Genomic DNA, 57,671 nt, shown 5'->3' on the forward strand with positions numbered 1-57,671 from the left:
TATAATTATCAGAAAGGAGATCATATATGTCTAATAAAGATACACTGTATGATGAATTGTGTTTGTCTGTATATACTACAAATCGTTATTTTCATCATTTATATGGAGAGGTTCTAGGAGATTATGACTTGTCTTACTTGCAGTATATGTCATTGCTTATCGTCTATAAAAATAAATCTGCTAAGTTAATGGATGTCGGTAAAGCATTAGATCTATCAAGTAATACACTTACACCAGTAATTGATAGATTGGTTAGTAAAAAATGGCTTATCAAGGTACCTAGTGAAGCGGATCGACGTGTAAAATATTTAAAAATATCAGAATCAAAGCGTTTAGTTTTTGAACAAATATTATTGAATATTGCAATTATACGAGATGAATTGATTGCAACTAGTACCAAACCAGTATCTACAATTATTTCTGAAAATAAAGTTTTAAACGAGACATTACAGAAAATGATTTTAGCACGTAAATGGGAGAATCAATTAAATGGATAACTATGATGTAATATTTATTGGGAGTGGTCATGCAGCATGGCACGGAGCACAAACCTTATCAAGAGCTGGTAAAAGAGTTGCCTTGGTAGAAGAAAATAAAGTTGCTGGTACTTGTACCAACTTTGGATGTAACGCTAAAATCTTGCTAGATGGTCCAGCAGAATTAATCCATCATTTGCATCACTATCATGGAATAGGAATTGATGAAACACCAAATATTACTTGGCCAGAATTAATGGCATACAAACATAAGGTAATTGATCCGTTGTCCGAAGGCCTTGCACATATGCTTTCAGTAGATGGTATTGATATTATTTCAGGACATGCCAAATTTACGGATGTAAAAACATTGATGGTAAATGATATAACATACCAAGCAGATAAATTTGTTATTGCTACAGGACAAAAACCTGCAAAATTACCTATTCCTGGTAATGAATTATTACATGATAGTACTGATTTTTTGGAATTATCAGAAATGCCACATTCAATTGTGTTTATCGGTGCAGGGTATATTGCAATGGAATTTGCATCAATTGCTCGTGCTGCCGGTAGTGAGGTGACTATAGTTGAATATAGTGAGCATGCACTTTCTGGTTTTGATAGTGAATATTCGCAAGAAGTTGTGAGAGATATGATTAATAGGGGTATTAAATTTGACTTTAATCAACGTGTTTCTCAAGTAATTTCGACAGAAAATAATCAGTATATTCTTGAAACAGCTCAAGGAAAAAAGTACACGACTGAATACGTGATGGATACAACTGGACGTATACCTAATATTGAAAATCTTGGATTAGATGCTGCTAACGTTGAATATAATAATCATGGTGTCGTTGTTAACGACTATCTACAAACGTCTAATGTAAATATTTATGCTAGTGGCGACGTTATAGATAAATTAATACCACGCCTTACACCAACTGCAACGTTTGAATCAAACTACATTGCTAGAATTTTATTAGGTGATTCTAATCCTATAAAATATCCTGTTGTGCCATCGGTTGCGTTTACCCTGCCGCGATTAGCTCAAGTTGGTGTCACAGTTGGTATGGCAAAAAATGACCAACAATTAAAGATATACGAAATACCATATGGTAAACTTATGCGTTTTCAGACTTTGAATGATGAAAATGCCAAGATAAAAATTATTCTCAATAAAGACAAAAGATTAGTAGGTGCTTCGATAATTGGCGATTTCGCGCCAGAGATCATTAATGATCTTGTTCAGGTAATAAATCATCAATACACTTCTGAAGATATTCAAAATCAAATTTTTGCCTTTCCGACACATTCTGGTATCTTGTTGCCTATGATTGCCCAGTATTTAGCTTAGGAGAATAATAATGAAAGCAGCCATTATTAAAGAATATGGTGATGTAACTCAACTTGAGGTTACTGATATAGATAGGCCTATCCTAAAAGAGGATGAGGTGTTAGTAAAAAATTTTGCTAGTAGTATAAATCCGATTGATTATAAAGCTCGTCAAGGTTTACTTCAATCAATATTTAAATGGCAATTTCCAGTAGTATTAGGTTGGGACTTAGCTGGAAAAATTGTTGCTTTGGGAGATAAAGTACAAGGCTTTAAAATTGGAGATGAGGTATTTGCTCGGCCAGATATAGATCCTATTGGTACGAACGGATCTTATGCAGAATATACGGCTGTAAAAGAGGATAAACTAGCGTTGAAGCCTGAAAATATTAGTTTCGAAGAAGCAGCTGCAGTTCCTCTGGCAGGCTTAACAGCTTTACAAATGTTAAGACAACTCAATTTAGAAGCTGGTCAAAAAATACTTATCCAGGGTGGTGCAGGTGGCGTAGGTATCTTTGCAATCCAATTAGCAAAAATATTTGGCGCTTTTGTTGCTACTACTGCTAGTGAAAATAACACTGAATTTGTGAAGTCGTTAGGTGCGGATTTAGTAATAGACTATCATGAAAATACAATCACTGAAGTACTATCTGATTATGATGCTGTTTTAGACACGGTTAATGATATAGAGGGTGGTATTAGTATTCTTAAAACTGGTGGAAGTTTTGTAACGATTTCCGGTGCGTTGACTGAAGAACAAAAAGAGATGTCAGATAAGCATATAATGACTGGCTGGTTACAGCCAAATGGTGAAGACCTTAGTTTCTTAGGCAAACAAATTAGAAATAATAATTTGAAGATTGTGATTGATAGCACATATCCGCTTACAACTGAGGGAATACAATCTGCCCAAAAGCGTAGTGAAACACATCATGCTCGTGGAAAAGTTATTGTTAAGATAAAATGATGCACGTAATTTCTGTCACAGGAGAAAAAATTTATGATTGAAACTATTTTGATAGCTATTGTGAGCATTGAGGCAATAGGTATTATGATTTTAGAAATGTTTGGAGCGCCTAAACAACAAGCAAATGCATTTGAATTAGATGAATCTTTTGTTAAAATGCCTGAAGTTAAAACTTTATTAGCCAATCAAGGAATATATAATGGCCTTTTTGGTGCATTGATTATTGGTACACTCGTGTTTTTAAAAGGGCCACAGCAAACAACAATGTTGGAATTAGAAATGTTGTTTGTGGTTCTAGTAGCGATTTATGGTAGTCTAACAGCTGCTAAAAAAATACTCATCATACAAGGATTACCTGCTTTTTTAGCTTTTATGGTTTTAATCTTCTAATCTGAGTTAGATAAAATTAAAGCTAGTGCAACTAGTATCATGAAATTCAGCACTAGTTATGAAACATGGCAAAGTGTAACAGTTACTAACTGAAGTTAAATAAAATCAAGCCCACTGAGCTATGCTAAATTGCATAACTTAGTGGGCTTTTTTGTGTTGTAAATGAATCTTTAAATTTGTAGCATTTTTTGTAGCACTGATAAAAACAATTAATAGTAATTATTATCTATTTATATAGTAGAAAACTGTTAAAAAAAGAAAAATATAGCGTACTATTTTTTACAATTTATTATATTTTGCCCCCAGTCGGCATGCGTGTAGCTCCTATAAATCTTGTTATCAAGGTTTATAGGAGCTTTTTTGTATACCAAAACTTTTTAAGATTATCATGTATGCTTGCATAGGTGCTTTGCACTATGAGACCTTAGTATTAGGGAAAGTATCATGGGATTTTTTTATGTCATTAATCCATTTTTGCAGATTAAATTTGACAATTTATTGTATACTATCATATAAGAATTATAATTCAAAAAGAAGAATTGGGGAGACTTCAAATGAATAAAAAATACTTTGGCGTTATGACAGTCAACGTTACTGGGGTAGAATTGTTGATTGTTAATTTAAAAACACACAAGTCTCTTGAAAAAGTTGTAAAAGAAATTAATTTGGGTGATGATGTCTACCATCAACAACCAGTTAGATTTGAATCAGTTAATAAAATTGTTGAAGCACTAACTGGCTTTATTCAGATACTACGTGATTATGGCGTTGAAAATTATCAATTATGGGGTAGTCAGGCTTTATCACAGGCGCTGAATGCTGACTTTATGGCGGATCAGTTTTTCTTACATACAGGTATTGAAGTTCGATGGCTATCAATGAGTGACGAAGCTTATTATCGTAATCAAAACATTTCTCTGGAACTTAAAAGAGATCATGAGGATAGTGAAGGTATTGCCTACCTGGTTGGTATTACCTCAGGAAATACATCCGTTACTCGTTTTGATAATGGTGACTTTGTAACATCGACTAATTTTGCAATAGGACCAATCAAAATTTCAGAAGATTTAGAAAGTTTACGACAATCTGCACCAAACTCTATTAGTGTCTTGAATGATTATATTGATAGCAAATTAAAGGATTTTGATATTGGTATTCTTGGTCATGTTGCATCAGAAAAAGCAAATTCCCAAATTATTCTATTAGGGACATCGCCGATTAAAAATTTAGTCACACAATACCTTAAGCAGGAGAAGAAACCAGCTTTTTCGATTGCGGTTTTTAATGATTTAGTTGATGACATGGTAGATGCTTCAGACCAGTACCTGATTAATCAGCTGCAGGTTAACGAAGATGCAGTACCACTGATATTGCCAGAATTATTATTGATTCGGCGGATTATTCAGTTAACTAGTGCTAGACAAATTAGTTTTTCAGACTCAGAAATTGTTGATGGTATTGTTAACGATGAAGAAGTTGCTCTCGGTTTTTCAAAACATGATTTTACCGATCAAATAATTACCATGGCTGTAAATTTAGCTGACCACTATGATGTTGAACCAATCCATCGTGAACTTGTTACTAAATTTGCGCGCCATTTATTTATTCAATTAAAACCACTCCATACATTGGGGAAGCGAGAGTTGGTATTATTAGAAATTGCTGCTATTTTACACGATGTGGGTAATTATATTGGTGTCCACTCTCATTACTTGCATTCTGAATATATTATTAGACATTCGGATCTTATTGGTCTATCTAGTGAAGAATTGGAAATCGTGGCTGCAATTGCGAAGTATCATAGTTCAACTACGCCAAGTGAGGATTTGAGTCATTTTAGCCAAATTTCTGCAGATAATAGACGATTAATTTCAAAGCTAGCGGCAATTCTGCGTTTAGCAGATGCATTAGATGATGATCGCCAGCAAAACATTAAGAAAATTTCAGTATCAATAAAAAGTAAAAGTGTCGTGATTTCAGCATACAGTAATGACAATTTGGCCTATGAAAATTGGATTTTTAATTCTAAAAGTCATTTCTTTCAAGAAACATATGGCTTAAAAGCAATATTGAAACAGAGGGGGGGGTAAGTAATGACAGAAATTGATTATGAAGACCCACAATTTTACACTAACCGCGAGTTGAGCTGGTTAGATTTTAATGATCGGGTGCTTGAAGAGGCACGTAATAAGCATAATCCATTATTAGAACGACTCAAATTTTTGGGAATTACACAGAGTAATATGGATGAATTTGTGATGGTTCGGGTGGCCTCTTTAGCAAAGTTAGTTGAAGTCAAATGGGATGGCCATGATGCGTCAGGATTGTCAGCAGCCCAACAATTAAAGGCTGTTAATGATAAAGCCCATGAACAATTAGTCAAGCAATATACGACGTTGAATCGTATTTTGTTGCCAGCGATTAAGCAGGTGGGTATTAATCTATTACGAGTTGAAGAATTAAATGATGAACAGTTGCAATTCATAAAGAGTTATTTTCATGATGAACTGTATCCGGTTCTAACACCAATGGCAGATGATACATCTCGTCCTTTCCCATTTATTGGTAATGATACGATCAACTTATCATTACGCTTGAGTAAAAAGGGGCATGATAAGTCGTTATATGCGACACTGCAAGTACCAAGCATTTTTCCACGTGTTGTCAGACTACCAAAGGCAGAGAATGATTTTATCTTATTAGAAGATATCATTAAGAAATTTGTTGACCAATTATTTGTTAATTACGATATTCATGATGTATCTACTTTTCGAGTCATTCGTGATATGGATTTGGATGTGGCTGAAGAAGATACATCTGATTTATTGAAAGAAGTGCAACAGCAGTTAAAGTTGCGTGAACATGGAAAAGTTATTCGGTTAGAAGTTGAATCTGATATTAGTAAAAAGTTGCGGAAACGGCTGGTACGTGAATTAGGAACTGACGAAGATTCGGTTTATGAGGTTAATGGTCCGGTTGATCTAAACTTCCTAGGTAAACTGTATAGCACAGTAGCTGACAAAGATGAATTAAAGTATCCGCCATTTCAAGCCTACCAGGATACAGATCTCAATGATGAGCATAATATTTTCGAATCGATACAAGAACGAGACCGGTTAATGCAGCATCCATATGATAAATTTGATTCAGTGGTGGAATTTATTCGTCAGGCATCTATTGATAAAGGTGTATTGGCAATTAAGATGACCCTATATCGGGTGTCAGGGAACTCACCAATTATTAAATATTTGGGTCGTGCAGCACAAAATGGTAAACAGGTGACTGTTTTGGTTGAGGTTAAAGCACGGTTTGATGAAGAAAATAACGTGCACTGGGCACGTCAACTTGAACGCATGGGATGTCATGTAATCTATGGGTTGGTTGGCTTAAAAACGCATTCTAAACTATCCTTAGTTGTACGGCGTGAAGAAAGTGGTATTCGACGATATGTTCATTTAGGGACCGGAAATTATAACGATAGTACAGCCCATTTCTATACGGATATTGGTTTGTTAACAGCAAATAATAATATTGGTGTCGATGTGACAAATATATTTAATATGTTATCTGGTTATTCTCGGCCACCATACTTTCATAAACTTCATATTTCGCCCAATGGTATTCGAGAATTTATTATTGATAAATTAGATCAGGCCATTCGTTATGCACAATTCGGTCGGCCAGTACATGTTCAAATGAAGATGAATTCTTTGTCTGATCAGGAAATGATTGCTAAAATGTACGAAGCATCGCATGCTGGTGTAAAAATTGATTTACTGATTAGAGGTATTTGTTGTTTGAAACCTGGTATTAAAGGCATCAGTGAGTCAATCAGTGTACATTCAATTGTCGGCCGCTTTTTGGAGCATAGTCGAATTTATATTTTTGATTTTGAAGGTGAAAAGCAAGTTTATTTATCGTCAGCTGATTTGATGACAAGAAACTTAAATCGACGGGTTGAACAACTGTTCCCAGTTGAACAACCCGACTTGGCACAACGTGTTTTATCAATTTACCGTACATTATGGCAGGATAATGTGAGAACACGGGTACTCGATGTCGATGGCACATATAATCGGGTCGATCGTCGAGGTCGAGCTTCATTAGATGCGCAAGATTATTTTGCTGTGCAAGCAACACAGTGGGCAGAAAAACAACAGTTGGATTTACATAAGCAAAATCCAAACCAGTTTCAACCTATGATGAGCCCAGAAAATCAACATGATCCGTTTGGTGAGGAAAGATAATCGATATAATAGATAGAAAGGAAGTTTAATGGAAAACTTTGTAGTAATTGATTTGGGATCTAATTCAGTTCGAATGACAATTACCCGTATTAATGAAGATGGTACGCATGAAACAGTGACTCATATGAAGGAGTTTGTGCGTTTATCTGAAAATATGGGTGAAAAGAAAATTTTACAACCAGCAGCTATTGAACGAACAATGAAGGCTTTGCATTCATTCAAGGATATCTATAAAGAATTAGATAATGTGCGCATTAAGGCCGTTGCAACAGCCGCGGTACGTCAGGCATCAAATCAAAAAGCGTTTTTGAAACAAGTAAAGTCAGAGATTGGGATTAATCTAGAAGTTATTTCAGGTACGCAAGAGGCCTATTATGACTATATCGGGGTTACTGAAACTTTGCCAATTACCAATGCCATTCTAATTGATACGGGTGGGGCAAGTATTGAAATTGTGCTCGTTCAGAATGGTAAAGTGACTAACCTAATTAGTATTCCAATCGGTTCTGTTACTATTTCTTCCGAATATGATTTAGGTAATCACGTCTCGGCTTCTGAATTATTTAAAGCGGTTATTTCAATTAATGAAATTTTCCAAAATATTTGGTGGTTAAAGAATGGTTTGAACCTGCCAATTATTGGTTTGGGCGGTAGCAATCGTACGCTTGCTAAGATTAACCGTCGTCGTGATCGACTGTTCAATATGGAAGAAGTTCACGGTTATCAAATTAAAGATACGCAAGTAAACAAAACATTTGAGGACATCATCAGTTTGGACTTTGAAGGACGTAAAGAGGTACCTGGTATCAGTAAAGATCGTGCCGATATTATTGTTGGTGGTTTGATACCTGTTATTCTCTTAATGAATTATTTGGATTCTGAAAAAATTACTTTCTCAACGAGTGGATTAAGAGTTGGTATCTTGTATGAACGCCTGCATGATATCCTGCGAGAAAATGTTGCCAATCAATAGAAAATATTAATAACTAGTTTAGTCTAAACGTCTGAAATCTATAATTTCTTAGATTTCAGACGTTTTTTATGGGTCAAACAGATTGAAAATTCTTTGTTAATCATGTTCGTGTGAAAATGTTGACAAATTTGAGATTTCAAGCTAATATTATTTTTTGTGAGTGACATACTTACATTATCGTATCGTGATGACGGCACTGAGGTCACACCTGTTTCCATACCGAACACAGTAGTTAAGCTCAGTAGCGCCAAAAGTAGTTGGAGGATCGCCTCCTGCGAGGATAGGACGTCGCGATGCATCATTCCGAATTAGCTCAGTTGGTAGAGCACACGACTGTTAATCGTGCTGTCGTCGGTTCGAGCCCGACATTCGGAGTTCAATGGCCATTCCAGGTGGATGGCTTTTTTTATACAATTATTTCGAGGGGGCAAACAAATTGAAAATAAGAAGTGAAGAAGAAATACAACAATTAGTAGATGCCTTACATGAAGCACAAAAAGAAGCGGACAAATGGCGTACAGGTGCAGAAATTTATCAATCACAAGCGACTGAGTTACAAGAAACCATGCAGCTAATGGCGGAAGAAAATGAACGTTTACGTCAGGAAAACGAACAACTACATCAGGCCACAGATGGTCAAGGTAAATCAGTTGTGTTAAAACCTGTACAAAAACCTGAAACTTCTAGGCAAGAGTTGGCACATCATGAAATTATTGAAGATGCATTGATTAATAAAATACAGCAGTTAGAACAAACCTTAGCCAATAGATAAAAAAATAAGCCGAGACATTTTATCTGTCTCGGCTTATTTGCATTTAAAACTAATTAATGATGAATCGTTAGCCAACAGGTTGTAAGTTACGTAATGTGACATTAGGGTCTAAAATACCTGATGGGCCAGTAAGTTTGTAACGTAGATAACGGTCAACGTCCAAATTAAGTGCAGAGTCTAACTGTTCTGTTGTATAATCTTTGATGTAGACAGGGCCCAGATCACTATCAATCGTAACATTGAAGTCATCTGATAGATCGCTATCTTGGCAAAGGACTAAGTTGAAGGCCACATCAAAAGTACATGTGGCAGCATCTGAAAATGGTCCAACACCATCGTCTAAGTCAAGTGCGATACGAGTATCTGTCGTTATTAAGGGTTTAATCCGCTTTTGTGCGGTGTTAGAAAATGTTAAATACATGTTATTGTCCCTCCTCATTTCTGCTCATTGTAGCACAGGTTCGGATGATAGTTAACAATTAGGAAGGAGTTCACGATGTTTCATTTAATTTGGGTACTTATTATTGGTGCAGTTATTGGTGCAATTGCAGGAGCTGTAACGAAAAACGGTGGTTCTATGGGTTGGATTGCAAATATTGTCGCTGGTTTAGTTGGTTCATGGTTAGGTGAGCTGGTACTAGGATCATGGGGACCAAATGTTGCCGGTATGGCGATTATTCCATCGATTATTGGTGCAGTTATTGTGGTTATTTTAGTTTCTTGGTTGCTTAGTCGAGCAAAATAGGTAATGAGAGAGGTGTATTGTGGTTAAACAAGGGCATTATGCAGGTGTCAGCGCTAGTAAGAAAAGTCGTCAGCTGAAACAGCATGCTCAACGTCAAGCCAACGCCATGATTGACAGGTCAACAGTTGCTGACTTTTTGCAAGGTCGTTATGTTTTAACACAACGGGCAACATCTGCGCTAGTTGACGAAACCATGCAACGTTTTTTAGCAGAGTGGGCTGAACAGGGAGTTGAGACTTCTGAGGATGGATTGTGGGATATGGATAAGATCACGGTTCAAACGCTGGCGCAAATTGCCATTAAAGTGCCTTGGCAGTTTTATGCAATTATTATTGGCCAGTGGTCAAAATTTTCTCGCTTTATAAAAAAGGAAGTTCCCGCATTACCAACTAAACAGGCGGTTCGTTTGATGAACCAAGACATGGATATTACCAGTGTCATTGGTCAACAATTAGCTGTTAATTGGTACCTCACACGTTTTTCAGGAACTAACCAGTTGGCGACTGTAACGAATGATAATATTCAAGAACTGGCAAAATCGTTTATCGATCAAGACGGAATTAGCTGGCAAAATGTTGCCGTTGTCTATTCCACAACACCATTTACAGTTGAGACAAGTGATCAGTCATTGCAACAGTGGCTACAGTCATTAACTGATTTAACTGTCGATCAATTATGAAATTAATCAAAAAAGACACTAGCACAACATAGGCTAGTGTCTTTTTTGTATAATGTAGTTGTATTATAAAATAATATAGAATACTATCACGATTATTCGCGACTATCTTCAATTGTGCCACGTATGCGCTCAACGACCGCTTGGGTCTTATCTCCTAGTTGCACACCAACCAGTGTGAACAGACTGTCCATAATAGTTAATTGTGCAATTAAAGATGACATTGATTCACTACGAATATTAACTTCCTCGGCTGCGCTAGCTAAAGTTAGTGAAGCAAGCTTGGCTAGTTCAGACTTGGGATGTCCGGTAATCGCAATAGTTTTAACGTTGTTTTCTTGAAGTTGTCTAGTAATATTCAATGTGCCATGATTACGACCAGAGTGCGAGATAACAATCGCAACATCTTGATCCGTCATATGAACGGCCTGCATTAACTGCACGTCATAATCTGGATGTTGTTCAATGTGTAAGGGTGTCCTTAAAAATTTATGATAACCGTTTAAAGCGACGATTGATGAACCACCAATCCCAAATAGGCCAACATGATGAGCATTGATAAGCCAGTCAGTTGCTAGTTGCCAGTCCTCTGGTTTAATGAGATTGACAGTCGCTTCCAAAGCGTTTTCTGCACCACTAAAAACTTTTTGAACAATTTCGTTTTGGTCATCAGTCTGGTCGATTTCGCCGAAAAAACTATTTTCGGGAACGGGAAGGCTAGCCAAACTGAGTGAAAACTCACGAAATGATCCAAAACCAACGCGCTTAACAAACCGGGAAACGGTCGCGGTTGATAAGCCCACTACATTGGCCATTTCTTGAATGGTTAATGAACGTACTTCGGTAGGGTTTTGTAAGATAAATGCAGCGATTTTATTATCTGATCCAGTCAGTTGGTCGCGCATTGATCGTATTCGTGCAAATCCTGATTGTGCCATAATTTCTCCTTCTATGCTCTAATTATGGCACAAAATGACACAAACTCAAACAAAATGAAAAGATTTTACAATAAAAAGCTTGCAATATGAAAAACTTTTGCATTATAATAAGAGTGTAGAAAAAACAAAAGAAAAAAGGGGTACAGACATGAAGTTCGCAATGATCGGCCTTGGTAAGATGGGCTTGAACTTGGTAAAGAATGCTGTTGACAATGGTCATGAGGCTGTTGCTTATGATTTGAGTGCAGACTCAGTAAAGGAAGCTGACTCATATTCAGACGCTGTTACTGGTGTTACTGACTTAGATGATATGTTGGCAGCTTTGCCATCACCAAAAGTAGTTTGGGTAATGGTTCCAGCTGGTAAGCCAACTAACTCAACAATCGATACATTGATCGAAAAGATGGATGCTGGCGATATCATCATTGATGGTGGAAACTCAAACTATAAGGATAACTTGGAGCAAAATAAGCGTACAACTGCTGCAGGTATCAAGTTCTTTGATGCTGGTACTTCAGGTGGTATGTCAGGTGCTCGTAACGGTGGAAACTTCATGATTGGTGGAGACGACGCTGAAGCATGGAAGACTATCGAGCCTTTGTTTGAAGGTATTGCTGAAAAAGATGGTTACCTATACACTGGTGAATTAGGTTCAGGTCACTACTTGAAGATGGTTCACAACGGTATTGAGTATGGTATGATGCAATCTATTGCTGAAGGTTTCGAAGTTTTGGAAGCCTCACAATACGATTACGACTACGAAGCCGTTGCTAAGTTGTGGAACCACGGATCAGTTATCCGTTCATGGTTGATGGAATTGGCTGAAGAGCAATTCTCAAATGATCCTAAGTTGGACAAGATTTCAGGTGTTATGCACTCATCTGGTGAAGGTAAGTGGACTATTGAAGAGTCATTGGACTTGCAAGTACCAGCACCTGTTATTGCTTTGTCATTGATGATGCGTTACCGTTCATTGCAAGAAGATACGTTTACTGGTAAAGTCGTATCAGCATTGCGTAACGGATTCGGTGGACATGCTATGGACGCTGCAAAGTAATTTTTACCTTGCTAGACCTATAAAATATTTTTGATTGTGAAAGTGGAGACTGGGACATGAATAATGTGCCGGTCTCTTTTTTTGCTGTACTAGCGTATAATAGTAGTATTAACCTAGAGGAGTTATCATGGAATATACACTAACAATTGATGTATCTTTGTTGTCAGTTAAAACGACATTGATTGATGAAAATAATGCACAGCGTCAACATGAACTGCCATTGGCAACGACTTATGCAGAACGTGCAACGATTACACCAGACCAAATTTATAATCAGACGCTTGCAGCCATTAAAGAGGCCAATAAGCTGTTGTTAGATAGCCCAGCTGCCAAAATTGAAGAGATTATTTTTTCAGAAATTTCTCTTGATGGTTTAATGCCACTAGATAAGAACTTTGAACCATTAATGCCGGTTATTTACGGTCAAGATACGCAAAAATATGTTGATGCTTTGATAATGAATGGCGTCACTGGTCAACTACAACGTAAAATGGGCTTATCGTTGTTGGATAGGACGCCTTTTGTCTTAATTTTATGGTTAAAAAACGAACAACCAGATATCTATGAGAAAGCTGTGCATTACATGAGTTTGCAAAGCTACATTATTTACCGTTTATTTGGTAAAAATATTATTTCGCGGGCTTATGCTGCACGAACAGGATTATATGACTTAGTAACTGATGAATGGGACACACAAGCATTGGCGCTATCTGGCTTGACGACAGCAGCCTTACCTGAAGTGACTGATTTTTCTGATCAGACGTTTACTATTTCTGATGAAGTTGCGACCCGAACAGGGATTAGCGTTCTTACAACATTTCACCTTAAATAAAGTATGCTATAATAATTAATGTTATCGGGGATGCAGTTGGCCAAGGGGTGATGTCCTAGGGCCGCCTTTATGGAAGGTGCAATGCCTTGCTGTCCGATAATAGTTTTGTTGAGGTTGTGAAGGAGCCTCAACAAGGCGGAAGGTGTTCTGAGAAGGGATTCTTAGAACAAAAGGGGATTGTTAATGGGGTGGTGCCCGTTAACATGATATGGTGAAAACGTATAAGCGGTACGTGGTGGTCCGCTTATACACAAAGAGGCCTGCACTCATTTAGTGAGAGAGGCCTCTTTTTCTTTTACGCTTAATTGTTCAATTCTATAAAAATTATGCTATAATCGGTTTATCGTGTATGACAATTAGTAGAAGAATTGGTGGACATTCAGAGAATTAGTGGTGGCTGTGAACTAATCAAACCAATTAACGAATTACAGTCAGCAAAACGCATGAACGAAGTCCTCACGCTACGAGGTTATAAGTGGTCACAATAGGTGGCAATTTAGGTGGTACCGCGTTTAACAGCGCCCTAATCAAGGTTAAATTCTTGGTTAGGGTGCTTTTTATTTTAATCAAGAATTTCAATGATTCATACATAAACAAGTTGGAGGAACGATAAATGGCAGCAGATATTTTAAATGAATTAGCTTGGCGTGGAGCCATTAACCAAGTCACTGATGAAGATGGTTTACGTGACCTAGTTAGCAAGGAATCAATCGGACTTTACGTAGGTATTGATCCAACTGGTGATTCGATGCATATTGGTCACTTAATTCCCTTTATGATTCTAAAGAGATTCCAACTGGTTGGTCATCACCCGGTTATCGTTGTTGGTGGTGGAACTGGAACGATTGGTGATCCTTCTGGAAAGAAATCTGAGCGTAAATTATTATCACAAGAAGATGTGGCAGCTAACGTGGAGAAAATCCGTGCACAGATGGTCAAGCTGTTTGGTGAGAACGAGTTTACAATCGTTAACAATTACGACTGGTTGGGCCAAATGTCACTGCTAGGTATGCTTCGTGACTACGGAAAACTATTCTCTATAAACAGTATGTTGGCGAAAGATGTGGTCGCTTCTCGTTTGGATGCTGGTATTTCATTTACTGAGTTTACTTACCAAATTTTGCAAGCGATTGATTTCTACGAACTATACAAGCGTGAGCATGTGCGCTTACAAATTGGTGGTTCTGATCAATGGGGAAACATTACCAACGGTGTTGATTTGATCCACAAACTTGTCGATAGTGAAGCACCTGCATTTGGATTGACCGTACCATTGTTGTTGAAGGCCGACGGTACAAAGTTTGGTAAGACTGAAGGTGGTGCTGTATGGTTGGATCCTGCTAAGACGACACCATTTGAATTCTACCAATTCTGGTTGAATACAGCTGATGCTGATGTTGAAAAAATGTTAAAGTACTTCACATTTATCTCACAGGATGAAATTTCTGAACTAGTCGCAGAACTTTCTGAAAATGCATCTGCACGTCATGCACAACGTCGTCTAGCCCAAGAGGTCACGACATTTGTCCATGGTGAAGAGGCTATGCATACAGCAGAAGTCATGACAAATGTTTTGTTTGGTAATGCTGATGTTGCATCATTGTCAACGGATGAGGTTGCTGTATTAGCTGGAAATGTACCAACATTTGAAATCGCAGCTGATGAAATTGGCTTGCTTGATTTGGTTGTTGCGGCCGGATTAGAAAAGTCAAAGACAGCTGCTCGTCGTTCAGTTAAAGATGGTGCTGTTCGTATCAACGGTGTTAAAATTAAGGACGAAGATGCTGTCATTAATCCTGCTGACAAGTACGATGGTAAGTACGTCATTGTTAAAAGAGGCAAGAAGAAGTGGGCTGTTGCAGTCGTTAAGTAAAATAAGAGCGAGACAAACCACGTTACATTGAGGACTCAGTCTTTGGGAACACGTTTAAGCAAGAGTGAGACGAAAGACGTTTATACCGAAAAGTTATAATTAACATATGCTACGTAAAAACGGGTGGAACATAAATACTGTTCCACCCGTTTTATTATTTTCTAAATTAATCCTTGTGCCGTCATCGCTTCGGCAACTTTTTCAAATCCAGCAATATTAGCGCCAGCTTGATAATCTTTATCTAAGTGATATTTTTTATCGGCTTCTTCTGATTGTGCGAAAATATCTTCCATAATTTCCTTGAGATAGTTATCAACTTTCTCAAATGTCCATGATAAGCGTTCGCTGTTTTGGCTCATTTCAAGTGCTGAAACGGCAACACCACCAGCATTGGCAGCCTTACCAGGACCATATAAAATACCATTTTCTTGGTAAACGTTAATAGCGGCAGCATTACTTGGCATATTGGCACCTTCGCAAATATATTTTGCACCATCGCGAGCAATTATTTCAGCTTGTTTTTGGTCAATTTCATTTTGCGTAGCGCAAGGCAAAGCAACGTCGTATTTAATATCTAGATCCCAAACTGAACCTTCACGGTATTCGGCTGTTGATACCCGTTTTGCATATTCTGAGATACGCCCGCGTTCAACTTCTTTGATTTGTTTAACAATTTTATAGTCAATGCCATGTGGATCATAAATATAACCATTTGAGTCAGAAACAGTCACCACTTTAGCACCCAGTTCTTCGGCTTTTTGTGTGGCGTAGATTGCAACATTTCCGGCACCAGAGATTTTAATGGTCTTACCAGCGAGTGAATCACCTTGGGCTTTAATCATAGCATTTGTGTAATATAGCAAACCAAATCCGGTTGCTTCAGTACGGGCAAGACTACCACCAAATGTTAAGCCTTTACCTGTTAACACGCCGTTTTGATAGCCTTGGAGGCGCTTATAGGCACCAAATAGATAGCCAATTTCACGAGCACCTACGCCGATATCACCAGCTGGAATATCTAAGTCTGGGCCGATATGGCGTTGTAATTCAGTCATAAAGCTTTGACAGAAACGCATCACTTCAGCATCTGACTTACCTTTAGGATCAAAATCACTACCTCCTTTAGCACCACCAATAGGTAGTCCGGTTAAGCTATTCTTTAAAATTTGTTCAAAACCTAAGAATTTAACAATACTCAAGTTTACAGTTGGGTGTAGACGTAAGCCACCTTTGTATGGGCCAATTGCAGAATTGAATTGTACTCGGAAACCACGATTGACATGGAACTTACCATCATCAGATTCCCATGGTACACGGAACTGAATGACACGTTCTGGCTCAACCAAACGTGCTAGAAGGTTATCATCCACATACTGAGGATTTGCTGTCAGAGTTGGTTCTAAACTATCTAAAACAGCAAATACTGCTTCCTGAAATTCAGTTTCATTAGGATCGCGACGTTGAATGTCGTTTTTTATAGTGTTAATATATTCTTTCACATTACTCACAAGGATGCCTACTTTCTTTGCTGGACTTAGACGTTTGTTATTTTAAATAATATAAATTTATTATTAAGTAACATGATAGCAGATTTTAATTAGATATTTCTATGTTTAATTAAAAAAATGTCATGAACAGTTCATTAACAAGATTACCTATGTTTCATGAACAGCTTGTGATTACTGTCATTAATTGCACTATGTTTGATAAATGGCCTACATTCATAATCAAAATGAACTAAATAAAAGATTGTTAAAATTAAATGAGAGAAAAGTGTTGACATTCAAATTTTTAGGTGCATAATATAAAACATCAAATAAAAAACGGAGATAAAAACGATGACAAAAACCATGATGAACAACACAAACAATGCGTTATTACGCGGCTTAATTTTAGATTTGATTATTATCAACTAAAAGGGTCGTGCAATTTGTGTCGGCCTTATAAAGGCCGACTAGTTTATCACTGGATTGTTATTCGTGAACCGCTAGTTAGGATTTTTCCAACTAGCGGTTTTTTGTATCTTCAGTCCCAAAAGAAAAAGGAGTAGGGTTATGACGCAAGGACAAGAACAAGAAAAGAAGTTGACGACAAAGGATTATGTTTTCCTTGTTTCACAAGGGGTTTCAAATACGGTGTTGGTATTTCTAGGAATTGGTTTGCTAGTTAATACGGTTGGAACCACCATTCATTGGGATGCGTTGGTACAAGTTGGTGATATCGCTCAAAAATTGTTGGCACCCGCTTTGGGGATGGCTATTGCTGTGATGATGCGGACATCAACGCTGGTAATTGGCTCAACGATGATTGCTTCAACGGTTGGTGCTAATAGTATTTACTTTACATCTGATGTGGCTGCTCACACGTCGACAGCCACTGGCTGGATCGCCGCTCAAGAAGCTGGTTCGCAAATTATGACGGCCGGTCAACCAGTATCAGCTGTTTTGGCAGGTATTATTGCAGCTATGTTGGGTAAGTGGATGACTGGTAAGACGCCGTTGGATATGGTTTTGGTACCATTTGCGGTGACTATGGTTGGTTCAATTGCTGGTTTGGGCTTGGCATCGGTCACAACACCAGCACTAAACTGGGTCAGTGGTGCGCTAGGACACACGATGCAAGTTAATCCAGTGCTTGGTTCATTGGTTGTTTCACTTTCTTGGTTTGTTTTCTTGATGACACCGGCTTCATCAGCTGCTTTGGCCATCGCCGTTCAGTTGGATCCAATGTCATCGGGAGCTGCCTTGATTGGTACAACAGTTGCCTTCGTCTCATTCACAGCGATGTCATTTAATCAAAATACAATTGGTGGTAACATCGCCCAAGGTTTGGTTACACCTAAGGTACAATTCGCTAATTTGCTAAAGCGTCCGATCCTAGCAGTGGGACCAGCTGCCATTGCAATGGTTACCGCAGTTATTGCCGTTGTTGGCTTTGACTTTAAAGTACCATACGCCCTAGCTGGTTTGGGACTAAACTCATTGATTGCACCACTATGGTTGGCTGCTCACAACATGGCAGGTTTGATCTCGCTAATCGTCTTTGGTGTCGTTATTCCAGGAATCCTTTCTTGGGCATACTACCGTTTCCTAAACGTTATTGGACAAACACGCGTACAAGACCTACGTTTGCGTGAAGTATAAGTAACGAACTAGTTGCGAAAGGTTTATTAATCGTTCATACTCAAAGAGGTTATCTTGACTATTTAGTAGATAGTTGATATTCTTACTATAAATAAGTGAAAGAGGGCATGAACATGGATTTTTATCAACCTGAGTTAAATGATGATGAAACAATTCGCCAAGAAATTGCAAAGCCTGGTAAGCAAGTGATGTTCTTACAAGCTGACTGGTGTGGTGACTGCAAAGCTATCAAGCCTTTTGTTGCCGATATTAAAAAGGGTGTGACTTCAGCAGGTATCAACTGGTTCGATGCTGACCGCGATGCTAACTTAGCTATTGCACAAGAACAAGGATTGAAAGGTATTCCAGCTTTTGTTCTATTTGAAGATGGGGAACAAGTTGATCATATTGGAAATGGTGAGCGCTTGAACCCACAACAAGTGATGGACTGGTTGGCTGAAACTGTTTAAAGTTAAGATTCTCTCATAAATTGATTGACAAGATGTATAGTCCTTTGTATGATGTTGACAATTGAATTTTAAGAGATTCTATGATGAGAAAAGTAATGTTATTAATCCAATATAGAAAGCACTTGGTTGATGGAAAAGTGTTTGGAAGTAGCTTGAAAATGAACTCTGAGAACGATAATTAGTGAAAGCTATTATCACGGCAGGAACCGTTATCTTCCCTAGTTTTTAGTCAAACTACAGAGATCTATTTGGCAACAGATAGATAAATTTGGGTGGTAACACGAGACATCGTCCCTAATAAGAACATAATGTTCTTATTAGGGACTTTTTTATTTGGAGGATAAACAATGACAGAACAAACGACAGCAACCCCATTACTTTCACAATTATTAACTTCATGGATTACAGGTGAGGAGTCCGAAGATTTTCCGTTGGCTAATTTGTCTAATGCTGCGGCAATTTTATATGAAAACTTAGCAACGGTGAATTGGGCAGGCTTTTATTTATACAATCAAGAAAAGGATGAATTGATCTTAGGACCATTCTTGGGCAAACCGGCAGTTGTTCGGATTAAGCCAGGTTCAGGAGTTGTCGGTCAAGCGTATGAAAACCAAGCAACAACGGTCGTTGATGATGTCCATCAACATGCTGGCCATATTGCTTGCGATTCAGCATCTAATGCTGAAATTGTTGTACCATTGACCCGCGAAAATGGCGAAAAGTTAGGGGTTATTGATATTGATTCGACGACGTTTAATCGGTTTACAGAGCAAGATCGTACTGATTTAGAACACTTTGCGCAAACATTGTTACCATATATTTAATAAAAATTTGCCATAATAGTAGTGGATAAAGTTTTATGAAGGGACGGTATGAAAGCAGTGAGTGAAGTAAAGCAATATGATGTCGCAATCGTTGGTGCGGGACCAGCCGGTTTAGCAGCAGCCCATCAATTACATGATGCGGGTAAAAACGTTGTTGTGATTGAAAAGTATTTATGGGGTGGTACATGTCCTAATTATGGTTGTGACCCTAAGAAAATTTTGCTAGGTGCGGTTGAAGCGAAAGAATTTACTGAATTTTTATCAGATTCAGGGATAGACGGCCATGTCGACATCAATTGGTCAGATTTAATGGCACGTAAGAATCAATATACAGATGGTATTTCTACAGGAACTGAACAATCATTGACCGCAAGTGATATTGACCATATCGCCGGTGAAGCCAGCTTTATTGATGAACAAACAGCGGTGATTCATCGTCATGGACAAGAGGTTGCAACGGTTTTCGCAACCGACTGGGTTCTTGCAGTTGGGCAACGACCAGCCCAGTTATCATTCCCAGGCGCAGAACTAACAGTTGATTCTGAACAGTTTCTAAGTTTGCCCGACCTACCAGATGAAGTAGTTATCATTGGGGGTGGCTTTGTAGCAATTGAATTTGCATCAATTGCGGCAGCTGCCGGTGCAAAGGTGAGTTTGGTTGTTCGCGGCGACCGTCTACTAAAGTCGTTCGATGAAACGATGGTTGATTCATTAATGGATCAATTGGATGATCGTGGTGTGCAAATGTATTTTGGTACAGAAGTGACTGAAATTACGTCAGCCGATAATGGGTTAGAAGCAACTTTGAGTTTCGGTAATACCTTATCAGCCGGATTAATTGTTCGTGCCGCTGGTCGTGTTGGTAACCACGATACACTAGCTTTAGAAAATGCCCATGTGCAGTTTTCAGAGCAGGGTATCTTAGTTGATCATTATTTGCGCACGAGTAATCCACATGTGTACGCAGTGGGGGATGTGGCTAATTCACCAGCTCCTAAAATTACACCACTGGCATCATTTGAGTCACAACATGTAGCAAATGAAATTTTGGGTGAGGAACAATCAATTTCTTATCCAGCTAGGCCGGTTGTTGTATATGGTACGCCAAAGTTAGCCCAAACAGGTGTGACAACTGAAACAGATGATACGGATCGTTATACCGTCAATGATTTAGATATTACTAGTTGGTATACGTCTTATCGTCAAGGAGAACCAGCAGCCCGTGTAAAAACAGTTATCAATGGTGACGGTCAGATTGTTGGTGCATCTGTGTTAAGTACTCATGCCGATGAATTAATTAATTATTTGTCATCAGCAATCAATCAAGGATTGACTAAAGAGGCAGTATCGCAACAGTTGACCGCGTATCCATCAGTAGCTTCAGATTTGACTTATTTCTTTTAATGAAGAGCAAGACAAAAGTCGTTTTGAAGTCGGTGTGTCACGTGATTTGCGCTGTAAAATTTACAGGCGGATAATTAACATATCTTTAACACAAAAAGGGTTGGAACATTTCTTTTGTTCCAACCCTTTTTATTAATACTAATTATAAGCTGCTAAATTATTTTTAATACAATGGTTCTCGTGCTGCATTAACCTTGTTCAACATAACCGTTGAAATTAAGGCAAATGCAGTAAAGGCAGCACCACCGATACCTACATTATTCAAGCCAAAGTTTGAAACGACCAGACCTCCAGCTGCAGATCCTAATGAGATGCCTAAGTTTGAGAAAATCGAATTGATTGAAGAAGCTAAAACAAGTGATTGTGGATAATCATTTTCAGCAACTCCCATAATATGTAGTTGAAGTGGTGAATTAACAAGATACATCAAAATACCAACTAGCATAATGTCAACTGTACCTAACCAGGTGTTTTGTAGCCATAATGGCATTGTGATTAGGACAATAAATTCAATGATGTAAAGTAGTGGCATGCTGAGCAAGCCTTTGTTGTTGGCGATTCGGCCACTTGCCTGATTACTAATCAGTGACATCACACCAAAGATAGTTAGCAAAAGCGTAATCACACCAGGATTGAATGATAATGTCTTTGAAAAAATTGGTCGTAGATAAGTATAAAAGACATATACACCGGCTAGACTACAAGTTTGAATAAAGACACTGAGATAAATTCTGGGGTCCTTGAAAATAACAAATTGTTGTAGGATGTGACCTTGTTTCTCTTGCATCAAGTTATGAGGTAACGTTTTGATGATTAAGAATACAGTTATGATGCTGAGCAAGGTAATCGTGATGAAGGTGAAACGCCAACCTAATGTTGTACTGATCCAAGTTCCTAAAGGTACCCCGAATACTGACGCGACACTGAAGCCAGAAAAAATCCAGCTAACTAACCAAGCACGTTTGGGCATTGGGGCAATAACGGTTGCGAATGTCATCGATAATGACACGAGCGATCCGGAAACAATGGCAACGATGATACGCGAAATTACAAGTATCGTATAATTTGGCGCAAAAATCGTTAGGGCATTTCCGAATGTAAAAATCAGCGCCAAAACGACCATGGCGTGATATAAGTTGTTTTTAAGCGTTGATGTGATGATTGGTGTACTCACGGCATAAACCAAGGCAAAGATGGTCACCAAATAGCCCGTTGTGGCCACGCTAACTGAAAATTCTTTTGCCAAATCATCAAGAATACCAATAATAATAAACTCACTAAAACCTAAGATAAAAGAGATTAAAATCAGTACAAAACTTTGAATTTTAAATTCTTTCACACGAATCCTCCTTAATTACTAGATAGTAATAATATAAACCCACAATATTTTTTCCACTCAGGATAAAATATAAAACTTTAACCCCTGTTGTCAATGTTTTTTAACTGACAAAGCATAGGAAATATAATCGCTATGACATCGTGTGTGACGCTAATTTACTTAAACTACTTTGGCCTTATAGGAATGAAAGCGCTAATAGATAAGAAAAATGAGCAAGACAGCATTAATGCCGAATAATCATGTTTTCAAATGACGAAATGTCTGTTATATTTAAGTACATAATAATTGAAACGTAATCACTGTCGGTATAATTGTTGGAGAATGGCCAACGAGTTCCTACCCTTCTCCCAAGAGATGGACTACCGATAGTGTTTTAATATTTTGATGCACCCATTCTGCATGCTTTTGCGTGTTTGGGTGCTTTTTTATTGCCAAATATCTATAGGGATAGTGGTTACGTGTGTTGTTTCTACATTGGAGGAGAGTTAAGTTATGGAGTCGAACACACGGACATCGACAGGACGTTTTAACAAGTTACGTAATCTGATTTTAGGGTTGCAACACGTTCTGGCAATGTATTCTGGTGGGATCTTAGTACCATTATTGATTGGTGCAGCATTACATTTTAATGCGCAACAAATGGCGTATTTAATTTCAGCTGACATTTTTATGACGGCGATTGGAACTTTATTCCAAGTTAAAGGTACCCGATATACTGGTATTGCAATGCCAGTTGTGATTGGTTCAGCGGTACAAACGGTTTCACCGTTAATTAATATTGGTAGTACCCTCGGGATTGGTGCGATGTATGGTGCCACGATAGCAGCCGGTATTTTTGTCTTTCTGATTGGTGGTTTGTTTTCGCGTCTACGTCAATTTTTCCCACCAGTGGTGACTGGGTCATTGATTACGGTTATTGGATTTACCTTAATTCCGGTTGGTTTCCAAAATTGGGGTGGTGGCGACACTGCAGCGAAAAGTTTTGGTAGTTTGACGAATCTATCAATTGGCTTGGTAACTATGTTGATTATTCTGTTATTTACTATTTTCGCCAAGGGCTTTATTAAGTCAATTGCTATTTTATTGGGGATCATTCTGGGAACGGTTTTTGCGGGACTTCTTGGAGAAGTATCATTACAACCAGTTGCTGAAGCTTCATGGTTCCATATGCCAACACCATTTTTCTTAGCGACACCAACATTTCACTGGTCAGCAATGATTACGATGATGATTGTGGCACTGACATCGATGATGGAATCAACCGGGGTTTACTTCGCCTTAGCTGATTTAACAGGGCGTAAACTAACGAATGAGGATATGGCGAAGGGATATCGTGCTGAGGGATTGGCAGTTATCTTGTCAGGTTTGTTTAATACATTCCCATATTCAACGTTCTCACAAAATGTTGGGGTGGTTCGTTTGTCAGGTGTTAAGACACGACAACCAATCTATTATGCCGTATTGATTTTGCTCTTGATTGGTTTGTTGCCAAAGTTTGGCGCACTAGCTACGATTATTCCGTCATCTGTTTTGGGTGGTGCAATGATTATCCTATTTGGTACAATCGGTGTACAAGGAGTCACGATTCTAAAGCAAGTCGATTTCAATGCTGAACGAAATTTGATGATTGCAGGTATTTCGATTGGTGCGGCAATTGGGGTGACAGTTTACCCACAAATTTTCCAACATCTACCAGAATTAGTGAAATTAGTTATTGAAAATTCAGTTGTTATAACGTCAGTATTAGCTGTATTATTGAATATTTTGTTACCAGGACGTGAGAAAGAGGTTAATTAGCAGACATGAAAATTTTAGAAGATCGCATTAAGCAAGACGGCCGTGTTTTAGGTGAAGATGTTTTGAAGGTTGATAATTTCTTGAACCATCAAGTAGATCCTGAATTAATGCAAGCTTTGGGTGAAGAATTTGCGCGTTTGTTTGCAGACGAAAAGATAGACAAGGTATTGACTGTTGAATCATCAGGAATCGCGCCTGCTGTATTTGCGGCATTATCACTACAGGTGCCAATGGTCTTTGCTCGTAAGAAGAAGTCAATTACGCTATCTTCAGAATCATACATTGCTGATGTTTATTCATTTACCAAGCAAGAAACAAATCACGTGATGATCGATAAGCGTTTCTTGCATGAAGGCGAGCGTATGTTGTTAATTGATGATTTCTTGGCAAATGGTCAAGCGGTAACTGGTTTGATGGAAATTGCCGACGATGCCAAAGCCAAAGTTGTTGGCGTTGGCATTGTTGTCGAAAAGACATTCCAAAAGGGCCGTGCGATGTTAGACGATCAAGGTGTTCATGTTGAATCTTTGGCACGTATTGCAGCTTTTGAAGATGGCCAGGTTGTGTTTGCTGATTAATATATTTTAAATACGAAATGGTTGGGACAAAATAAATGTTCCAACCATTTTTTGCTAAAAATGTATTAAGTTACGTCTGTAATTTTGATAGCATAAACGCGTGCCAAAAGTCTGAAGCCTCAATGTAACAACGATTACGCAATTCCGACTTTTCGCTGCACTACGAGTCAAAATAACGTAATCATCGTTACACACCGGCTTCAAAACGACTTTTGTCTCGCTCTCGTTTTTATTTTTTAAGACAAGCAAGGTAAAATAGAAATAATATAACAAACAGGGGGCATTTGAAATGAAAATTGGGGTTATCGGTACAGGGGTCATGGGAAGTGGCATTATAAATAATTTATTACAGGCAAATTACGACGTGTATGTTTATAATCGGACCAAAGCACATGCGCAAGCAGTCATTGATCATGGTGCTGTATGGCAAGATTCGCCACGTCAAATTGCTTCAGTTGCTGATGTGGTCATTACCATGGTTGGTTATCCTAAAGATGTTGCGAGCCAATATTATGGCGAAACGGGTATTTTTGCAGGCACCCATGCCGGACAAATTGTTGTTGATATGACGACGTCTACCCCAACCTTAGCGCAAGAACTGGCTGAGGCAGGTGCAAAACAAGGGGTGACTGTTTTGGATGCACCAGTATCTGGTGGTGATACGGGCGCTAACAATGGTACATTGACTGTTATGGTTGGTGGCGAAAAGGCAGCTTTTGATGAGTTACAACCAATTTTTAAAATTATTGCCAAAGATACCACATTATTCGGTGGTGCTGGTCGTGGTCAACATGCAAAAATGGCTAATCAAATTATGGTGGCTGGTACCATGTTGGGGATGGCAGAAACCATGAGTTATGCACGTGCTGCTGAACTAGATGTTAATCAAGTTTTGCAGACATTAGGTGGTGGCGCTGCGCAAAACTGGTCATTAGATAATTATGGGCCACGTATTTTAGCAGACGACTATGCTGCTGGATTCTATGTGAAACATTTTATTAAAGACTTACGCATTGCATTAGATGAGGCTGCTAAATTGCAACTCGATCTACCAATGACAGCATTAGCTGAGCAGCTTTATACCAAGCTTGCGGATGAAAATAAGTTAGCAGATGCGGGAACGCAAGCAATTGTTAAGTTGTGGTCCCAATTTGCATAGTACATGAACAATGATGGTTGCTACTTCTTCAGTAATCAGCTGAGCAGTCAGTCATGAAAGGCGGAACAAATGAACTTTTTTATTAATGCAACAATGCCGAAGCAAAAATCGGGAATTGAGCATGCTGAATTAAAGCGATTAGATTTATTTAACAAAAATAATGAGCCAGTCATGGTCGTGTTACGTGACTGGGATCCTAATGCCCATATCAATACCAATGATGCGGGGATTGCTGATGATCAATTAATTAATATGTTTGATTATTTTCAAGAAGCACTGCAAATTGAGCCGAAAAAATTACAAGTTCAAGACATTGAATTCGGTGCTTTGAACATTAAATTTGCTGATGATACAGAAAAATCCCGTTATTTAGTGAAGTCGAATGAGCAACTTGTTGCACGTGTGAACTACAATGTCGATGCTGATCGTCAGGTGAAATCTGTTGAATGGTTTGATGGCTTTAATAATCTTTACCGTGTGGACCATTATGATTCACGAGGATTTATTTCATTACAACAGTGGTATACGCCAGATAATAAAATTGGGACTGAAACCTGGCAAACACCGTCTGGTCGCACTGTGATTGAAGCCTTTCATAAAAAGACGATGAGTGGTGAAATCAATAAAACAAGTTGGCGGTTGATTGATCGTGCTAATCAGGTTTATCAATTTGATACTCTGGCCGAACTGACAAAATATTTCTTTGATTGCCTGAATGATGATTATTGGTCAATTGATCAACCGAATGTTTTCATTGCCGATCGGGCCCATTTAGGTGATTGGGGACTGTTACATCTGAAAAAGCCAGCGTATACGGTTTTCCACTTACATAATGCACATACGGCGAATGCCCAAAATCCGGCTGCGCCTTTGTTGAATAATAATTATGAATTCTCATTGAATAATATTGATGGTTATGATGCAGTAGTATCAGCTACACACAAGCAAACGGCTGATGTCCGCGCGCGTTTTCAACCCAAAACAAAGCTATTTACTATTCCTGTGGGTGTTGTGCCAGAACACTTATTAAGTGAGCCACGTGTGCCAGTCGCTGAGCGCAAATTTGGTAAAATGGTTGTTTTTGCACGGATTGCCTGGGAAAAGCATCTTGATGATTTAGTACGAGCAATTGGACTCGTGCATCAGGAATTTCCTGAAGTGACCTTAGACTTATATGGTTACCCTGATCCTAGTGATAATTACAAGGCGCGTCGTGAAGTTGAACAGGTGATCGACGAATATCAATTGTCAGATGTTGTTACTCTGAAAGGCTATACGACAGATATTGATCAGGTGCAAAATGAAGCCATGATGTATGGCTTGACCTCTCGCATGGAAGGCTTTAATTTGGCAATCATGGAAGCTATTTCTCATGGGCTAATTGCCTTTTCGTATGATGTTAACTACGGACCAAATGAAATTGTTGAAGATGGTGTTAATGGGGCCGTTGTGCCATACGGTGATTACAACGCTTTGGCACAAGCCATTTTACAAGTTCTTCGTGATCCGAAGTTAGCAGAACAATATATGACTGGTGCATATGAGTCCGCCGAACGTTATTCAGAAGCTTCTGTTTGGTCGGCCTGGCAATCATTATTAGTGGATGCTAAAGAAAGTTGGCCAGCTAAACTTGCGGGCATGCCAGGTTATCGAGGAGGACAACTATAATGTATTATTTTGTGAGTGAAAATATATTTGCCTATAATTCGGGAACTGAACATGCGCAAGCACAACGGGTTAAGTTCTTCAATCGACAAGCAACGCAAGGGCGCTTGGGTCAAGCATCATACGTGACACGTGATTATAATCGCTTTTTAAGTCGGGATGCGAATGCCATTGGGTTGAATGCTGACGAAGTATTGAACATGTATGACTATTTCCAGGGAACGACTAATGTTTTGCGTCAAGAACAGCCCTTACGCTTGTTATCACAAATTCCAGTTGATAAGTACCATATTGTTGGTCATGGGCCAAATTATTCCACCCTTGAAGATGCTGGTCGCGTAGTCGCAAAAATTAATGTGATGCCGGCAACCGTTGGCTTAGTTAATGACATTACGTATTACGATCGGGCTGATAATGTGACGGCGCGTGAAAATTTTGATTGGCGTGGCTTTAAGTCATCTGTTGACTACTTTCATCCAGATGGTCGATTGGCTGTGCAGAAATTTTTGAATTTGTCCGGAGAAACGGTTCTTGAAGTGACCCATATGAACATTAATGGCCAATTACTACCAAGTATGTATAAGCTAGTTAATTATTTAGGTCATGACTATCGGTTTAACACTGAGGAACAATTATTCTTGTTCTTTTTGAATGAAATTACGCGTCAGCAACTTGATACGACACTGATTTCAGATCGGCGTGGTTTAGATCATATTGTGGCTGGGGTGCAGGGAACAACACATAAATTTGCTTATTTGCATGATATTCATACTGGCGATACGAAACATCCCGTACGTGGTAAGTTATATCCTGCCTATATCAATGTATTAGAGCGCTATGGGGAAGCATTTACAGCAATCTTGGTGCCAACGTCGGCACAACAAAGAGATTTACAGACACGTTATCCGCGCTTGACTATCAAAGTGGCACCAGACGTCGTCATTGATGATCAAACGTTGGCAAAGCCGCGTGTGACGTTATCAGAGCGCCAGTCGCATCAATTACTGTATGTTGGTCGGTTATCGCCTGAAAAGCGCCCAGAACAAGCACTACGAGTTTTAGCGCGAGTAGTGAAAGATGTGCCAGATGCAACGCTGGTTTATTACGGTTATGCAGCGACACAAGAAATGATGCATGACTTGCAGGAATTAGCAACAAAACTACAAGTTGCTGATCACGTTACTTTTGGTGGTTATGTGCCAAGTACGGATCTACAAAAGGCTTATCAGCAAGCACAGGTTATCCTACAAACATCCGTTGGCGAAGGTTTGGGGATGAATTTAGTTGAAGCAATGGGAAATGGAGTCCCAAGTGTTAGCTTTGATGTGCCATATGGTGCCCATGCCTTGATTGAAGATGGGGTTAATGGTTATGTCGTCCCAGATGGATCGAACTTGGTAATGGCTCAAAAAGTAAGCGAGTTGTTACTTGATGATGATCAATGGACCCAAATGTCGGTTGCTGCCTATGATAAAGCGCAAGCATTTGCAGAATCGAAAATGGCAACTATTTGGCAACAAGTACTGAATTAAATAAAAAAGGACAAACTGACGCGACACTGTCAGTTTGTCCTTTTTTAATAAGGTAGTGGCGGGAATCGAACCCGTGATGACGGTTTTGCAGACCATTGCCTTACCACTTGGCTACACTACCATATATTTACTACCACGATTACATATTATAGGGGAAATGAAGCAAAGTTGCAATTACCTAATTGAATTGTAGTGGAAGTTGTTTGAATAGGGAGTAGCCAAGTGCTTATTTTATTCGTGATGCCCTAATTTTTGCAGATAGTCAGCAAAGGCTTCATCTTCAGAAGAAATGCCTGCTTCTTTTGCTTCATACCAATTAATTTTGTCATTTAAAATTTGTAGATGATGTTGTATTTCTGAAAATTCGTTTAAAAAATCATTCTTGGTAGTCTTTAAAAGTTCAAGACGCTGTGGAATGGTACGATCTCCTTGTTCGCGCCAGATAATATATTGCTTAAGATCTTTAACGCTCATACCAGTGCCTTTTAAATGATTCAAAAATTTAAGCCAACTAACATCTTCTGTCGTGTAGTAACGACGGCCATTAGGAAATCTTTGCGGTTTAATCAAACCTTCTGTTTCGTAGTATCGTAAGGTGGAAGTTGGTAAATTAAATTTACGGCTAAATTCGCCAATAGTATATTTTTTATTATCAGATAAATAATTCATTTTTTACGCACCTCTTAAAGTTAAGTTCATGTCGTATTATACAATAATAACCGGTATATGTTTACTTTGACTTAAAGTGTACTTTAAGTAGTATGCTTGCTCTAGATGCTAAGAAATGGGGGGACAAAAAATGACATTACAGTGGACAACCGAACAATTAAATAAATTTACAAGTGCTGATGACTTACACGTGTCACCATTTTATGCGGATGGCAAGACTTATGGTACGCCGACATGGATTTGGTCAGTTATTGTAGACGATGATTTGTATGTGCGAGCTTATAATGGCCAAAATTCAAGATGGTATCAATCAGCTATGGTACAGGGAGCTGGTAAAATCAGCCTAGCTGGTGAAGAATTCGAAACAAAATTTATTGATGCATCTGGTAGCAATGAATTAGATTTAAAGATTAATGCAGCGTATCAAGAAAAGTACCAAGATAGTCCTTATTTACCACCTATGCTACAAGCGGGACCAGTAAGTGCAACAGTTAAGATTTTACCTAGGTAAGTTATTGGAGGAATTCGTTATGGCTAATAAACAAACTGCAGGGCAAGAACAATTAGGTACTTTTGCACCACAATTTGCCCATTTGAATGATGATGTTTTATTTGGTGAAGTATGGGACAAAGAAGACGAGTTGTCTGCGCATAACCGTTCATTAATAACTATTGCAGCGTTGATTGGTATGGGGAATAACGAGCAGTTGTCCGCCCATTTACAAATTGGAAAAAATAATGGGATTACCCAAGAAGAAATAGTGGCCGAAATTACTCATTTAGCTTTTTACACAGGTTGGCCAAAGGCTTGGTCAGCTTTTAATCGGGCAAAAGAGATTTGGCAAGAGAAGTAATTTATTTTTAGTGAGGAGAAAAAAGATGATAGAGAAAAAAGTTGAGCAACCAGGAGTATTTGCAACTGGTCCTAAAAATGATGCTTATGCTCAATACTTTGTTGGCCAAAGCTATAACAATACGTTAGTAACGCCAGGAAAAGACGTCAGTGTGCCAGTTGGCAATGTTACTTTTGAACCTGGGTGTCGTAATAATTGGCATATTCATCATCACGGTAGTCAAATTTTATTGGTTACTGGTGGTGAAGGCTGGTATCAGGAAGAAGGTAAAGCGGCACAATTATTAAAGCCGGGGGATGTTGTGATAGCACATGATGGCGTAAAGCACTGGCATGGTGCCACGGAAAATTCTTGGTTCAGTCACTTGGCTATTACGACAGGTGAATCAGAATGGTTAGAGCCAGTTACGGACGAAGAATACGCCAAGTTAGTGGTAGCTGATTAAATAAGAAAGGCGGCAAGATGACAATCTTAAATGAAAAGTACACGCTAAATAATGGTGTTCAAGTCCCAAAATTAGGTTTTGGAACTTGGTTGATTGACAATGATAAGGTAGCAACAGCAGTTCAACAGGCAGCCGAACTTGGGTATCGTCATTTTGACACTGCGCAAGCCTATGGTAATGAGGAAGGTGTTGGTGCAGGGTTAAAGGCCAGTGGACTTAATCGAGATGAATTTTTTGTCACAACTAAAGTGCAAGCAGAATTCAAAGATTATGAAACTGTCAAAAATTCAATTGATGAATCGTTACAAAAATTGGGCTTGGATTATGTTGACTTATTGTTGATCCATTCACCTGAGCCATGGGCCGAATTTCACGGGGAAAATCATTACTTTAAAGAGAATTTAGCAGTGTGGCGTGCTATGGAAGAAGCCGTTCAGGCGGGTACAGTTAGAGCAATTGGCGTTTCTAATTTTAAACAAGCTGACCTAACTAATATTTTAGAAAATGGGTCAATTAAACCGGCAGTAAACCAATTGTTAACACACATTGGAAACACGTCTTTCGATTTATTAGAACAAGCAAAGCAAAATGATGTTTTAGTTGAAGCATACTCGCCAGTGGCGCATGGTGAAATCTTGAAAAATGAACAAATCAAACAAATGGCGGCTAAGTATCAAGTGTCAGTCCCACAATTGGCAATCCGCTATTGTTTAGAATTGGGAACTTTGCCATTACCTAAGAGTGAGACCCCAGAGCATATTGCTGATAATGCGGCTGTTGATTTTAAAATTGATGCGGCAGATATGGAAATTTTAAAGAATTTACCACAGTTTAAAGACTATGGTGATTCAAGTGGTTTTCCTGTATTCAGTGGTAAATGATTGAATAGCTGTTGATAAAGAAGAAAATGTTTGTGTGTTTTAATTTTTAGAATCAAATAAAAAAAAGGCCATACCTCGGAAAATATCCGAGATATGGCCTTTTATGGTGAGTTAATCGTCTAATTCACTTTTTATATTGCTGTCATTGCCAACTTGTCAGAAATATTATTAATTGGTTTTAGAAATATATTAATTAATTTGTTTTGCAGTTGTTTCAGGACCTAGAACAAGAGTAATTATTGCCGCAACAATGGCCAAGCCAGCTATGAAGTAAAGTACCATGCTTACGGATGATACATTCAGGAAGAAAACAACTAAGTATGGCATACCAAAATTAGCCAGTTTTGCTAATCCATTGGCTACTCCTGCACCACGGAATCGATATTTGGTTGAAAAAAGTTCAGTAATGTAAGCACCAATGATAGTGGCATTTAAAACATAGAAGCAACCTGTTAGCAAAAATCCTACAACAACGATTCCGACAGGTGAGGTTAAGTGGCTGTAAGTTACTCCAAGAATTGCAACTAATGTAAATGCACTGATAATGTTTAATTTACGGCCGATACGTTCAACTAACCGTGAACCGACAAAAGCCCCAACTGGAGCACCAATCATCATTAGTGTTGAATAAGACAAAGAATTAGCAATGTCGATACCTTGCTTGACTAACAATGTTGGTGCCCAAGATGTAAACGTGTATTGACAGACCATAGCTCCGGTTGCAAGAGCAATAGCAACAAACGTGTTACGAGTTAGATGTTTATCAACATCAGTTTCTTTGGCAGCTGAATGTTCAACAATTGTAGCGGGTTTTTTATGTTCCGCATCCATTTCATTTTTTAGCATAGACAGTGTTTGTTCAGCAGCATCATAGTGATAATGTTCGATATTCCATCTAGGTGATTCTGGAAGATTGTGACGGAAATAACTGAAAATAAGTGCCAAAGCACCAACAATAAAAAACATGCCTCGCCAACTAAAAATGGGGAGAACGACTAAACAAAGTAACATTGCAACTGGGGCGCCGATGTTAGCAATGAATGACGCAGTAGTGCACCATTTACCGCGAGTTTTAACGGGTGCGAATTCATTAATGATTGAGAAGCTTGTCACCATTTCAGCACCTAGGCCAATTTCACTAATAAATCGAGTGATAATTAGTACAATCATGTTTGGCGCAAATGCCCCAATGAAAGTAAAGAAGCCAAATAATAATAGATTCCATTGAAATGCCTTCATACGTCCTTTGGTATCTCCGATAACTCCGGCCGCTACTGAACCGATAAATAGGCCTAAGAAGCCAAATGACAGAAAGGCGGAATTTTGTGTAGTGGTAGAAAAATGCGTTGTAGTAAAAGAGCTCATAACCCCACTAGCAAGGTACAAATCCATGGCATCCAGAAATAAGCCAGCCGCTGTTAAAAAAAAGATGCGTCGAAATGTTTTAGTTGTTTGAATGGTGTTCATTTTATACAATAATTTTTCGGCTACTTCTGGTTGATAGACTTCTGTAGCTTCTGATATTGATGTATTACTATTTAGCATATATAATTCACTCCTTTAACTATTAAGGGTCGAAGACATGGGTAGCTAGCCCGTCTGTTTAGATACAAATTTTGACATTCATGTATGCTTTAATGTAGTTCACTGCTAGTTCGATAGTTTATTAAAAAATAGAGTAGATCATGTTTTTTAAGTGTTGTGTAAAAAGAAGCTAATGTATTAGCCAGATATTCTTTCTAAATACCACGAGGCGAAAACCACATACAGAATAACCCCTCCCTAATTTTGCAATTCTATATTTTTAACTAATATGTTTCATGTGTGTAAATGTTAAAATTATTGTGTGACATGTACACGGTGGAAAACTACCTTAGAATTCAATAGAATCAAGTTTTTGAGCATCTATTGGGAGGTATCCGTGGTAAGTAAATGTTAAATTTAAGAGTATTTATCATTTGTTATCCTTTCTGTTTAATAGAGATATGATTTTGTAAGTAGTCTGTAGTTTTTTTCATTTAATTTTTGGAAGAGAAAACAAAAAAGCCAAGAGCTGTTTAAGAAACAGCTCTTGGCTTAAGGTTTACCAATGCTGCCCGTCGGTCTAGACAGGCACATTAAAATCTACCCGTCATTAAATGTTAAGTAAGACGGGTAAGACAATTTGTACAGATGTTACATTGGTATTTTTCATATCGTATTTTCCTTTGCTTGATTAAATGTTAGAGCAATTCTAATATAATTAGAAAATTGTGTCAATGAAGATTAAATAGAAATAATGGCAATAAATATAGGAGTGGCTACATGCAACCATTTATGAGTAGAAATACTATCAATGTTAAACTTATTCGTTACTTAGATGATCAAGGTACATCTGTTCCAGTCGTACAATTGGTACGTGCACTACAAGTTGATCGTAATACGGTAAAGAAGCATATAGTTGAATTGCAATCTTTAATTCAACGTCATTTTTCTGCCAATGAAATGTATTTAGAATATAATGAAAAAACAGGCGCATTATTTTATCGACATCCTGCTATTAATTTAAATAAAATTATGTTGATATTGACGGATGAATCAGTGTTAATTCGATTAGTGAAATCCACATTTGACGGTGAATTACATAACTTGGGAGAATTTAATGATTTGAATTTTGTTAGTGATTCTACTGTGAAAAGGTATGTTAAAGATTTGCAAAGTCATCTTGCATTATTTGGGATCCGCTACTCTTCTTCCAGCCATGAATTAGTTGGGGATGAAGCCCTAGTCCGTCTTTGTTATTATCGAGTTTATTGGGAAACCTATTCACATTTTGAATGGCCTTTTCCTAAATTTTCAAGCGCATATGTAATGAAAAAAGTTAAGGGTTGGTTAACAAAAAAACGTATCCATCTCGAAGAAACAACGCAATTACAAATAGCTTACTGGTGGGTTATTAATACCCAACGTCAGAGGCAAGGACATCAAATTGAACTTTCTAAAGAAATTTTAGAAATAAGGCTTAATGACCAACCAATTTATCATTGGATGTTACCTCTTGTAACGGGTATACAAGAGGCGACATTTTTAGGCTATTGTGGTCTCTTTTTTTGTACCACAATGCACGTTGGAGAAGTGCAAGTAAGTAATTCAATTCAAATGGCCTCGCAACAGTTATTGTGTGTGTTACAAAAGAGATTGCAACAAGAATTAAATAACGATGATACTAAAAATATGCTGAACCAACTTAATATCATTCACAGTTACAGTATGGTTTTTCCGGTGGGGGGACTTATACTTGAGCGTGATACGCTTTTGCAGGCAATGAAATTGGAACGCCCCAGGGTGGTTGAGGAGTTGACCGAAACATTAGAAAAATTGCAGAAAACTGGTAATCTGGCGTTTCAAAATCAAGAATATCTCCTAACAAATCTTGTGCCTTTAGTGTTAGGTTATTTTGATATGAGTTTGATGAATCCAGTACTGCATGTTTTTTTGGCACTAGATTCTTCCCCTGCTTATCGATTTTGGTTTCAGCAAGAGTTACAAAAAAATTTAATCGACCAATATAGAGTAATTTTTGTTAAAAAAATAATTGAATGTGATCTTGTGGTAAGTAATTTAGATATCTCTGTTAAACAACCAATGGTTTCAATAAATGTCCCGCTTAACAAACGTGACTGGGAAAATTTAAAAACATTTCAATTTTAAAAGGTCATTATTTCATCATTAAGTGATGAAATAATGGCCTTTTTGCAATCGGAATAATCGTTAAACTATTAACTAATCATATTTTAATAATCTAATAATCGGAGGGGATGGACATGAGCTTTTCAAAAGAAATATTTACAGGCAAACAGTCGATTACTGTACCAGGTGTTATGGATTCTCAATCAACACAATCTGTATGGCAGGGTGGATTTGAAGCTGCCTATTTAAATGGTTACGATGTAGTAAAATCGCAGCTAGGAAAAACCAATGAAGGGTTAATTTCTCCGTCAGAAATGAGTGTTGTGATTCGCCATGTAAAGGAAAACACCACATTCCCACTTATTGTTGATGCTCAGTCAGGATTTGGAAATCAATTAACAACTTATTTTGTTGTGCAGGACTTTGAGCGGTCGGGGGCAGATGGTGTAGTTATTAATGATCAAATTTTTCCATCGCATACCAACGATGATGAAGTAGATATTATCGACTTCAGTGACTTTGTTGCTAAACTAAAGGCGGCCAAAGATGTTTTTGAAGACTCTACCACAGTATTATTTGCGGAACTTGACGGAGTTCAAACGTATGGTGTTGAAGGGTTAGCCAAACGAGTGGCTTACTTGAAAAAAGAAGCAGTCGCAGATGTAATTTTGGTGGGACATTTAGGAAAAGATCAGTTTGACGAAATTGATAGCTTGGCTGAAACACAACAAATTGGTGCAGTCTTTAATGAGGAATATGAGAATTATTTTGTTGACAATCATTTTTCGCCTATTTTTCGTACGGGAGTAATTTCGAAGGCCCGTATGGAGGCAGAACAAAGGATATTTCAAACAGAAGTGGAGGCTAATTAGATGACAAAAGGGGATAAAATGAGGGCAAGTTTTAAGCAAATGTGTTTTAGCGACAACTTGGTCAACATGGTTGTTGCACCAGATGCTTTGAGTGCAAAAATTGCTGAACGAACTGGATTTAAAGCTATATTTCAGGCTGGATATGCTACGGCGGCTAGTAAATTAGCTCAACCTGATCGAGGAATCGCTGATTTTGGATTGATGAGTGATTCAGCTCGCGAAATCATCAATGCTGTTAATATTCCTGTGTTTATTGATGCTGATACTGGTTATGGTGATGAACAGAATATTGAACGATTAGTACATGTTTATGAAAATATGGGAGCTGCCGGGCTGTTTATTGAAGATCAAACGTGGCCAAAACGATGTGGTCATATGAATGGAAAGAGCATTGTTTCAGAAGATGTTATGGTTAACAAACTAAAGGCAGCGGTCAATGCTCGTGAACATGACGACTTCTTAATTATGTCACGGACTGACGCTTACGCAGTTTCAGGTCTAAACGAGGCAATTAAACGTACGCAACATTATCACGAAGCTGGTGCTGACCTGGTTTTCATAGAGGCACCGAAGACGAAAAAAGATATGCAAGTGGTAGCGGATAGTTTTCCGGATGTGCCTGTAATGGCTAATATGATTGAAAATGGGAAAACGCCTTTGATGACCAATAAGGAAATACATGAAATGGGCTTCTCTATTGCAATTCATCCCAATGTCTTAATTTATACGCAGACTTTTGCAGCTGAAAGACTACTAAAGGATATGGTGAATTTAGGCACAACTAAGAACCAAATGGATAAGATGGTGACTTTCCCAGAGTTTAACGACTTTATTGGTCTTGATGACATTAATGATATTGAACAAAAGTATGCAACTACCCCTATTAACTTATAGTGAAAATTAAATAGCTAACTGGTCGAAAAACTTTCAACGTCGGAAGCTTTTCGACCAGTTTTGTTAAGAGCTTCGGTAGTTGCGTGCACTAGTCCCCGACAGGCTGACAGTTTAAATACTATAAAAATAAGATAGGCAATTGCCTCGTTAAAAGGGCCATATTTCGGAGTAAGGGTCTTTATTGTATTTGAAAGTCTAACCTGATTAACATACTAGTAACTTCTTGATTATTAGTTACAAAGTGAAATTATGAATAACGGAAACTCTACTAACTAATTCATTATATAAAAGCAGACAATCTTATCCTTCATCAAACGACCCTTATCACTTCATATTCAGATAAAATTAAAATCATATGCCGTTAAGGGTTGCAAAGCTTGCGAAATATAGGTATAATAATTTCTGTTGTTGAGTTTACAGCAACAGAAAATGGACGTTTAGCTCAGCTGGGAGAGCACCTGCCTTACAAGCAGGGGGTCACAGGTTCGATCCCTGTAACGTCCATTGGTCGCATGGTCTAGTTGGTTATGACGTTCGCCTGTCACGCGAAAGATCACGGGTTCGAATCCCGTTGTGACCGTTTATAATGGCGCGATAGCTCAGTTGGTAGAGCATACGATTGAAGCTCGTAGTGTCGACGGTTCGATTCCGCCTCGCGCCATTTGATGATACAATGTATTGTCAATAATAACCATCTCAAAATAGGGGTATAGTTTAATGGTAGAACAACGGTCTCCAAAACCGTCGGTGGGGGTTCGACTCCCTCTACCCCTGTTTCTTTGATGATGGCGGTAGTGGTGAAGTGGTTAACACACCGGTTTGTGGTTCCGGCACGCGTGGGTTCGATCCCCATCTACCGCCCTTGGAGTTATTGATTAGTAACTCCTTTTATATTTGTATATGATAATAGTTAAATATGCCGTTGTGGCGGAATTGGCAGACGCGCTGGACTCAAAATCCAGTTCTCGCAAGGGAGTATGGGTTCGACCCCCATCGACGGCATTCGGTATTACCGTTTACTAGCAGTACGCTTATTTAATTATTACATGCCGTTGTGGCGGAATTGGCAGACGCGCTGGACTCAAAATCCAGTTCTCGCAAGGGAGTATGGGTTCGACCCCCATCGACGGCATATTTTAAGTTCTACAAACTTGGTCTGACTAGGTTTGTGGAACTTTTTTTGTCTAGTATTAACTATGAACAGGTCAACTTTGTATTTTCAGTGCTTGACAGTCACATAATAATGCAGGTACACTTATGTCAATAAATTCAGTGGAGGGTCATTATGAATCAATCAATGCTTAATGTAACAGCTTGTTTCCGTCGAACAATGCGCTTTATGCGATGTTCGGCCTGTTAGTATTGGCATTTTTGAGGAATAATAACCTTAAAAGTTCAATACCCACTTGGCTGGGATTGAGCTGCGGGCGCGAAGTCTCTGATGAAAATCAGAATTTCGCGTTTTTTTTATTAGGGGAAATTGAGACATTAACGAATAGGGGAAAATAAAATGGAATTTGGTACAAAATTAATTCATGGTGGTATTAGCGAAGACGAGTTTACTGGGGCAACATCAATACCAATTTATATGGCATCAACTTTTCACCAAAATAAAATCGGTGAAGGTAAGTATGAATACTCACGTTCAGGTAATCCAACTCGTGAAGCGGTCGAAAAGTTAATTGCTGATTTAGAGGGCGGTACTGATGGCTTTGCTTTTGCTTCAGGGTCTGCAGCTATCAATACAGTATTTTCACTCTTTTCAGCAGGTGATCATTTTATTGTTGGTAATGATGTTTATGGGGGAACTTTCCGCCTGATCAATTCGGTATTAAAGCGTTTTGGCATGACATTTACAATTGTTGACACGCGTGACTTGGAAGCTGTTAAACAAGCTATCACACCAGAAACAAAAGCTATTTACTTGGAGACGCCAACCAACCCCTTGTTGCGGGTAACTGATATTGCAGCGGTTGCTGATATTGCGAAGCAACATGGGATATTGAGTGTCATCGATAATACATTTGCGTCACCTTACATCCAGCGACCAATTGAGTTGGGTGTTGATATCGTATTGCATAGTGCTTCAAAGTACTTGGGTGGTCACAGTGATGTCATTGCCGGTCTGATTGTTACGAAAGATCCAGAATTGGGAGAGCGAATTGGCTTTTTGCAAAATGCCATCGGCGGTGTTTTAGCCCCACAAGAAAGTTGGTTATTACAACGAGGGATTAAGACTTTGTCATTACGTATGCAGGCACATTTAAAGAATTCTCAAGCGGTTTTTGACTATCTAAATAAGCAGCCTATGGTAAGCAAAATTTATTATCCAGGTGACCCAGAAAACCCAGATTATGAAGTCGCTAAGAAGCAAATGCATGGTTTTGGTGCAATGATTTCTTTTGAATTGCAACCAGGATTAGACCCTGAGGCATTTGTTGAACAGCTAAGAGTTATCACATTAGCGGAGAGTTTGGGGGCCATTGAAAGCTTGGTAGAAGTACCAGCTGTGATGACCCACGGTGCTATTCCACGAGAAATTCGACTACAAAATGGGATTAAGGATGAATTGATACGCTTGTCTGTTGGTATTGAAGACCAAGCGGATTTGTTGGCTGATTTGGCACATGCCTTTAAATATTTAGGTGATTAAAAATTTAAAGTAATAATCTTTTAAATAAAATGAAAGCGGTAACGGTGTTATAATTGATATATGTTGTAAGGTATATTAATGAATAAGTATAGAATTGAGGAATTTTGTATGACAATTAAAAATGTTACCGTTGCTGGTGGTGGTGTTTTAGGCAGTCAGATTGCATTTCAAGCTGCCTTTACAGGTTTTAAAGTGACACTTTATGATATTAATGATGGCGCATTAGACCATGCCAAGCAATTATTAGCTAGCTATGTACCTGAATTTGAGGATTTCTATGATGATGGGGATAGAGCTGGTTCAGTGATCGACCAAATGTCATTTAGTACAAGTTTGGCCGAGGCGGTTGCTGACGCTGATTTGGTGATTGAAGCTATTCCGGAGAGTGTAAAAATCAAGGTTGATTACTACACGGAATTGTCAAAGGTTGCTCCAGCTAAGACAATCTTTGCAACTAATTCATCAACATTTGTACCTTCGCAGTTTTCGGAGTATGTTGACCGTCCTGAAAAATTCTTGGCCATTCACTTTGCTAACCAAATTTGGAAGAATAACAACGCTGAGGTTATGGGTCATCCAGGTACTGAAGATAAGTATTTGGATGAAGTTGTCCAATTTGCTAAAGATATTCGGATGGTACCATTCCGCTTATATAAGGAACAGCATGGTTATATTTTGAATTCATTGTTAGTGCCATTACTAGATGCCGCACAAAGGCTTTGGGTCAATGGAGTATCTGATCCAGAGACGATTGATAAGTCATGGATGATAGCTACTGGTTCACCAGAAGGACCATTTACTATCCTTGATGTGGTAGGATTAAATACACCTTACAATCTTGCTTTGGCTAAAGCTGATACAGATACACAATCTGCAGAAATTGCTAAGGCGTTGAAGGCCATGATCGATGATGGTAAGACAGGTGCTGCATCAGGTGAGGGATTCTACCAATATCCTAATCCAGCATTTTTGGAACCTGATTTCTTGAAATAAAAATTATAAATTCTTAAGATAAAAACTGAGAGCTAATAATGAGGTTCTCAGTTTTTTTATACAAATGATTTTTGGAGAAACAAAATGGCTAAATATCAAAATATATTGGTGACAGGTGGTGCTGGATTTATTGGCACAAACTTTGTTCGCTATGTGGTCGCCGAACATCCAGATGTCAAAATAACAGTATTGGATAAGTTGACTTATGCTGGTAATGATGAAAACTTAGCTGATTTACCAACAGATCAGGTGACGTTAGTAGTAGGTGATATCAATGATGCAAAATTGGTTGATGAATTGGTGCAAAAAGCAGATGCCATTGTTCATTTTGCAGCTGAGAGTCATAATGATAATTCGTTAAATGATCCGTCGCCATTTATGGAGACTAATTTAATGGGTACATTTACCCTGATTGAAGCGGCACGTCGTTATGGTGTTCGTTTTCATCATGTATCAACGGATGAAGTTTATGGTGATTTGCCCTTAGATAGTACTAGTCGGGATGAGAAGTTTACGCCATTGACGAGGTATGATCCATCTTCACCATATTCAGCAACCAAAGCCGGATCAGATATGTTGGTCCGGGCATGGGTGCGTTCGTTTGGCTTAAAAGCAACAATTTCAAATACATCGAATAACTATGGCCCTTATCAACATATTGAAAAGTTTATTCCACGGCAAATTACTAATATTATTAGTGGTATCAAACCGAAGTTATATGGGAATGGTCGTAATATTCGCGACTGGATCCATGTTTATGATCATGTAACTGGTATCTGGGAGATTTTGGTGCATGGTACGATTGGTGAGACCTATCTTTTGGGTGCAAATGGTGAACACGATAATCTTTCCGTATTAAGGGAAATTTTACAGGCTATGGGGAAGGCGCCAGACGATTTTGACTTTGTCAGAGATCGTGCAGGTCATGACTTGCGTTATGCTATTGATGCTACGAAAGCACGTAGTACGTTGAATTGGCAACCAAAGTATACGGATTTTGATGAGGGACTACAACACACAATTGCCTGGTATCGTCAAAATCAAGCTTGGTGGCAAAAAGATAAAGCAAAGGTAGAAGCTAATTATGCGAAAAATAAGCAATAAATCAATCAAAATTAGTTCATAATGTCAACACTGTTTCACCCTAGAAAAGGGTGTAAAATGTACCTAGAAAGGGAGGAATGCAAAAATGTCACAAATTAATTTAGGTGGTTCTGGTTTGATGGTCCCAACGATTGCGTTGGGTGCCATGCGTATGGGGGATAAATCAGACGCCCAAGCACAAGAAGTCGTTGAAACAGTGATGTCAAAGGGTGTTAATTTTTTTGATACCGCTGATATTTATGGTAATGGTCAGTCGACTTCAAAGTTAGCAGGTGCCCTTAAAGCAGCTGGCGTTAAGCGTGAAGATATTATCCTGCAATCAAAGGGTGGTATTTTATTAGACGAAGCCCCCGTTGCTGGCGATGGTATTTTGGGACCACGTTATGAATTTTCTAAGGATCATATCATTGCGTCGGTCGATGCCGAATTGTCACGTTTGAATACAGATTATTTGGATGTTTTCTTACTACACCGTCCTGATGCATTGGTACAACCCGAAGAAGTTGCCGCAGCATTTGATGTTTTGTCAGCAGCTGGAAAGGTTAAGCAGTTCGGGGTTTCGAATATGAATCCTTGGCAAGTAGAGTTGCTACAATCTGTATTGGACCAGAAGTTGGTTGCTAATCAATTACAATTTGGTGTGATGCATACGGGGATGGTCGATGCAGGTCTGCATGTTAACATGTCAGATGCTCGTTCAGTTGATCATGACGGCGGTATCTTACCATATTCACAATTAAAGAATATGACGATCCAAGCTTGGTCACCATTCCAATACGGTATGTTTGAAGGTCACTTTGTGGATAACGACAAGTTCCCAGAGTTGAATGCCAAGTTGCAAGAAATTGCTGATAATCATCATTCAACTAAGAACGGGATTGCTGTCGCATTCATTTTGTCAATGCCAGCAAATATGCAGGTTGTTTTGGGTTCAATGACACCAAGCCGCTTGACAGAAATGATTGATGGTCGCGATGTCCAATTGACGCACCAAGAGTGGTATGACATTTACTTTGCAGCAGGAAATGATTTGCCATAAGTTTGGATGCATATAATATAAAATGAAATAAAAATTGCCAGGTGCTTTTATAAAGTACCTGGCAATTTTTAGTCATCCATGATGTGATATATTGTACGGTGTGTTTAATTATAAATGATTGTACACAAGTTACAGGAAAACTAACGTCGGGCTATTTGCGTGTTGTTAGAGATATAATGGATGTATCAAGCTATGTTGGAGAATTGACTTGAAATGAAAAACATTAAGAGATTTTTTCTATTTATATTACTGGTTGTGATTTTAGGCAGCATTGGTTATGTTGGCTACCAGCAAAATTGGTTTGGCATCCATAATCAAATAGTACAAAAAATCCGCTCGCGGAAGGTACAGGTTGACGACAGTCATAAGAAGATATCTCTAAATAAGCGTCAGCAAATCAAACAGCGACTGATGCGGGAAACACAACCTGGTTTGAAAAAGCAGGGGTTTGTTAGTGTGCCGACGGTTGGCATTTTAGAGCCAGTTTTTAATGATGCCTATTCTGAAAAAGGTCTGCAAGCAGGAGCCAATTATGCGAATCGGAGTGATGCCGACCCGACTGGTAAACAAGCACCCATTATGGGAGAAAGCAACTATGGTTTAGCGAGCCACAATTTTGATGATGGATTGACAGGTTTTAGTGGTTTGCAGCAAAACTATCAGGATGATGAACCTTATTTAGTGAATGGACAGCGTCAAACAAATGATTGGTTGAATCACAAAGCTATTTACTTAGCTAATAATCATGGTATTTATGAGTACCGTATCAAGCACCAATATTTAGTTAAGGCGGATGATGTACATGTACTTGATCCAATTAAGGAGCCACAAGTAACAATTGTGACGTGCTTATTTCCAAGTACGTCGTACCGGATTATTACTGTTGGAAATTTGAAAGAAAGTTATGCGTGGGACAAAGCACCCACGCGCGTTGTGGCGTATTTTGATCTAACGAAACAAAAAACGAATGCCCATGCTGATTGGTACAACCCAGGTGTTGAAGAAGGTGTTAATGGCGATGCCGGTGGTACAAAAACAATTAAATAATGTGTTAACGAGATGATTTCTTAAAACCTACCACTTAACAACGACAAAAAAGTTGTGTTATTGTATACGCGTGGTAATCAAATGCTACACCACGGGAGGTTATTAACAATGAAAAAACAAGTTGCAGTTCTTGTTACTGATTTTGTAGAAGATGTTGAGTATACTGATCCGGTTACAGCAATTGAAGATGCCGGCCATGAAGTGACGTCAATTGGCTTTGAACAAGGAACCGTCACAGGAAAGCATGGTACAGAGATTACAGTCGATAAAGCAATTTCTGACGTAAAGCCAGAAGACTTTGATGCCTTATTCATCCCAGGTGGTTTTTCACCTGATCAATTACGTGCCGATCAACGATTTGTTGATTTTGTTAAATATTTCTTGGCAAAGAACAAGCTAACCGCAAGTATTTGCCATGGTCCACAATTAATGATCCAAACAGGGTTAGTACACGGACGGACAATGACGTCTTACCTGACTGTACAACCTGATTTGTATTATGCTGGTGCCCGTATTGAAGATAAGCCAGTGGTCATCGATGGTAACTTGATTACTAGTCGTGAACCTAAGGACTTGCCAGTGTTTAATGATGCAGTCGTCGCTGCTCTTGGCTAGTCTAGTAAGTCGTTTTGTTTTTAACTATTAATTATTTTTGTTAAAATGACGCTATATCCTAGCAGGATTAATTAGTTTTATTCACCGAGGAGGATTCTATTTATGACTGAGAACAATAAGAAATCAGAAGAAGTAGAGAAAGATTCTCAAGAAGAGGAAACAACACAATTTAGTCCACAAGAAGAGGTTAAGGGAAGGCCAGCACCAGCTGATTATAAAAAGGCTGATTAGTGTTTGTATAATCATTTTTAATGAAAAAAAGAATATCATATTGATTTAGATTTAGTTCTGGCAGGAATTGTGAAAGCAATTCTTGCCAGAACTTTTTTGTTTTTCGTTCTAGAAATAAAAACTATTCATAATTTTGTCGTATATTTAGGCCTGATATTTTTTGAAAATATGAAATACAGGACTAAAATCTGCTTGTGAAAAAAATATTTTGTGAATTTTTTTTATGACCTTTTGTTAAAGACTTACATTATGTAAATTGTATAAAACAAAAAAATGTAAAACAGTTTCACATAAGTGAATCATAAACATTTGTTAGCAGGCGATTTGACAATGTTTTTCTACTAAAGGATAAGAATAAAGTTATATAAGCGCTAACTTATGAACTTTTTGTGAATTTTTTAATGATATAAATCGAATTAAAATTGAACATTGTGAATTTTTTTATTTCGTTGTAACCTTGTTGTGAAGTTAGAAACCGCTTACATAAATAACAACATTAAATTTAAATGTTTTGTTAATGTGTAAGTCATCCAATGGGGGGATATTAACTATGCCAAAATACGTATTATCAATTGATGAGGGGACTACCAGTACTCGAGCTGTCATTTATGACAAAAAGGGTAAAGTGATTGCATCGGCTCAGCGTGAGATCACAATGTTCTATCCAGAACCAGGTTGGGTTGAGCAAGATGCTAATGAAATTTGGATTGCTGTCCAAGCAGTTATTGCAACAGCCTTGATTCAATCAGGAATTCACCCAGGTGATATTTCCGGAGTAGGTATTACCAATCAACGTGAGACAACGATTGTTTGGGATAAGGAAACTGGATTACCAATTTATAATGCGGTTGTTTGGCAATCACGTCAAACGGCACCAATTGCGGAAAAGTTAATTGCTGATGGCTATCAAGACATGATTCAAGAGAAGACTGGTTTAATTCCAGATGCGTACTTCTCAGCAACGAAGATTCGTTTTATTTTGGATCAAGTCAGTGGTGCTCAAAGCCGTGCTGAGAACGGTGAATTACTATTCGGTACGATTGATTCTTGGTTGGTATGGAAGTTGACCGGTGGGGAAGTTCACATTACCGATTATACCAATGCTTCTCGTACAATGATGTTTGATATTAAGAACTTGAAGTGGGATCAAGATTTATTGAATCTATTAAACATTCCATCACAAATGTTGCCAGAGGTTCGTCAATCTTCAGAAATTTATGGAACAGCTATTCCAGTTCACTTCTTCGGTGCTGAGGTACCAATTGCTGGAATTGCCGGTGACCAACAGGCAGCTTTGTTTGGTCAATTAGCTCTCAATAAGGGTGACGTTAAGAACACTTATGGTACTGGTGCTTTCGTTGTCATGAATACGGGTGATGATGTAAACATTTCTAAGAATGGTCTATTAACGACTATTGCTTATGGAATGGATGGCAAAGTAACATATGCCCTTGAAGGTTCAGTCTTCGTTGCTGGATCAGCCTTGCAATGGTTACGTGATGGTATGCGGGTCATTGAACAAAGTCCTGAAAGTGAAGATATGGCCAAGGCTTCTACTGATGAGGATGAAGTTTATGTTGTACCTGCCTTTACCGGATTAGGTGCACCCTACTGGGATTCAGAATCACGAGGATCAGTCTTTGGTTTGACACGTGGAACAACCCGTGAGGACTTCGTAAAGGCAACTTTGCAATCATTAGCTTATCAGAGTCGTGACGTTGTTGATGTCATGCGTCAGGAAACGGGAATTGATATTGCTAAGTTGCACGTCGATGGTGGTGCATCACTGAATAATTACCTCATGCAATTCCAATCAGATTTGCTACAAACAGAGGTATCACGTCCTGCCAATGTTGAAACGACGGCGATGGGATCAGCATTCTTAGCTGGTCTAGCGGTTGGTTTCTGGAAAGATGTTGATGAATTAAAGACAATGACACAACAATCAACTGAATTTAACCCAGAGATGACGGAAGATGATGCTGATGAGTTGTATGAAGGATGGCAATTGGCTGTGAAGGCCACACAGACCTTTAAGCCTAAGAAGCGAGGCAAGAAATAATGCAGTTTAAAAGTGATCAGCGCATATCAGCAATTCAACAACTGAAAGAAAATGACTTTGATGTTGTCATTATCGGTGCTGGAATTACTGGTGCTGGTATCGCGCTTCAAACAGCTGCTTCCGGATTACGGACAGCGATAATTGATATGCAGGATTTTGCTGAAGGAACTAGTAGTCGTTCAACAAAATTAGTACACGGTGGTATTCGTTACTTAAAGACGTTTGACGTTGATGTGGTTGCTGATACAGTTTCGGAACGTGCGCGTGTGCAGCAAGTTGCACCACATATTCCGCGTCCATCACATATGTTAATGCCACTTTATGATGATCCTGAAGCAACATTTACACCAATGAGTGCTGAGGTTGCGATGGGAATTTATGATAAGTTAGCTAACGTTCCTAAGGACAGCCCTTATGTGCATCGGCTACTATCGGCTGAAGAAGCCCATGACTACCTACCAATGTTAGATAGTAAAGGATTAGTCGGCTTGGCTATTTATCTAGATTATCAAAATAATGATGCACGTTTAACAATTGAAAATATTAAACAAGCTGTTAGTGATGGTGCAGTTGCTGTTAGTCATTTGAAGGCAACTTCAGTTACTCCTGATGGTTCTGGTAAGCGTATTAGTGTTGCAGATACATTTACGAAGGAATTATTTGATATTAAAGGAAAAGTCGTGATCAATGCGGCTGGACCTTGGCACGATTCGATTACAGAATTTGCGGATGAAACAACACAAGATGCTATTCGTCCAACTAAAGGTGTGCATTTAGTGATTAATCAGGACCGTTTACCAGTACCAAATACGGTATATTTTGATTCTGGTTTCCATGATGGTCGTATGTTATTCGTTATTCCACGTGCAAACAAGACCTACTTTGGAACAACAGATACTGATTATACCGGTGATTACTTGCATCCAAAGGTAGAAAAAGCCGATGTGGAGTATCTATTGACGGCCATGAATAATCATTTCCCTCATGCAAATATCACTGTTGATGATATTCAAGCAAGTTGGGCAGGACTACGGCCATTAATTGGTGGTACTGGTGATTATAACGGGAATACGAAAAAGAAGGTTGCATCTGATGAAAATCTACACACATTAGGTGAAAATCTCGATAAATATTTCAAGCATGAAATTGATCGTGAAGTCGTTGATGATCAGCTAGACAGCTTAGCAGGTAATAAGAAGAGTACTTCAAGTGTTTCACGTGGTTTCCAAATTAAGGCGGAAAACGGCATTGTTAATGTGTCAGGTGGTAAGCTTACTGATTACCGTCTGATGGCAACGGAAACAATGGAAGAAATCGCAAAGATTTTTGCTGATAAATTTGAAAAAACGATCACACCAGTTGATGCTACACAGTATTCTGTCTCAGGAGGTCACTTTGACCCAAACAATGTTGATGGTGAACTTGAAAAGTATGCTGAAGAGTTAGTGAAGTATGAAGTGAATGAAGTGAAAGCTAAGGAAATCGCTAGCCTTTATGGATCTAACACACCTGAAATTATTGAATATATCAAGACAGGTGTTTCAGCACCTAAGTTATCTGTTGCTGAAACCAGTATGTTGCATTACGCCATCGAAAAAGAATTTGTCTTACGTCCAATTGATTACTTCTTGCGACGGACAAATTACTTATTGTTTAAGTCAGAGGACTTAGCACGGCTTGAAACGCCAGTGATTGATGAAATGGCTAAAATGTTGTCTTGGTCTGACGAAACGAAACAGGCTATGACGGAAGAATATATCAGCGCACGTGATGAATCACAATTAAAAGCGCTAAAAAAGGAGTTTAAATAATGGCAGAGAGAATTCCTTTAATTGTTGCAAATTGGAAAACAAATAAAAAAGTAGCAGAGGTTTATGATTTCTTACAAGAAATTCAAGGGAAATTACCAGATGCTAACAAAGTAAAAGTCGGGATTGCAGCACAAGATATTTATTTGCATGAAATGGTTAAGCAAAGTAAAGAACTAAAGCTACCAGTTTCAGTGATTGCTGAAAATGTTCACTGGGCTGATGAGGGTTCTTATACGGGTGAAACTTCACCAGCTGCCTTGGCAGATATCGAAGTTTCAGGATCAATTATTGGTCACTATGAGCGACGCAAGATGTTTAAAGAAACCAACGGATCAGTGGGACTGAAGGTTACGGCATCACTACGTAACGGGTTAATTCCAATTGTCGCCATTGCTGAAGATACCACACGCTATAATCCAGATGACGAGGATATGGCACCTTTGACTGAAATTGCGGTTGGGCTAGCAGGTGTTGATCGGCAAAGAGCGGAAAATATTGTGATTGCATATGAGCCAGCATGGGCAATTGGTGCTGCCGAAACACCCTCATTAGAAGTTATTGAACATGCAGCACGGGTTATCCGTAAGTCGTTAGCCATCTTGTTTTCACAAGAAGTTGCTGATAAGATTCGTATTCAATATGGTGGTTCAGCTACGCCAGAAAATTCAAAAGATATTCTTGGGTTAGAGGATATTGATGGTTTGTTGATTGGGCGCGCATCACTTGAACCAACTGCATTCTTGAGTATGGTTAACGATGCTATTTAGGGGAAAATAAAAAAATGAAAAAGAAAATCTTTGGGGAAGTTTTTGGAAGTGCATTGTTGGTCTTCTTTGGACCAGCTTTGGTAGTTATGGGTGGGTACAATGACCTATTGGGACCTTCACTTGGTTGGGGTATTTCACTAGCCGTTTTGGTTTACGCATTTGGTCCTTTATCAGGTGCTCACTTTAATCCAGCTGTTACAGTGATGATGTTTTTAACAAAACAAATGAAAGCCGCTGAAACACTTATTTATATCGTTTCACAATTAGTTGGTGGTTTGATTGGTGGTTTGTTTTTGGTCTTGACCTATAAAGCTTACCTAAAGGGGGCTGGCTTGAGCTGGGCAACTGAAGTCGCTAAGAATAACTTGAATTCAACGGTATTTCCTAATATTTCTGCCGGTTTGGCATTTCTTGTTGAGGTAGTTTTGACCACAGTATTGTTAGTGGTTGTCTTGGTTTTGAACAATGATAAAACTAAGGTATATAACCTACAGGCACCAATCGCCATTGGGTTAACAATCGCTATTTTGGTCTTTGCTGCTGGTAACTTAACTGGTGCATCAATGAACCCGGTTCGTTCATTATTCCCAGCACTCTTCGCTGGTGGTATGGCCATGGACGATTTGTGGGTATATCTAACGGCACCATTTGTAGGTTCGATTTTTGGGGCATTGATTGATCGCTACATTTTGCGTGATTAAGACATCTAGATTATCAATATAGTTTAATTAGTAAAATCCCGTTTCCGATACATTGTTGGAAACGGGATTTTTTACTATTATTAATCTTTTTTAAAACTATCACGGTAAATCAAGGTTGGTGTCATTAGAGTGGTCGTTTGTACGGCCTTATTAAAGGAAATCATATCATCTAGCTTATCAAAAGCAGTAGCCACCAATTGTTGTATATCAATATGAAATGTTGTTAATGCTGGCTGAGTATACGCAGCACTGGCACTATCGTTAATACTAATAATTGCTATTTTATGGGCTAAATGAGGATCCACTTCATTTAGCGCATTGAGAACACCAATTGCTAGGGAATCAGAACTGATAAATAAAGCATCGATCGCCAAATCACTTTTAAGGATATTGGCAATTTTTTGACCAATAGTTAAGCCACTAGACATTGTAAAATCATGGGCCTGAAATAACAGGTCGGAATTATATAAATTAGCATCTGTCATAATATTTTTAAAGTAGTTTAAGCGACTATCAAGACGCACAACTTGGTTATTAGGTATATTAGTTGACCAATACCTGCCAGTTACAATACCAATGTTGGTAAAGCCGCGATTAATAAACAAATTTACGGCCTTGGTGGTTGCGTACTCTAAATCTGGCTGGACAGAACTAAAGTGTTCAGGATCAGGATTGCCATCGATGAATATAATGTGAGAAAAATTTTGACGTAACTGTGTTAGTTGCAATGTATCGAAATAGCCAACAGCGATAGCCCCATCATATGCATTGCTGTTGGTGCTATCTGGGATATTCATAAATGTAATGTCGATATATTCTTCTTTTGCATGTTCAGTAATACAGCGACGTAAATCATAATAGTAAACATCCTCAATTTCATGTTGCGGATTTAAACTAAAAAACACGGCAATTTTGTATTGCTTTTTGATTTCTTGTGGTCGTATGGGATAGTGTAATTTTTTGGTGGTTTCTAATATTTTTATTCGTGTGTTCTCTGACACGGATAATGTTTCATCGTGATTTAATAACCGTGAAACTGTGCTTTGAGAAAAACCGGCAACGAGAGCAATTTCTTTAATTGAGGTCATAATACATCCCTTTATAAATTATTGGTAAATAATTTTACTAACTAATACTATACCATTTGCAGAAAACGCTTACAATGTAAATTGAGACTGAAATTGTTCAAAATACGTTGGGGGGGTTAGTTATGAAAGAAATAACATCATTTGGACATGGTGGTGATTATAATCCAGAACAATGGTTAGATCATCCGGAAATTATTGCACAGGATTTTGAGTATTTTAAGAAAGCACATATCAATACAATTACGGTTGGTATTTTTTCGTGGGCGCAATTAGAACCAAGTGAAGGGAATTACCGATTTGATTGGTTAGATGATATTTTTGATCGTGCTGAGAAGCAAGGCATTAATGTTATTTTAGCAACACCAAGTGGCGCTCGGCCACGTTGGATGGCTGATCAATACCCAGAAGTATTGCGGGTTGACGAAAATGGTCAGCGTAACTTATTTGGTGAACGGCATAATCATTGTTATACGAGTCCAATTTATCGTGAAAAAATTCAAGCAATTGATCGGAAATTAGCTGAACGATATGGCCAGCGTAGCAACTTAGTATTATGGCATGTTTCTAATGAATTTGGTGGTGCATGCTATTGTGATTTATGCCAAAATGCCTTTCGTCATTGGCTAAAGGAAAAATATCAGACCCTTGAAAATCTAAATAAAGCTTATTGGGCAACATTTTGGAGTCATACGTATACCAATTGGGATCAGGTTGTTGCACCATCCCCACGCGGCGATCAAAACTTATTGGGATTAAATCTAGATTGGCATCGCTTTGTTTCAGACCAAACAATCGACTTTTATGAAGCAGAGGCAGAGGTGCTGCGTGAGGTAACGCCTGATATTAAAATAACCACTAACTTTATGGGTGGGAACCCAGATGATGAACATGTTTTCTTTGATTTGGATTACCAAAAGTTTGCTGAACATGTTGATATTGTTAGCTGGGACTCATATCCAAGTTGGCGAACTGATAATAAAAGTTCAGTGCAGTTGGCCATGAATACGGCAGCCATGAATGATGTCATGCGTAGTTTAAAGCATGATAATTATATGATTATGGAGAGTACGCCGTCGCAGGTTAACTGGCATCCGTTTAATCGTCCAAAGGCGCCAGGTATGCATCGTATGGGTGCTTTGCAAGAAGTCTCGCATGGTGCCAATGCGATTAATTATTTCCAGTTACATCAATCGCGTGGCTCTTCAGAAATGTTTCATGGTGCGGTTATTGGCCATGACTTACGTGATGATACACGTATTTTTAAAGAAGTGGCCCAAGTTGGTGATAATTTAGAGCATTTACAACCAGCATTAAATGCAAAAGCTTATCCCGCTAAGGTGGCAATTGTGTATGATTACGACAATATGTGGGCATTAAGTGATGTTCGTAATTATGCTAGTCAGACTATTAAATACTGGCAAACTATTCAGGAACACTATCAGTATTTCTGGGAACATGATGTGCCAGTTGAATTTATCAGTACATCAGATGAGCTAACAGATTATAAACTGGTTATTGATCCAATGCATTTTATGATGACTGAAACATTTGCTAACAAACTAAAAGAGTATGTTGCGGAAGGTGGTACGGTTGTTGGTACGTATATCACAGGACAGGTTGATGAACGATACCTTGCATATATAGGGGGCTGGCCGCAAGCTTTGCATGATGTTTATGGTGTTGAACCGATTGAAACAGACACATTATATCCATCGCAACGTGTCGCAATCGAAACAGGCCAAGCAAGTACCCAAGCACATGATTATGCCACAGTATTGGAAGTAGATCAGGCAACGGCGATTGCTAAGTATACGAGTGAATGGTATGCCGACACTGCGGCAATCACAAAAAATCAGTACGACAATGGGCAAGCCTATTACGTTGGTGCGCGCTTTGATAGTGAGTTTATGGCTAGTTTTTATGACGCATTAGTCACAGATTTGGATTTGCAGGTACCAACCGCGATTCATAAAACTGATGTGGCTATTCATATCAATGTACGTGCGGATGAACAAGCGAGCTATTATTTTGTAACTAACTTTAGTGATGTGGAACAAACATTTACAGTTACAACACCAATGCAAGACCTCTTAACAGGCACAACAGTGGGTGTTGGCACATATGAAATGTCAGCTTATGAGTCAAAAGTATTGGTTAAATAAGGTTAATAAAGGGAAATTTTATGAGTAAGATTAGTTATAAAGAGCGTATTGGATTTGCGCTAGGTAACCTAGGTCATTCAGCTTTTTATGGGGCATTAAGTACGTACTTTATTGTGTACGTGACCTCGGGGATGTTTGCGGGTGTTGAAAAATCAATTGCTAATAAGTTGATTGGTTTGATTACAACATTAGTTGTTATTATTCGATTGGCGGAAGTTGTTTTAGATCCAATCTTAGGTAATATTGTTGATAATACACGGACAAAATATGGTAAATTTAAGCCTTGGCTCTTAATTGGTACCATTGTGAGTGCAGTTTTGTTAGTTGTTTGTTTTACGGGTATTTTTGGATTATCAAAGGTTAATTGGTTATTGTTTGCGATTGTTTTCGTGATTGTTTTCGTTGCGCTGGATATTTTCTATTCATTTAGTGATGTGGCTTATTGGGGGATGGTGCCAGCCATTTCTGAAAACAGTAAAGAACGAGGCGTTTTCACAGTTTTAGGTACGTTTACAGGAACAATTGGTTGGAATGGATTAACGATTATCGTTGTGCCAATTACAACCTACTTTACGTATCTCGCAACCGGTAAACACGATCAGGGAAATGCTGGTTGGTTAGCATTCGCAATTATTATTTCTTTGTTGGCTGTTCTATGTTCATTAGCGACAGTTTGGGGCACAAAAGAGAAAAATAACATTATTCGTGATTCAGCTAATAAAGAAAAAACGTCAATTAAAGATGTCTTTGTAGGTATCGCAAAGAATGATCAAATGCTGTGGACGTCATTAGCTTATTTGATGTATTCTGTCGCTTACGTTGCTACTAATGGTGTTTTGTTCTACTACTTTAAATTTGTGCTTGATAAGCCAAACCAATTCTGGATTGCTGGTGTTGTCGCGACGATTGTTAGTTTCTTTACAGCACCACTTTATGGAATTATGAATAAGTTTATTCCACGTAAAGTGTTGTACTCTATCGGACAAATTGCCATGATTTTGTCTTACGTTATTTTCTTAACGGCACATGATAATTCAACTTTGATTACCATTGGGTTGGTATTGTTTAACTTTAATTATGCGCAATTAGTTACTGTGCTAACGTTGACCGATGCAATCGAGTATGGTCAATTGCGAAATGGTATCCGTAACGAAGCAGTGACGTTATCTATCCGACCATTATTGGATAAGATTTCAGGTGCCTTTTCAAACGGAATTGTTGGATTTATTGCGGTTGCAGCGGGTATGACGGGATCGGCAACTGCTAAGGACATGTCAGCTGGAAACATTCACACATTTGAGCTGTTTTCATTTTATACACCGCTAACTTTGGCAGCATTAGCCTTAATCATTTTCTTGTGGAAGGTTAAATTGTCTGAAAAAATGCACGCCGAGGTTGTTGACCAACTTGAAGAAAAGTTGGCAACTGATAATATTAATGTACCAGTAGATCCGATTGCTATTAAGCATCAGGCAATTATTGCGCCAGTTGATGGTGAGATGGCGGCTTTGGAAACGTTAAAGCATACAAATCAGGATTTGGCATTGTTCCATGGTACTGGATATGCAATTAAATCGGCAGTAGGTGAGGTTTATGCACCATTCGATGGTAAAATCCGCTTTACCTTCTCAACGCAACATGCGTTTGGTATTGAATCTGATAATGGTTTGTCAGCAATTATTCATGTGGGTATTGGTACAGTCAACTTACGTGGTGAAGGATTTAACTTACACTTTGTTGATGGACAAGAAATTCATCGTGGTGATTTGTTGATGACCTTTGATCAGGAGTTGATTCGTCGAAATGGTTATGATGATACAGTCATTATGTTCTTTGTTGATCCAAAACGAATTGAAAAATTCGAAGTTGTAGATGGTGCTGTACAACATGGTGATGATTTAACACCGGTGACATTTAAGTAAAATCACGCAAAGAGTTTATGAAAGATGATTTGTGAATTTGACACTTTTGCTAGATTTACATGAAATAAAAGAAGTTGGGACATAATAAATGTTCCAACTTCTTTTTGCTTAAAATGTACACAGCGGATTCAAAACGACTTTTGTCACGCTCTTCTTTTATATCTTCGGTTCATAATCAACATCTAGTGTCGCTAACCGTTCTGTTCCCCAAGTAAACATTAATTCAATGATTGGCATTAAACTTTCGCCAGTTGATGTCAAAGCATAGAACACAGCTTTGCGATTTTTAACGAGTGTTTCATGGCGGGTTACTAAACCATCTTCAACTAATTCATTGAGTTGTTGTGATAATACTTTATGGGTTGCGTTATCTAAAAGTTGTTGGATTTGGCTAAAACGCATTTGGCCGTCATGTGATAAATGATAGATAATGACGATTTTATATTTGCCTGAAAACATTGATAGAGTATATTCTTTGGCACAATTAAAATCTTTTTTTTGAATTTTTTCAATGGCATATTTTCTGATGACATCAGTCATAAGGTGTACTCCGTTCATATTAGCGTTGATACGCACAAAAAAGTGCGTTATTGTGTTACGGTTTTATTAGGTATAAATTATATACCATAATAAAGGAGGTTGTTAATTATGACAAAGAAAGTTGCAGTTGTGGTTACCGATTTAGTAGAGGATATTGAATTTACTGATCCGGTTGAAGCAATCAAGAACGCAGGACATGATGTGACAACGATTGGTTTTGAAGAGGGCACTGTGGAAGGTAAGCATGGTACTAAGATTAACATCGACAAGTCTATTGCTGATGTAAAACCTGAAGATTTTGATGCTTTGTTTATTCCTGGTGGCTTTTCACCTGATCAATTACGTGCCGATCAACGCTTTGTTGACTTTGCAAAGGCATTCTTATCAAAGAATAAGTTGACTGCAAGTATCTGCCACGGTCCACAATTGATGATTCAAACTGGTTTGGTACATGGTCGTACAATGACTTCTTATCTAACTGTACAACCAGATTTGTATTATGCAGGTGCACGTATTGAGGATCAACCAGTGGTTGTTGATGGTAATTTAATTACAAGTCGTGAACCTAAAGATATTCCAGCATTCAACGAAGCTGTTGTTGCAGCCTTAGCATAGGCCCTAATTGGAATGATTTAAGTATGTATTAGTATTAAGATTAAAAGTTTAGCGTACCGAGTAAATCGTGTACGCTAAATTTTTGTTGTTATTTTTAATGACTGATATGATGGTGGTAAATTAAAGAAAGAGGGGGGAATATCAATTATGGCATATACTGCTATTAATCCATATAATGGCGAGGTTATCCAAGAATTTTCGAATACAACAGATAATGAAATTCATGATATTTTGAATCAAGCTGAGAATTATTACCAAAAAGAAAAATCAGTTTCTTTTTCTAAGCGTGCGGAGCTACTCAATCAATTAGCGGATGAGTTTGAAAACCATTTAGATGATTATGCGCGTTTGGCATCCACCAACATGGGGAAGTTGATTGGAGAATCACGCACCGAAGTTGAAAAAATTGTGAGTTATGCTCGCTATTTTGCTGAACAAGGGCCAAAGTTTTTACAACAAAAGAATTATGATAAATTGTCTGTGGGTTCGAGTGCTCATGTTGAATTTTCCGGTATTGGTATCGTCTTAGCTGTGGAACCATGGAATTTTCCGTTCACTCAGGTGATGCGCGTGTTTGCTCCAAACTTCATGCTGGGTAATCCAGTTATTCTAAAACATGCAAGTATTGTGCCTCAAGCTGCCCAATCAATTGCGGATGCTTGTCAAGAAGCGGGCTTACCTCAAGGTGCGTTTGCTAATATTTTTGCGACCCACGATCAAATTGATAAGATTATTGACGATCCACGTGTGCAAGGATTTGCTTTAACCGGTTCAGAACGAGCAGGTAAAAACTTAGCTGCTAAGGCCGCAAAGAATCTTATGAAAACTACTTTGGAATTAGGTGGTACGGATATCTTTGCAGTCT

Annotated in this window: 52 protein-coding genes, 9 tRNA genes, 1 rRNA gene, 1 riboswitch and 1 other annotated feature (1 of these 64 only partly in view); of the genes, 53 read left to right on the plus strand and 9 right to left on the minus strand. The window is 38.4% G+C overall.

The annotated features are described in order from the left end of the window. The first annotated feature begins 26 nt into the window (after positions 1-26). From FOL01_RS00930 to FOL01_RS00975, 10 genes are all read left to right on the plus strand, one after another. Complete coding sequence (locus FOL01_RS00930) at positions 27-497, plus strand: MarR family winged helix-turn-helix transcriptional regulator (protein ID WP_075268881.1); 471 nt, start codon at positions 27-29, stop codon at positions 495-497. Continuing rightward, positions 490-1,833 carry a dihydrolipoyl dehydrogenase family protein gene (locus FOL01_RS00935; RefSeq protein WP_075268882.1) on the plus strand — a complete coding sequence of 448 codons (1,344 nt, stop codon included), beginning with the start codon at positions 490-492 and terminating at the stop codon, positions 1,831-1,833. The genes FOL01_RS00930 and FOL01_RS00935 overlap by 8 nt, the downstream gene beginning before the upstream one ends. Positions 1,834-1,843: 10 nt before the next feature. Next, complete coding sequence (locus FOL01_RS00940; RefSeq protein WP_075268883.1) at positions 1,844-2,779, plus strand: NADP-dependent oxidoreductase; 936 nt, start codon at positions 1,844-1,846, stop codon at positions 2,777-2,779. A gap of 33 nt (positions 2,780-2,812) precedes the next feature. Next, positions 2,813-3,169 carry a DUF1304 domain-containing protein gene (locus FOL01_RS00945; RefSeq protein ID WP_042493117.1) on the plus strand — a complete coding sequence of 119 codons (357 nt, stop codon included), beginning with the start codon at positions 2,813-2,815 and terminating at the stop codon, positions 3,167-3,169. Positions 3,170-3,723: 554 nt separating this feature from the next. Continuing rightward, positions 3,724-5,259, plus strand: coding sequence for an HD domain-containing protein (locus FOL01_RS00950; protein ID WP_075268884.1), 1,536 nt, complete (start codon positions 3,724-3,726; stop codon positions 5,257-5,259). A gap of 3 nt (positions 5,260-5,262) precedes the next feature. Beyond that, positions 5,263-7,416 carry an RNA degradosome polyphosphate kinase gene (locus FOL01_RS00955; protein WP_075268885.1) on the plus strand — a complete coding sequence of 718 codons (2,154 nt, stop codon included), beginning with the start codon at positions 5,263-5,265 and terminating at the stop codon, positions 7,414-7,416. Between the two features lie 28 nt (positions 7,417-7,444). Then, on the plus strand, positions 7,445-8,389 hold the full coding sequence (locus FOL01_RS00960; protein WP_075268886.1) for a Ppx/GppA family phosphatase: 945 nt from the start codon (positions 7,445-7,447) through the stop codon (positions 8,387-8,389). Between the two features lie 180 nt (positions 8,390-8,569). Continuing rightward, a 5S ribosomal RNA gene (gene rrf / locus FOL01_RS00965) occupies positions 8,570-8,686 on the plus strand. A gap of 5 nt (positions 8,687-8,691) precedes the next feature. Next, a tRNA-Asn gene (locus tag FOL01_RS00970) sits at positions 8,692-8,764 on the plus strand. 61 nt (positions 8,765-8,825) lie between these two features. Further along, the gene (locus FOL01_RS00975; protein WP_237342638.1) at positions 8,826-9,161 is read left to right on the plus strand and encodes a hypothetical protein; all 336 of its coding nucleotides are present in this window, start codon (positions 8,826-8,828) and stop codon (positions 9,159-9,161) included. 67 nt (positions 9,162-9,228) lie between these two features. Here FOL01_RS00975 and FOL01_RS00980 read toward each other — a convergent pair whose 3' ends face one another. Continuing rightward, positions 9,229-9,582 carry an iron-sulfur cluster biosynthesis family protein gene (locus tag FOL01_RS00980; RefSeq protein WP_075268887.1) on the minus strand — a complete coding sequence of 118 codons (354 nt, stop codon included), beginning with the start codon at positions 9,580-9,582 and terminating at the stop codon, positions 9,229-9,231. 75 nt (positions 9,583-9,657) lie between these two features. Between FOL01_RS00980 and FOL01_RS00985 the strand changes: the two genes are divergently transcribed. Then, the gene (locus FOL01_RS00985; protein WP_075268888.1) at positions 9,658-9,906 is read left to right on the plus strand and encodes a GlsB/YeaQ/YmgE family stress response membrane protein; all 249 of its coding nucleotides are present in this window, start codon (positions 9,658-9,660) and stop codon (positions 9,904-9,906) included. A gap of 19 nt (positions 9,907-9,925) precedes the next feature. Then, positions 9,926-10,585 (plus strand): hypothetical protein, encoded by a 660-nt coding sequence (locus FOL01_RS00990; protein WP_075268889.1) that lies wholly within the window; start codon positions 9,926-9,928, stop codon positions 10,583-10,585. 92 nt (positions 10,586-10,677) lie between these two features. Here the strand turns inward: FOL01_RS00990 and FOL01_RS00995 are convergent, their stop codons facing one another. Beyond that, the gene (locus tag FOL01_RS00995) at positions 10,678-11,520 is read right to left on the minus strand and encodes a MurR/RpiR family transcriptional regulator (RefSeq protein WP_075268890.1); all 843 of its coding nucleotides are present in this window, start codon (positions 11,518-11,520) and stop codon (positions 10,678-10,680) included. A 148-nt stretch (positions 11,521-11,668) separates the two neighbouring features. On the opposite strand from FOL01_RS00995, the gene gnd reads away from it, so the two are divergent. The 3 genes from gnd to tyrS all read left to right on the plus strand — a co-directional run bounded on the left by gnd (position 11,669) and on the right by tyrS (position 15,282). Further along, positions 11,669-12,577, plus strand: a complete 909-nt coding sequence (gene gnd / locus FOL01_RS01000) for a phosphogluconate dehydrogenase (NAD(+)-dependent, decarboxylating) (protein WP_075268891.1) — start codon at positions 11,669-11,671, stop codon at positions 12,575-12,577. 127 nt (positions 12,578-12,704) lie between these two features. After that, complete coding sequence (locus tag FOL01_RS01005; protein ID WP_075268892.1) at positions 12,705-13,409, plus strand: FGGY family carbohydrate kinase; 705 nt, start codon at positions 12,705-12,707, stop codon at positions 13,407-13,409. A gap of 613 nt (positions 13,410-14,022) precedes the next feature. Then, complete coding sequence (gene tyrS / locus FOL01_RS01010) at positions 14,023-15,282, plus strand: tyrosine--tRNA ligase (protein WP_075268893.1); 1,260 nt, start codon at positions 14,023-14,025, stop codon at positions 15,280-15,282. A 161-nt stretch (positions 15,283-15,443) separates the two neighbouring features. Here tyrS and gdhA read toward each other — a convergent pair whose 3' ends face one another. After that, entirely contained in the window at positions 15,444-16,790 is a 1,347-nt protein-coding gene (gene gdhA / locus FOL01_RS01015; RefSeq protein ID WP_075268894.1) for an NADP-specific glutamate dehydrogenase, read from the minus strand. 546 nt (positions 16,791-17,336) lie between these two features. Between gdhA and FOL01_RS01020 the strand changes: the two genes are divergently transcribed. The 4 genes from FOL01_RS01020 (at position 17,337) to FOL01_RS01035 (ending at position 21,102) form a co-directional block, all read left to right on the plus strand. Next, complete coding sequence (locus FOL01_RS01020; RefSeq protein WP_075268895.1) at positions 17,337-18,425, plus strand: PTS sugar transporter subunit IIC; 1,089 nt, start codon at positions 17,337-17,339, stop codon at positions 18,423-18,425. A gap of 113 nt (positions 18,426-18,538) precedes the next feature. Then, positions 18,539-18,874 carry a thioredoxin family protein gene (locus FOL01_RS01025; protein ID WP_075268896.1) on the plus strand — a complete coding sequence of 112 codons (336 nt, stop codon included), beginning with the start codon at positions 18,539-18,541 and terminating at the stop codon, positions 18,872-18,874. A gap of 71 nt (positions 18,875-18,945) precedes the next feature. Continuing rightward, positions 18,946-19,173 (plus strand) — a binding site (T-box leader). 48 nt (positions 19,174-19,221) lie between these two features. Continuing rightward, on the plus strand, positions 19,222-19,698 hold the full coding sequence (locus FOL01_RS01030; RefSeq protein WP_075268897.1) for a free L-methionine (R)-S-oxide reductase MsrC: 477 nt from the start codon (positions 19,222-19,224) through the stop codon (positions 19,696-19,698). A 48-nt stretch (positions 19,699-19,746) separates the two neighbouring features. Continuing rightward, entirely contained in the window at positions 19,747-21,102 is a 1,356-nt protein-coding gene (locus FOL01_RS01035; protein WP_075268898.1) for a dihydrolipoyl dehydrogenase family protein, read from the plus strand. 163 nt (positions 21,103-21,265) lie between these two features. Here the strand turns inward: FOL01_RS01035 and FOL01_RS01040 are convergent, their stop codons facing one another. Continuing rightward, a complete protein-coding gene (locus FOL01_RS01040; RefSeq protein ID WP_075268899.1) occupies positions 21,266-22,441 on the minus strand; it encodes an MFS transporter in 1,176 nt (391 codons plus the stop codon). Positions 22,442-22,724: 283 nt separating this feature from the next. Then, positions 22,725-22,823, plus strand: a riboswitch (purine riboswitch). A gap of 110 nt (positions 22,824-22,933) precedes the next feature. Between FOL01_RS01040 and FOL01_RS01045 the strand changes: the two genes are divergently transcribed. From FOL01_RS01045 to FOL01_RS01065, 5 genes are all read left to right on the plus strand, one after another. Then, the gene (locus FOL01_RS01045; protein ID WP_075268900.1) at positions 22,934-24,238 is read left to right on the plus strand and encodes a nucleobase:cation symporter-2 family protein; all 1,305 of its coding nucleotides are present in this window, start codon (positions 22,934-22,936) and stop codon (positions 24,236-24,238) included. Positions 24,239-24,243: 5 nt separating this feature from the next. After that, positions 24,244-24,816 (plus strand): xanthine phosphoribosyltransferase, encoded by a 573-nt coding sequence (locus FOL01_RS01050; RefSeq protein ID WP_075268901.1) that lies wholly within the window; start codon positions 24,244-24,246, stop codon positions 24,814-24,816. 289 nt (positions 24,817-25,105) lie between these two features. Then, positions 25,106-25,975, plus strand: coding sequence for an NAD(P)-dependent oxidoreductase (locus FOL01_RS01055; protein WP_075268902.1), 870 nt, complete (start codon positions 25,106-25,108; stop codon positions 25,973-25,975). Between the two features lie 69 nt (positions 25,976-26,044). Continuing rightward, a complete protein-coding gene (locus tag FOL01_RS01060) occupies positions 26,045-27,643 on the plus strand; it encodes a glycosyltransferase family 4 protein (RefSeq protein WP_075268903.1) in 1,599 nt (532 codons plus the stop codon). After that, positions 27,643-29,172, plus strand: coding sequence for a glycosyltransferase (locus FOL01_RS01065; RefSeq protein WP_075268904.1), 1,530 nt, complete (start codon positions 27,643-27,645; stop codon positions 29,170-29,172). The genes FOL01_RS01060 and FOL01_RS01065 overlap by 1 nt, the downstream gene beginning before the upstream one ends. A 50-nt stretch (positions 29,173-29,222) precedes the next feature. On the opposite strand, the gene FOL01_RS01070 is transcribed toward FOL01_RS01065, so the two are convergent. Both FOL01_RS01070 and FOL01_RS01075 read right to left on the minus strand, forming a co-directional pair. After that, positions 29,223-29,293 (minus strand) — tRNA-Cys (locus FOL01_RS01070). A gap of 110 nt (positions 29,294-29,403) precedes the next feature. Beyond that, complete coding sequence (locus FOL01_RS01075) at positions 29,404-29,841, minus strand: MerR family transcriptional regulator (RefSeq protein ID WP_075268905.1); 438 nt, start codon at positions 29,839-29,841, stop codon at positions 29,404-29,406. A 130-nt stretch (positions 29,842-29,971) separates the two neighbouring features. Between FOL01_RS01075 and FOL01_RS01080 the strand changes: the two genes are divergently transcribed. From FOL01_RS01080 to FOL01_RS01095, 4 genes are read left to right on the plus strand one after another with little or no spacing between them, the layout of a single operon-like run. Then, positions 29,972-30,352: a DUF2255 family protein gene (locus FOL01_RS01080; protein ID WP_075268906.1), complete on the plus strand. Its 381-nt coding sequence runs from the start codon at positions 29,972-29,974 to the stop codon at positions 30,350-30,352. Between the two features lie 19 nt (positions 30,353-30,371). Beyond that, on the plus strand, positions 30,372-30,695 hold the full coding sequence (locus FOL01_RS01085; RefSeq protein WP_075268907.1) for a carboxymuconolactone decarboxylase family protein: 324 nt from the start codon (positions 30,372-30,374) through the stop codon (positions 30,693-30,695). Between the two features lie 25 nt (positions 30,696-30,720). Next, positions 30,721-31,140: a cupin domain-containing protein gene (locus FOL01_RS01090; protein ID WP_075268908.1), complete on the plus strand. Its 420-nt coding sequence runs from the start codon at positions 30,721-30,723 to the stop codon at positions 31,138-31,140. A 17-nt stretch (positions 31,141-31,157) separates the two neighbouring features. Further along, complete coding sequence (locus FOL01_RS01095) at positions 31,158-32,021, plus strand: aldo/keto reductase (RefSeq protein WP_075268909.1); 864 nt, start codon at positions 31,158-31,160, stop codon at positions 32,019-32,021. A gap of 189 nt (positions 32,022-32,210) precedes the next feature. Here the strand turns inward: FOL01_RS01095 and FOL01_RS01100 are convergent, their stop codons facing one another. Next, positions 32,211-33,566 carry an MFS transporter gene (locus tag FOL01_RS01100; RefSeq protein ID WP_075268910.1) on the minus strand — a complete coding sequence of 452 codons (1,356 nt, stop codon included), beginning with the start codon at positions 33,564-33,566 and terminating at the stop codon, positions 32,211-32,213. A 759-nt stretch (positions 33,567-34,325) separates the two neighbouring features. Here FOL01_RS01100 and FOL01_RS01105 point away from each other — a divergent pair. The 21 genes from FOL01_RS01105 to FOL01_RS01200 all read left to right on the plus strand — a co-directional run bounded on the left by FOL01_RS01105 (position 34,326) and on the right by FOL01_RS01200 (position 50,479). After that, positions 34,326-35,711 carry an AcpB/EbpR/MafR family transcriptional regulator gene (locus tag FOL01_RS01105; RefSeq protein WP_075268911.1) on the plus strand — a complete coding sequence of 462 codons (1,386 nt, stop codon included), beginning with the start codon at positions 34,326-34,328 and terminating at the stop codon, positions 35,709-35,711. 113 nt (positions 35,712-35,824) lie between these two features. Next, positions 35,825-36,562, plus strand: coding sequence for an isocitrate lyase/phosphoenolpyruvate mutase family protein (locus FOL01_RS01110; protein WP_075268912.1), 738 nt, complete (start codon positions 35,825-35,827; stop codon positions 36,560-36,562). Then, positions 36,563-37,456, plus strand: coding sequence for an isocitrate lyase/PEP mutase family protein (locus FOL01_RS01115; protein WP_075268913.1), 894 nt, complete (start codon positions 36,563-36,565; stop codon positions 37,454-37,456). A 431-nt stretch (positions 37,457-37,887) separates the two neighbouring features. Then, positions 37,888-37,960 (plus strand) — tRNA-Val (locus FOL01_RS01120). A gap of 2 nt (positions 37,961-37,962) precedes the next feature. Continuing rightward, a tRNA-Asp gene (locus tag FOL01_RS01125) sits at positions 37,963-38,036 on the plus strand. Positions 38,037-38,044: 8 nt separating this feature from the next. Next, a tRNA-Phe gene (locus FOL01_RS01130) sits at positions 38,045-38,117 on the plus strand. A gap of 42 nt (positions 38,118-38,159) precedes the next feature. Next, positions 38,160-38,230: transfer RNA gene (locus FOL01_RS01135), tRNA-Trp, on the plus strand. 14 nt (positions 38,231-38,244) lie between these two features. Continuing rightward, a tRNA-His gene (locus tag FOL01_RS01140) sits at positions 38,245-38,317 on the plus strand. A 57-nt stretch (positions 38,318-38,374) separates the two neighbouring features. Then, positions 38,375-38,458, plus strand: a tRNA-Leu gene (locus FOL01_RS01145). A 46-nt stretch (positions 38,459-38,504) separates the two neighbouring features. Continuing rightward, positions 38,505-38,588, plus strand: a tRNA-Leu gene (locus FOL01_RS01150). A 378-nt stretch (positions 38,589-38,966) separates the two neighbouring features. Then, positions 38,967-40,109: a trans-sulfuration enzyme family protein gene (locus FOL01_RS01155; RefSeq protein ID WP_075268914.1), complete on the plus strand. Its 1,143-nt coding sequence runs from the start codon at positions 38,967-38,969 to the stop codon at positions 40,107-40,109. 108 nt (positions 40,110-40,217) lie between these two features. Next, complete coding sequence (locus FOL01_RS01160; RefSeq protein WP_075268915.1) at positions 40,218-41,102, plus strand: 3-hydroxyacyl-CoA dehydrogenase; 885 nt, start codon at positions 40,218-40,220, stop codon at positions 41,100-41,102. An 84-nt stretch (positions 41,103-41,186) separates the two neighbouring features. Next, entirely contained in the window at positions 41,187-42,206 is a 1,020-nt protein-coding gene (rfbB, locus tag FOL01_RS01165; protein ID WP_075268916.1) for a dTDP-glucose 4,6-dehydratase, read from the plus strand. Between the two features lie 85 nt (positions 42,207-42,291). Further along, a complete protein-coding gene (locus FOL01_RS01170; RefSeq protein ID WP_075268917.1) occupies positions 42,292-43,245 on the plus strand; it encodes an aldo/keto reductase in 954 nt (317 codons plus the stop codon). Positions 43,246-43,458: 213 nt separating this feature from the next. Continuing rightward, positions 43,459-44,292 carry a class A sortase gene (locus tag FOL01_RS01175; RefSeq protein WP_075268918.1) on the plus strand — a complete coding sequence of 278 codons (834 nt, stop codon included), beginning with the start codon at positions 43,459-43,461 and terminating at the stop codon, positions 44,290-44,292. A 108-nt stretch (positions 44,293-44,400) separates the two neighbouring features. Continuing rightward, complete coding sequence (locus FOL01_RS01180; RefSeq protein ID WP_075268919.1) at positions 44,401-44,907, plus strand: type 1 glutamine amidotransferase domain-containing protein; 507 nt, start codon at positions 44,401-44,403, stop codon at positions 44,905-44,907. A 102-nt stretch (positions 44,908-45,009) separates the two neighbouring features. Next, positions 45,010-45,138 carry a hypothetical protein gene (locus tag FOL01_RS11455; RefSeq protein WP_257787096.1) on the plus strand — a complete coding sequence of 43 codons (129 nt, stop codon included), beginning with the start codon at positions 45,010-45,012 and terminating at the stop codon, positions 45,136-45,138. A 550-nt stretch (positions 45,139-45,688) separates the two neighbouring features. Continuing rightward, positions 45,689-47,200 carry a glycerol kinase GlpK gene (gene glpK, locus FOL01_RS01185; RefSeq protein ID WP_075268920.1) on the plus strand — a complete coding sequence of 504 codons (1,512 nt, stop codon included), beginning with the start codon at positions 45,689-45,691 and terminating at the stop codon, positions 47,198-47,200. Continuing rightward, positions 47,200-49,011: an FAD-dependent oxidoreductase gene (locus FOL01_RS01190; RefSeq protein ID WP_075268921.1), complete on the plus strand. Its 1,812-nt coding sequence runs from the start codon at positions 47,200-47,202 to the stop codon at positions 49,009-49,011. The genes glpK and FOL01_RS01190 overlap by 1 nt, the downstream gene beginning before the upstream one ends. Next, positions 49,011-49,778, plus strand: a complete 768-nt coding sequence (gene tpiA, locus FOL01_RS01195; RefSeq protein ID WP_075268922.1) for a triose-phosphate isomerase — start codon at positions 49,011-49,013, stop codon at positions 49,776-49,778. Before FOL01_RS01190 ends, tpiA begins: the two co-directional genes overlap by 1 nt. A gap of 14 nt (positions 49,779-49,792) precedes the next feature. Then, entirely contained in the window at positions 49,793-50,479 is a 687-nt protein-coding gene (locus FOL01_RS01200; protein WP_075268923.1) for an MIP/aquaporin family protein, read from the plus strand. An 80-nt stretch (positions 50,480-50,559) separates the two neighbouring features. Here the strand turns inward: FOL01_RS01200 and FOL01_RS01205 are convergent, their stop codons facing one another. After that, positions 50,560-51,567: a LacI family DNA-binding transcriptional regulator gene (locus FOL01_RS01205; protein WP_075268924.1), complete on the minus strand. Its 1,008-nt coding sequence runs from the start codon at positions 51,565-51,567 to the stop codon at positions 50,560-50,562. Positions 51,568-51,689: 122 nt separating this feature from the next. Here FOL01_RS01205 and FOL01_RS01210 point away from each other — a divergent pair, with 122 nt between their 5' ends. After that, on the plus strand, positions 51,690-53,729 hold the full coding sequence (locus tag FOL01_RS01210; RefSeq protein ID WP_075268925.1) for a beta-galactosidase: 2,040 nt from the start codon (positions 51,690-51,692) through the stop codon (positions 53,727-53,729). 20 nt (positions 53,730-53,749) lie between these two features. After that, positions 53,750-55,651, plus strand: coding sequence for a sugar MFS transporter (locus tag FOL01_RS01215; protein WP_075268926.1), 1,902 nt, complete (start codon positions 53,750-53,752; stop codon positions 55,649-55,651). Between the two features lie 156 nt (positions 55,652-55,807). Here the strand turns inward: FOL01_RS01215 and FOL01_RS01220 are convergent, their stop codons facing one another. Continuing rightward, positions 55,808-56,191 carry a winged helix-turn-helix transcriptional regulator gene (locus FOL01_RS01220; RefSeq protein ID WP_075268927.1) on the minus strand — a complete coding sequence of 128 codons (384 nt, stop codon included), beginning with the start codon at positions 56,189-56,191 and terminating at the stop codon, positions 55,808-55,810. Between the two features lie 108 nt (positions 56,192-56,299). Between FOL01_RS01220 and FOL01_RS01225 the strand changes: the two genes are divergently transcribed. Together FOL01_RS01225 and FOL01_RS01230 are read left to right on the plus strand one after the other, a co-directional pair. Continuing rightward, positions 56,300-56,806 (plus strand): type 1 glutamine amidotransferase domain-containing protein, encoded by a 507-nt coding sequence (locus tag FOL01_RS01225; protein WP_075268928.1) that lies wholly within the window; start codon positions 56,300-56,302, stop codon positions 56,804-56,806. 147 nt (positions 56,807-56,953) lie between these two features. Further along, positions 56,954-57,671, plus strand: the 5' portion of a protein-coding gene (locus tag FOL01_RS01230; RefSeq protein ID WP_075268929.1) for an aldehyde dehydrogenase family protein. 653 nt of this gene lie beyond the right edge of the window; only the first 718 of its 1,371 coding nucleotides appear in the window; its start codon is at positions 56,954-56,956; its stop codon lies off the right edge, out of view.

The organism is Weissella thailandensis (genome assembly GCF_001932615.1).
GTDB classification, from domain to species: domain Bacteria; phylum Bacillota; class Bacilli; order Lactobacillales; family Lactobacillaceae; genus Weissella; species Weissella thailandensis.

Excerpts from the sequence above, each read along its gene's own strand:
- FOL01_RS01080 (WP_075268906.1), top strand. The coding sequence starts at position 29,972 with ATGACATTACAGTGGACAACCGAACAATTAAATAAATTTACAAGTGCT.
- FOL01_RS01060 (WP_075268903.1), top strand. The coding sequence starts at position 26,045 with ATGAACTTTTTTATTAATGCAACAATGCCGAAGCAAAAATCGGGAATT.
- FOL01_RS01005 (WP_075268892.1), top strand. The coding sequence starts at position 12,705 with ATGGAATATACACTAACAATTGATGTATCTTTGTTGTCAGTTAAAACG.
- FOL01_RS01225 (WP_075268928.1), top strand. The coding sequence starts at position 56,300 with ATGACAAAGAAAGTTGCAGTTGTGGTTACCGATTTAGTAGAGGATATT.
- FOL01_RS01200 (WP_075268923.1), top strand. The coding sequence starts at position 49,793 with ATGAAAAAGAAAATCTTTGGGGAAGTTTTTGGAAGTGCATTGTTGGTC.
- FOL01_RS01035 (WP_075268898.1), top strand. The coding sequence starts at position 19,747 with ATGAAAGCAGTGAGTGAAGTAAAGCAATATGATGTCGCAATCGTTGGT.
- FOL01_RS01100 (WP_075268910.1), bottom strand. The coding sequence starts at position 33,566 with ATGCTAAATAGTAATACATCAATATCAGAAGCTACAGAAGTCTATCAA.
- FOL01_RS01095 (WP_075268909.1), top strand. The coding sequence starts at position 31,158 with ATGACAATCTTAAATGAAAAGTACACGCTAAATAATGGTGTTCAAGTC.
- FOL01_RS01020 (WP_075268895.1), top strand. The coding sequence starts at position 17,337 with ATGACGCAAGGACAAGAACAAGAAAAGAAGTTGACGACAAAGGATTAT.
- FOL01_RS01160 (WP_075268915.1), top strand. The coding sequence starts at position 40,218 with ATGACAATTAAAAATGTTACCGTTGCTGGTGGTGGTGTTTTAGGCAGT.
- FOL01_RS01075 (WP_075268905.1), bottom strand. The coding sequence starts at position 29,841 with ATGAATTATTTATCTGATAATAAAAAATATACTATTGGCGAATTTAGC.
- FOL01_RS00980 (WP_075268887.1), bottom strand. The coding sequence starts at position 9,582 with ATGTATTTAACATTTTCTAACACCGCACAAAAGCGGATTAAACCCTTA.
- glpK (WP_075268920.1), top strand. The coding sequence starts at position 45,689 with ATGCCAAAATACGTATTATCAATTGATGAGGGGACTACCAGTACTCGA.
- FOL01_RS01050 (WP_075268901.1), top strand. The coding sequence starts at position 24,244 with ATGAAAATTTTAGAAGATCGCATTAAGCAAGACGGCCGTGTTTTAGGT.
- FOL01_RS00985 (WP_075268888.1), top strand. The coding sequence starts at position 9,658 with ATGTTTCATTTAATTTGGGTACTTATTATTGGTGCAGTTATTGGTGCA.
- FOL01_RS01110 (WP_075268912.1), top strand. The coding sequence starts at position 35,825 with ATGAGCTTTTCAAAAGAAATATTTACAGGCAAACAGTCGATTACTGTA.
- FOL01_RS01190 (WP_075268921.1), top strand. The coding sequence starts at position 47,200 with ATGCAGTTTAAAAGTGATCAGCGCATATCAGCAATTCAACAACTGAAA.
- FOL01_RS01105 (WP_075268911.1), top strand. The coding sequence starts at position 34,326 with ATGCAACCATTTATGAGTAGAAATACTATCAATGTTAAACTTATTCGT.
- rfbB (WP_075268916.1), top strand. The coding sequence starts at position 41,187 with ATGGCTAAATATCAAAATATATTGGTGACAGGTGGTGCTGGATTTATT.
- FOL01_RS01085 (WP_075268907.1), top strand. The coding sequence starts at position 30,372 with ATGGCTAATAAACAAACTGCAGGGCAAGAACAATTAGGTACTTTTGCA.
- FOL01_RS00940 (WP_075268883.1), top strand. The coding sequence starts at position 1,844 with ATGAAAGCAGCCATTATTAAAGAATATGGTGATGTAACTCAACTTGAG.
- FOL01_RS01155 (WP_075268914.1), top strand. The coding sequence starts at position 38,967 with ATGGAATTTGGTACAAAATTAATTCATGGTGGTATTAGCGAAGACGAG.
- tpiA (WP_075268922.1), top strand. The coding sequence starts at position 49,011 with ATGGCAGAGAGAATTCCTTTAATTGTTGCAAATTGGAAAACAAATAAA.
- FOL01_RS01030 (WP_075268897.1), top strand. The coding sequence starts at position 19,222 with ATGACAGAACAAACGACAGCAACCCCATTACTTTCACAATTATTAACT.
- FOL01_RS01170 (WP_075268917.1), top strand. The coding sequence starts at position 42,292 with ATGTCACAAATTAATTTAGGTGGTTCTGGTTTGATGGTCCCAACGATT.
- FOL01_RS01205 (WP_075268924.1), bottom strand. The coding sequence starts at position 51,567 with ATGACCTCAATTAAAGAAATTGCTCTCGTTGCCGGTTTTTCTCAAAGC.
- FOL01_RS11455 (WP_257787096.1), top strand. The coding sequence starts at position 45,010 with ATGACTGAGAACAATAAGAAATCAGAAGAAGTAGAGAAAGATTCTCAA.
- FOL01_RS00935 (WP_075268882.1), top strand. The coding sequence starts at position 490 with ATGGATAACTATGATGTAATATTTATTGGGAGTGGTCATGCAGCATGG.
- FOL01_RS00945 (WP_042493117.1), top strand. The coding sequence starts at position 2,813 with ATGATTGAAACTATTTTGATAGCTATTGTGAGCATTGAGGCAATAGGT.
- FOL01_RS01055 (WP_075268902.1), top strand. The coding sequence starts at position 25,106 with ATGAAAATTGGGGTTATCGGTACAGGGGTCATGGGAAGTGGCATTATA.
- FOL01_RS01180 (WP_075268919.1), top strand. The coding sequence starts at position 44,401 with ATGAAAAAACAAGTTGCAGTTCTTGTTACTGATTTTGTAGAAGATGTT.
- FOL01_RS01175 (WP_075268918.1), top strand. The coding sequence starts at position 43,459 with ATGAAAAACATTAAGAGATTTTTTCTATTTATATTACTGGTTGTGATT.
- FOL01_RS01065 (WP_075268904.1), top strand. The coding sequence starts at position 27,643 with ATGTATTATTTTGTGAGTGAAAATATATTTGCCTATAATTCGGGAACT.
- tyrS (WP_075268893.1), top strand. The coding sequence starts at position 14,023 with ATGGCAGCAGATATTTTAAATGAATTAGCTTGGCGTGGAGCCATTAAC.
- FOL01_RS00955 (WP_075268885.1), top strand. The coding sequence starts at position 5,263 with ATGACAGAAATTGATTATGAAGACCCACAATTTTACACTAACCGCGAG.
- FOL01_RS00995 (WP_075268890.1), bottom strand. The coding sequence starts at position 11,520 with ATGGCACAATCAGGATTTGCACGAATACGATCAATGCGCGACCAACTG.
- FOL01_RS00950 (WP_075268884.1), top strand. The coding sequence starts at position 3,724 with ATGAATAAAAAATACTTTGGCGTTATGACAGTCAACGTTACTGGGGTA.
- gnd (WP_075268891.1), top strand. The coding sequence starts at position 11,669 with ATGAAGTTCGCAATGATCGGCCTTGGTAAGATGGGCTTGAACTTGGTA.
- FOL01_RS01210 (WP_075268925.1), top strand. The coding sequence starts at position 51,690 with ATGAAAGAAATAACATCATTTGGACATGGTGGTGATTATAATCCAGAA.
- FOL01_RS01220 (WP_075268927.1), bottom strand. The coding sequence starts at position 56,191 with ATGACTGATGTCATCAGAAAATATGCCATTGAAAAAATTCAAAAAAAA.
- FOL01_RS00960 (WP_075268886.1), top strand. The coding sequence starts at position 7,445 with ATGGAAAACTTTGTAGTAATTGATTTGGGATCTAATTCAGTTCGAATG.
- FOL01_RS01025 (WP_075268896.1), top strand. The coding sequence starts at position 18,539 with ATGGATTTTTATCAACCTGAGTTAAATGATGATGAAACAATTCGCCAA.
- FOL01_RS01215 (WP_075268926.1), top strand. The coding sequence starts at position 53,750 with ATGAGTAAGATTAGTTATAAAGAGCGTATTGGATTTGCGCTAGGTAAC.
- FOL01_RS00930 (WP_075268881.1), top strand. The coding sequence starts at position 27 with ATGTCTAATAAAGATACACTGTATGATGAATTGTGTTTGTCTGTATAT.
- FOL01_RS01090 (WP_075268908.1), top strand. The coding sequence starts at position 30,721 with ATGATAGAGAAAAAAGTTGAGCAACCAGGAGTATTTGCAACTGGTCCT.
- FOL01_RS01115 (WP_075268913.1), top strand. The coding sequence starts at position 36,563 with ATGACAAAAGGGGATAAAATGAGGGCAAGTTTTAAGCAAATGTGTTTT.
- FOL01_RS01045 (WP_075268900.1), top strand. The coding sequence starts at position 22,934 with ATGGAGTCGAACACACGGACATCGACAGGACGTTTTAACAAGTTACGT.